Below are 56,424 nucleotides of genomic sequence, written 5' to 3' on the forward strand. Positions count from 1 at the left end.
CACAGAGGTGGCAGTGCGTGTCTGAGCCAAACACCAGGTGAAAAGAACCCAACCACCGCAACAGCGGCATCACCACATTCACACTGAGTGCGTGTCTGCTCCGCGACACGCCGCCGCGCGGCAGCATTTTGCGCACGTTCGCGTCACGATGACGGTGTGAGCGAAACCGTCGTCGTCCGCGTCAAGCCCGGCAGCCGCAAAGGCCCGCTGGTCGAGGTCGCCGATGACGGCGCTCTCACCATCTACGTGCCAGAACGCGCCGTCGACGGCAAGGCCAATGACGCCGTCACCAAATTGCTTGCCCAGCATCTGGGTGTGCCGCGCAGCCGCGTGGAGTTGATCTCAGGAGCGACTGCGCGGCTCAAGCGTTTTCGGGTCAGCTGAGCGCCGGCGAGCGCGCGCAAAACACCGCTCAAAAGCGGCGTGGCGGGCAGCAGACACGCACGCTCGCGGTGCAAATGGGCCTGCGTCAGCCCAGGTTGCGGTTCCACTCCAGCCAGCCGATGCCGGTACGTCCGTCGGCGGTGCGAACCTTCGCCCAGGCGCGGGGGAACTGACTGATGCGACCGTCCGCAGCCACCAACAGCACCGGCGCGTGGCCCTGGATGTCGACAGTCGCCTCGATGTCGCCGGGCTGCAGAGTCAGCGTCGTCGACACCGGCAGATCGTCGGCACCGACCGTGTATTGCGCTGTCACCGACTGCAATTCGACGAGCGGTTCACCGTCGCGCTGCGAATAGCCGATACCGATCGGTGGCATTCCGGAGATCCGGATGTCCACGCCGTGCAGGTGGGTGCCGTCGTCGAGATGGATGGCACTCCACACCCAATTCATCGACCACCAGTCCCGCACACCCCACGAATGATCGCGCTGACCCGACACTGCCTTGATGTCGAACGTCTGCTCCCCGATGGTCACCGTGCCCGCGACCGTGCAGGGAATCTCATAGCGCGGCGTGATGCGGTACTGGTACGGAGTTCCGGCTGTGGTCCAGGTCAGGTCCATGGTCACGTCAACCGGCCGACCGGCCTCGCCGCGCAGCAGCGCCGCCGGATCATCGTGAGCCTGCCCGGTACCCGACGCCGTGACGCGGTAGGTCTTGAGCGGTTCGACCGGTTGCAGGCTCAGCTCGACCCCGTCACCCTTGATGAGCTCCGGTTCGGCCGGTACGGCATGAAAGTCGTTGAGCGCCACGGTCGGCATGCCCGGACCGCAGAACAGCACATTGACCCACGCGGTGTCCTGGTTGGGGATCAGGCCCAGTCGGACCCAACCGCCGAAACCCGCGGCGGGATCGGTGAAGTCGAAGTACCAGCTCTCGTTCCACAGCTCTTCGTCGGTGGGCGGGTGCGGATGATCGTCCTCGGCGGCGGGCACCAACGGCTCCGGAACCGAGGGTGGCGCAAGGACGTCCAGTGCTCCGGTATCCAGAACATGGCTGCAGTGCCGGTCGAGCATCGTCATGAACATCTGGTCGCCGCGTTCGGTACGTTCCACCAGCATCGAGGAGATGATCGCCATCATCACGCCGAAGAAACTCTGCCGGCGCACGCCGTCGCGCACCTGATCGAGCGTCAGTGCCGAGTCCGAGCCCAGCGCCTGGTGATACGCCGCCAGCAGCTCGTCGTAGTGCGCCCGGCGCTGTTCGACGGGTAGGGCGCAGCCGATGAAATAGGCGACATCGGTGAACGCCGGTCCTTTGGTGACGGTCTGCCAGTCGACCACCGTCAGAGCCCGGTCCGCACCCGCGTCGCCGAACAGCATGTTGTCGAGTCGATAGTCGCCGTGCACCAGACCCTGAGGCCGCTCGGACGCGCCTTCGTCGGCCAGGTAGGCGTCGAAACTCTCGACGAGTCGTTCGCATACGTGGCGCTGCTCCGGCGTGATCAGACCCGCGTACCGGTCGACGAAGGCCGCGTACAGACCCGAAATCAGCGCCTGGTTGACCGGTGCCTCACGATTGAGCCATTCAGCCTGGTCCAGGGCCTCGGCGCCGGCCTTCGACCCGTGCACGCGACCGAGCTCGGTGAGTGCCACGGCGGCCTGTTCGGCTGTGGCGCCGCGGATCTCGTCACCCACCACGGCGGGAACCGCATCGCCGAGCAGCAGATCGAAGGCACCGGTCTGGGTGTCGATCGCGGCGTGGTAACACGGTGCCACGGGCCCGGGCACCAGGGCGGGCGCGATGTCGGTGTAGAACCGCACCTCGCGCTCGTAAAGTCCCAGGGACAGCCCGGTCTGGCGGCTGTTGGGATCGGTGGCGGCCACCTTGAGCACCACCGAGGCGGGCCCGGCGGCGTCGCCGGCGTAGCTCAGCGCGACGCGGTAGCACTCGCTCATCTGGCCGGTGCCGATCCGCTCGAAAGTGAACGCGCTGACCTGGCCGGCACCGAGGGCGGCGGTCAGCCAGTCACAGGTCAGGTCTTCGGGGCGGTCGAGTAGGGCTGTCTGAGTCGGTTGCACACAGGCAACCTAGCAGTGTTCCAGATCACACATGACAGGTGTCAACTAATGGTGTGCCGCCTTGGCATGACCATGGGCACAGGCGTCCGGCGGGGTGGGCGCCACGTCCAGGGCCGGGTTGCGGTCGAAGAACCCGAACGGCTTGAGCCAGAACGACACGACGTCCACCGGCATCACCGGCCAGTCCTCCGGACGGGTGATGTGGTGGATGCCGAACACGTACCACAGCACCACGTCGGTGTTGTCGATCGAGCGGTCGGCCTTCGTCCACTCACCCAACCCGGTATCGGCCACCGATTGGTTGACGAACTCCCCCGCCGGCCAGCGCTCGTCCGGTTGGTTGGGGGTCACCCACAGCGTGTGGGCGATGACATTGGCGCGCTGAATCACCGGCGAGGCGGGGTCGAACATCGCCGGGATCGCACCGGTGGGAACCAGCTTGTACGACGGATGGGTCCCCAGGCCGTTGACGACGTTGGTATTGACCACCTTCCAGGCCCGTTGGGTGGCAAAGTTGACGTCCTGTCTGCCCTCCTGCTCGGTGCGCAGCGCCTGATTGTGCACCACCAGTGACAGGCCGTACGGATTGTCCGGGCTGATGGGTTCTGCGTACGACTCGGTCATGTAGACCGTGTTGTCGGTGCCGTCGACATCCAGATCCAACCGGGCGATCAGAAAGTGCTGATGGAACGGCGCGTAGGTGCGCTCGTCGACCAGCGTGCCGTTCTTCGGCGTCGGCCCGGCCGAAAACGGTGTGGTGACCATGATCCCGGTGGCCCGGACCTCGCACTCGATGTTGCCGTCCTGGTACAGCCGCCAGTACACCAGATATTCGTAGTTGGCGACGGTGACGTGGAAAGACAGTGTGAGTCTGCGCATCCGACGTACCTCGGCACCCGCGTCGTGGTCGACGTGCTTCCACAGCACGGCGTTGTCTTCCTCGTGGATGCAGATCGCGTTGGTGATGGTGTACGGCTCACCGCTGCTGTTGTGCAGTACCGCGTCCAGATAACGGATCTCACCGAGGCAGTCGCAGCCGAGCTCCAACGAGGTGGTCATGAATCCCAGACCCCACTCGCCGATGTCGAACGCCGTGCGCCGGTAGTGATCGACCGAGGAATCTCGGTACGGCACCACCATCTCGGCGAACGACATCCGGTGTGCCACCGAACGATCCACGTCGCCGTCGCGGTACCGCACGGTGTGCAGGGTCATGCCCTCACGATGGTTGAACCCGATCCGCAACGACCAGTTCTGCCACCGCAGCAGGTTGCCGTCCAAGGTGAACGAGGGGCCGTCGGGCTGCGTGATGTCGAGCGGCTTGAGTGGGTCCCGGCGCGAAGCCGCCCGAATCCGTTCCGGGATGTGGCGCGGCACGTATTCACCCATCACGTCGGGCTTTTCGGCGCTGCCGTCATCTTCGACCCGCAGCACTTCCATGCTGTTGACGTCGATCACGCAATGGAGACCGCTGACCGGGTGCGCGTATGGATTGGCGCCGGCGGCCTGCTTGTACCAGGTGTCCGACCAGCCGATCCGCCGGTCACGATATTCGGGTGGCGCGACGGCGTCGCCGTAGGTCCAGGTGTCCATGAAGACGTTGTCGAGGTCGGTGATGCCGCGTCGGGCCAGGGCGGCGATCACGTCGGGATGCCGGCGCAGCACCTCGTCGCATTCGACGAACTCGTCGACGGTGAAATTGGCCTGGACGCCCGGCACGTGGTCGAACTTCTCGACCCGGTCGTCGGTCAGCGACACGACGCCCTTGTACGTGGCGTTGGCCGTCCGCTCCAGGCAGATCACGGCCGCGCGCCGGGCCGGAACAGCACCACCACCGTCGAACGCGGCCAATTCGGCCTTGGACGGCTCGACGAGTTCCACCGAGGCAACCCGCCAGCCCGCACCCACTCCGCGCTCACGCCGCAATATCGCCGCTACCGCACGAAACTCGTCGGCGGACAGCGGATCCAAGGGGTAATCCACGTCAAATACGCAACCACACCGGAGGATTCCGTGCAGCGAATCGCTCAGAGTGGATCAGACGAACTCACCGCTCGGCGAGGGTGAACCCTTCCCAGGCCCGGCGTCGCACCGACCGCGGGTCGTATTCGACGCGGGGCCTACGGTCGAACACGAACACCGCGCGGTCATCGCTGTCATAGGCCGGCCAGCCCGGGCCCGGCTCGCCGGACCGGCTGAACTCGCGCCACCGGCGCTGCACGTCTCGACTGACCCGCCGGGCCGACGTGCGGTCACCCACGGCGGTCAGCAGCGCGCCGTAAGTCGTGTGGTAAGTATCGAAGACGGCCAGCAGTTCCATCGCGTGCGTCGCTCCGAGCCCCGCCCAATGCAGGGTGCGGGGCGCGTAGTCGTAGCGGTACACGTAGGTCGGTGCATGCTTGCTGTGCGCCTCGGCGATCTGCCAGGTGGCCGAGGCGAACGCGAAATCACCACCGAGGCGCACACAGGCCGCGCTGCTCGGATAGTCCGGGTAGGCCGCGACGATCCGACGGCGGTCCTCGGGATCGGTACGGGCGAACAACTTTTCGATCATCGGCTCGTTGGTCGGCAGCAGCGGGAGGAACCGGGTGAACAGCCGGCCCTCGTCGGCGTTGTTGCCGACGATCAACGGCACCCGGTGGGCACTGCCCTCGGCCATCGCCGTCACCGGATCGACCGGCAGATACTCCGTGCCGAACGTCGGGCCGACCGGAAACGCCCCCGGCATGTCCGTCTGTCCACGCATGATCAGTGATTCCAGCGCCCGGCCCAGGTCCGCGGGCCGGGCGGACATGAGTGCGGCAGCCGCCGATCCCCCATCGGGACTGACCAATTCGGCGAGCTGATCCGCGAGCCGGGCCGCGGCATCCATGGAGCTGACCATCCCGCTGGCCGGGCTCTCCGAGATCACCTGAGCGAACAGTCCTTCGGCCTCCGGCACCGCGAGCAGTGTCGCGACCGCGTGGGCGCCCGCACTCTCACCGAAGATCGTCACGTTGTCGGGGTCTCCGCCGAACACCGCCACGTTGTCGCGGACCCAACGCAGGGCCAGCACCAGATCACGCAGGAACAGGTTGTCCTCGATCGGATGGTCGGGAGTCGCCAGCGACGACAGTTCGACGCAGCCGAGCATGCCGAGCCGGTAGTTCACCGAGACGAACACACAACCGCGGCGAGCGAGCGCAGCACCGTCGTAGACGGGTGTGGCCGAACTGCCCATGATGTAGCCACCGCCGTGCACGAAGAACATCACCGGCAGCGGACCGTCGGAGTTCGGCTTTTCCGGCGCCACCACGTTGAGGGTCAGGCAGTCCTCGCTCATCGGCTGGTGCTTGCCCACACCGACGAGCGTGTACCGGCGTTGCTGGGGCGCGCAGTAACCGAACCCGTGGCAATAGCGCACACCCGGCCATGGCTCGGCAGGCTCGGGTGCCCGCAGGCGCAGCGGCCCGACCGGCGGTTTGGCGTAAGGGATGGAACGCCAACGATGTACGCCGTCACGCGTGAACCCCTCGACGATGCCGGTACTGATCTTTGCCCGGACAGTCCGCTCGTGCATAGACCGACCGTATCGAACAACACCAGTGGGGGCGGACACGCGGTGGGCGTGGCATGCGACCGCTAGCCTTGCGGGTATGCGAATCGCTGTGACTGTTGGGGCTGCTGTGCTTTTGGCGGCGCTCGTGGCGGCCTGCTCACCGGGAGGGGGGCACGAGACGCAGCCGAACTCGCAGCCCCGGATGTCGATGCCGGCCGGCGCCCCGCACACCAAGATCACCACAACCACTACGACCACCACCTCGCCGCTGCCCACCACGGCGCCGGATCCGGGTACCCCGATGAACCGGGTGATCAAGTGGGTCGAGGCGGGCACCCCGGCCGACCCGTCGGGCTTCCATACGGCAACGCGCGAAGGTCAATCCACCAATCTGGGTGACGATGTCGCGTTCGTCGCTCCTTCGGGCAAGGCCCGCTGCGCCACCGACAAGATGGCCGAAGGCCAATTGGCGTGCCTCATCCAGGCCAGCGGCCTCCCCTCGAAGCCGTCGGACGTCGAGGGTCAGTGGATTCCCGGCTGGGTGGATTTCGGCGGGGAGACCGTGGATATCGGCTCGCTGCACGGAGATCCGGGCCGGTTCAACTACGGGGACGGCGCGGAACTGGCCGCGGGCAAGTCACTGGCCTTCGGCGACTACCGGTGCCGCGCCGACGACACCACCCTGGTGTGCGTCAACTACGCGCACCAGTCCGCGGTGCTGCTGAACTCGTCGGGCGTCGAACCGTTGGGCTGTCTCAAGCCGGTCCCACCGCCGGTGGGTGTCGGGCGTCAGCTCAGCTGCCCGCCCGACTAGCGCCAGCCGTCGGCAGCCTTCGCGGCCTGTAGCAACGCGTCACACAACTGTCGCAGCTCGTCGGCTGCGGCACCCTCGTCCACCGCGATCGCGACATCCTCGGCCGCACACCGGACCTGATACACCCGGTCGGACAGCTGGGCGGCCTCGTCCGCGGAGAGCACCACCGAATCCGGGGCCAGCGAGGTGCCTTTCACCATCGCGCGCTGTTCGTAGGCTCGCTGCCGGCAGGATTGCCTGCAATACTGGCGACGCCGGCCCATCTGCGCATCGGCGACCTCACGACCACACCACCGACAGGGTTGCGGACGATTCTTTCGGTGGTGGTGCGCCATGGGTCCCGACTGTAGACTGCCCGACGCCGCGACCCGCGTATCATCGATGGTCGAGTCGGGAACTTCGCAACGCCGTGCTGCGTTGATACATCCGGACAAACGCCGAACAAGGAGTGTTGACGATGGCTGATCGCGTCCTGAGAGGCAGTCGCCTCGGAGCCGTGAGCTACGAGACCGACCGCAACCATGACCTGGCGCCGCGTCAGGTCGCGCGCTACCGCACCGATAACGGTGAGATATTCGACGTCCCGTTCGCCGACGACGCCGAGATTCCCGGCACCTGGCCCTGCAAGAACGGCATGGAGGGCACCCTGATCGACGGCGACGTGCCGGAGCCCAAGAAGGTCAAGCCGCCGCGTACCCACTGGGACATGCTGCTGGAGCGCCGCTCCGTCGAGGAGCTCGAAGAACTGCTCAAGGAGCGCCTCGACCTCATCAAGACCAAGCGTCGCGGTAGCTGAACCCGATAAAAAACCGCGGCCATGCCCTTGTGGGCATGGCCGCGGTTTTTTCGTCGCCGACTAGCTGCGCACCACGCCCCTGGCGCGGTCCAGGCGCCCGCGGATACCCCACTCCGCGACCTTGAACATCGCCTCGCGGATGTTCGAGCCGCTCATCTTGGAGACCCCGAGCTCACGTTCGGTGAACGTGATGGGCACCTCGACCACCTTGAAGCCGTTGTTGATCGCACGCCAGGTCAGGTCGATCTGGAAGCAGTAACCCTTGGAGTCCACCGCGGACAGGTCGATCTTCTCCAGCACCTCCCGCCGGTACGCGCGGTAGCCGGCGGTGATGTCGTGGATACCGACACCCAGCAGCAACCGGGAGTAGGTATTGGCGGTCTTGGACAGCACCAGCCGCCGAACGGGCCAGTTGCGTACCGTGCCGCCGGAGACATAGCGCGAACCGATGGCCAGGTCCGCACCGGCGTCGACCGCGTCCAGCAGCCGGCTCAATTCCTCCGGCGCGTGACTGCCGTCGGCGTCCATCTCGACCAGGACCGAGTACCCGCGGCCCAGCCCCCAGGCAAAGCCGGCCAGATAGGCCGCACCCAGACCCGCTTTGCTGGTCCGGTGCATCACGTGCACACGATCCGGGTCGGCCAGGGCCAATTCATCGGCCAGCTTGCCGGTGCCGTCGGGGCTGCCGTCGTCGACCACCAGGATGTGCACCTCGGGGCTGGCGTGATGAACACGCCCGACGATCAGCGGCAGATTCTCCCGCTCGTTGTAGGTGGGAATGATCACCAGGGTGCGCTGACTCGGGCGTTCACCGTCCCGGCGAGGGCTGGATTCCCCCGGCCGCTTCGCTCCGTCACCAGGGACTGTCATGTGGCTCCTTCATCGTCGCGGGCCTTCGCCGGTGCGACGCCTCATTCTTTGCACGAACCCTCCATTGTGCAGTATTGCGGCGAGCAACGCCCCAAATCCAATCGTGACCAGCGCCACCTGCAAAGCCGGCCCCCACTCGGTGGCGGGTGTCAGCTCGGTTTTCAGCCTGACCTGGCTGTCCAGATAGGCGGGCTGGAAGAACTCGGTGCGAGCCAGCTCACGTCCGTCGGGCGCGATCACCGCGCTGATCCCGGTGGTCCCGGCGACCACGACGTACCGATCGTGCTCGACGGCCCGCAGTTTGCCGAACGCCAACTGCTGCGCACTCATACTCTCGTCGAACGTCGCATTGTTGGTGGGCACCGTCAGCACCTGCGCGCCGCTCAGCACCGATTCCCGCGCGGCCCGGTCGAAGATCACCTCCCAGCAGGTGGTCACCCCGATCGGCACTCCCGCCGCATGCACGACGCCGTTGCCCTCACCCGGCACGAAGTAGCCGGCCCGGTCCGCATACGACGACAGGTGCTTGAAGAAGCTGCGCCACGGCAGGTACTCGCCGAACGGCTGCACGATCTTCTTGTCGTGGCGCTCCCCCGGCCCGTGTTCCGGATCCCAGACGATCACGGTATTGGTGGCGACCGGGTTGTCCGCGGCGTACCCATCGGCCTTCGTGACGGTTCCCACGAGGATCGGCGCGCCGATGGCGTCGGCGGCCGCGGTGACCTGCGCCGCGGCGTCTGCGTTGGCCAACGGATCGATGTCGGAGGCGTTCTCGGGCCAGACCACGAACATCGGCTGCGGTGCCCTGCCCGCCCGGACGTCGTCGGCCAGTCGCTGCGTCTCTTTCACGTGGTTGTCGAGCACCGCACGGCGCTGGGCGTTGAACTCCAGTCCGAGCCTGGGCACATTGCCTTGAACGGCGGCCACGGTGACAGTCTGCTCATCGCCTGCACCGGTCCCGGAATGACGGACCTGCGGCCACAACAGTGCGGTGGACAGCAGCACCACCGTGATACTGAGACCGGGCAACATGACCGCAGGCGCGGGGAACCCCGGCTTGTGCCCGTGACGCCACCACTGCGCGATCTCCAGTGCCAGCAGCGTCGCGCTGAAGCCGACGAGCGCCACCGCGAACGACAGGAGCGGGGCGCCGCCCCAGCGCGCGATGGCGAGCAGTGGTCCGTTGGTCTGGCCGAATCCGACCACGCCCCAGGGAAATCCGCCGAACGGCACCGTCGATTTGAGCCACTCCTGGGTACTCCACAGCGCCGCGAACCACAACGGCCATCCTGGCAATCGCCTGACCACGACCGCCGACAGACCGAAGATCCCGCAGAACACCGCCTCCATGGCGGCCAGGGCCAGCCAGGGCATCGCGCCGACCAGACCGCTGATCCACGGCAGTAGCGGGATGTAGAAGGCCAACCCGAACAGGAACCCGTAGCCGAAGCCGCCGGCGAGGGTAGTGGACCGGAGGGTCAGCACCCAGCCGATCAACGCCAGCCCGACGAAGGCCGCCCACCACCAGCCGGTGGGTGGGTAGCTCAGGCACAACCCGAGTCCGCCGCCCACCGAGGCGCTCAACTGCGCCCACCGCGCCGCGGCGGCGCGGCCGAACCGCGACGCCCGCACGGTCACCACGGACCAGCGATCAGGCGTGCCCGCCGCGGTGAGGCGGTACTCGCGCTCCTCGGGTTCGTCGTCGGGATCGATGTCGGCCACCGGATCGCCGGTGACGTCCTCATCCAGTTCGCCGAAGGACTCGTCGTCGAGTGCGTCGAGTTCAGCGAGTTCGTCTTCCTCGATGGCCGGGATCACGTCGGTGGTCTCGTTGGGCCGCGGGCGGCCCAAGCCATCCGGCCGCGGCGCCCGGGAGCGCTCGGATCTGTCTCGGGGACGCTCACTGCCCATGAATGACGACACCCCGGTGGACGGTCTGACGACAGCGCGGCAGGCCCGCATCGGCGGCCAGCCGCGGCAGTGCGGGTACGCGTGACCGCGGATCGGTGGACCAACGCTGGACGGCGTTGGCCGGCGCGCTGACCTCAAGATCATCGGCATCCCACACCGCATAACTGGCAGCAGCGCCGGGTGTCAGCGTCCCGGTGACACCATCGCGGACCCCACCGGCCCGCCAGCCCCCACGGGTGGCCGCAGCGAACGCTGCACGAGCCGAAATGGCGCTGCCTGCGCTGCGGTGCGACACCGCCGCACGCACGGTCTGCCAGGGATTCATGCTGGTGACCGGGGTGTCTGAGCCGAACGCAAGGGGCACGCCTTCGGATGCTAACAGCGCGAACGGGTTGAGCCGGTGAACTCGGTCAAGCCCGAGACGCTGCGCGTACATGCCTTCTTCGCCACCCCACAGGGCATCGAAGTTGGGTTGCATGCTGGCCATCACGCCCCAGGCCCCCAACTGGGCGGCCTGCTCGGCGTTGACCATCTCCAGATGCTCCAGACGGTGACCGCAGCGGGCCACGGCCGGGCCGCCCAGCCGCTGCGCCACAGCCTCGAATCCCTCGACGACCGCGGCGACCGCGGCATCGCCGATCGCGTGGAACCCAGCCGGGATTCCGGCCTCAGTGCACGCCTGCAGATGTGTGGTGATGGCACTGACGTCGAGATAGGAATTGCCGCAGGTGTGGGGTGCGTCGTGGTACGGCTCGTGCAGCCACGCGGTGCGCGAGCCGAGGGCGCCGTCGACGAACAGGTCCCCGGCCAGGCCCCGCGCGCCGGTCTCGGCAATCAGGTGGCGGGCATGTTCGGCGTCGCGGGCCGGCTCGCCCCAATATCCGACGACCTCCACTCCGTGCTCCAGCGCGCGCAGCTCCTGCCAGTCCAGTAGACCGCCGATCTGCGGGCCCGCGCATTCGTGGACCGCGGCAATCCCCATCCCGGCAGCGTGGTCGAGCGCCGCGACGCGGGCGTCGTGCCGTTGCTGCGCGGTGAGCTGTTCACGCGCAGCGGCGCGCACCAGGTGATGCGCCTCGGCGCTCAGCGGGCGCTGCGGATCGAACCCGACGGCCTCGGGCAGCGCGGGCGCCAACCGGCGCAGCGCTGTGGTGGCGGCGGCGGAATGCACGTCCACCCGGGCCAGATAGGCGGGCCGGTCGCCCAGCACCGCGTCGAGATCGTCGGTGCTCGGGCCCGTGCGCTCCGGCCAGCCCGACTCGTCCCAACCGTGTCCCCACACCGGCCCCTCGGGATTCCGGCGGGCATAGTCACCGACCAATTGCAGGCACTGTGCCAACGACGTGGCCCCACGCAAGTCCAGGCCTCGCAGATTCAGCCCGGTGGCGGTCAGGTGAACGTGGCTGTCGACGAACGCCGGGGCGACGAACCCGCCGTCGAGGTCGACGACCTCGGCATCGGGAAACTGTGACCGGCCGACGTCGTCAGTCCCCAGCCACGCCACTACCCCGCCGCGCACGGCGAATGCCGTCGCGTCGGGATAGCTGGGGCTGTGGATACGCCCGTTGATCAGGAGAGTGGTCAAGCTTTTCGGCTGGCGGTCAGGCCTTGGGAGGCAGACGGTACGGATCGACGTCATTGACGTCGATTACTTCGCCGTCAATGTAGTCGCCTGTGCCCCGTCGAAAACCGGCGGCACCGGTCGCTGCGCCGAAACCAACCGGGGCGGCGACGATGAGCGGCACTCGCCGGGCGACCAGGCCGGTGAGCACCGGCCGTGCGGCTGCCCGCGTGGGGGGTAACAGCAACAGTGCGCCGGCGACCGAGCTGGCCAGTCCGGGAATCACCACCAACACGGTGCCCAGCGCCACCAGCAGGCTGTCGGACACCGCTCCCTGGGGATCGGACAGGCCACCCGAAAGGCCCGCGCGCAACCGGCGGATGTGCCGGTTGAGCTGCGAACCCGCCAACACCAGCCCGATCACGAACGAGGCCAGCAGCAACAGCACGGTGTAGCCGAACCCGATGGTCGCCACCAGGGCGACCATCACGGCAACCTCCAAGAGGAGATAGATCAGAAACAGCCGCTTTGCCATGCCAGGTCAACGATCGGACGGGCGGTTCGGTTCCTGATCGGGTGCCGGTGCGTCGACGGCACGTACCTCGATGGCGCTGTGCACCTTGTCGATGCCGCCGCGCAACAGGGCCCGTGGCACGAAGTACCAGGCGTGGTTCCAGTACCGCTTGACGATCGCGTCGAACACCCGCCGGGTCTCGGACTTCGGCAGGTTACTGGCCACCGCCTCCACCGGATCACCCTTCGGAGCGCCGAGCACACCGCATTTCTGGATCGTGACCCGCGGGGTGTTGTTGATGCGCTTGGTCTTCCACGATCCGTCGTCGGTGATGATCAGCAACTTGTCACCGTCCGGGACGCCCCACACCGCGGTCGGCTTGGGCTTGCCGGTCTTGGTGAAGGTGGTCAGCAGCAGGTACTTCTCCCGGTAGACGTCCTCGAAGGTCGGTGCCATGGGACTCAATTCACCGGTTTGAGCAGAAGCGAAACATTGTTCTGCATGCCGCCGCGCAGCTTGGAGAACACGTTGAACGTCTTGCCCAGCAGGCCGTACCGCTTGCCGATCGCGTCGTAGGTGGCGCCGTTGGCCGATTTGGGCAGGATCTCGGCGACGGCCTCGACCGCCTCGCTCTTCGGATTGCCGCGCACGTCACACGCCGCCACGGTGACCCGCGGCGTGTTACGGATCCGTTTAACCTTCCAGGACGACTCCTGGGTGATCACCACCAGTCCGTCCGGTGACGGCGCGGCCCAGATGGCGGTCGGCTTGGGCCGCCCGTCCTTGGTGAACGTGGTCAGCAGAACGTAGTTGGCCTTGGCGACATCGGCGAAGGTGAGAGCCATGCTGCCCAATCTAAGCCAACAGGTCAGCGGACGTTGACTCTGCGAACAGGGCGCAAATGTGCGAGAACGGTGCGCCCTGGACGCAGAGTCGGCGCGGTCAGCCCTCGAGGTCGCCTTCGGTTTCCAGCAGCACCTGCCGGAGCCCGTCGAGGGTGGCCTGCTCGGGTTGGGCCCACATGCCACGCCCCGCGGCCTCGAGGAGGCGCTCGGCCATGCCGTGCAGCGCCCACGGATTGGATTCGGACATGAACTTGCGGTTCTCGTCGTCGAGTACGTACTCGGCCGAGAGCCGTTCGTACATCCAGTCGGCCATCACGTGCGCGGTGGCGTCGTAGCCGAACAGATAGTCGACCGTGGCCGCCATCTCGAAGGCGCCCTTGTAGCCGTGCCGGCGCATCGCGGTGATCCACCGCGGGTTGACCACCCGGGCCCGGAACACGCGGTTGGTCTCCTCCGACAGCGTCCGGGTGCGGACGGCATCGGGGCGGGTGTTGTCACCGATGTAGGCCGCGGGGGCCTGTCCGGTCAGTGCCCGCACGGTGGCGACCATCCCGCCGTGGTACTGGAAGTAGTCGTCGGAGTCGGCGATGTCGTGTTCGCGGGTGTCGGTGTTCTTGGCCGCCACCGCGATTCGCCGGTAGGCCCGGTTCATGTCATCGGCGGCGGGGGCTCCGTCGAGTCCGCGACCGTAGGCGAATCCACCCCAGGCGGTGTACACCTCGGCCAGGTCGGCGTCGTCGCGCCAGTTGCGGCTGTCGATCAGCTGCAGCAGACCGGCCCCGTAGGTTCCCGGCTTGGAGCCGAAAATTCTTGTGGTGGCTCGTCTTTGATCACCATGTTCGGCCAGGTCGGCCTGCGAGTGGGCGCGCACGTAGTTGTCCTCGGCTGACTCGTCGAGGCCGGCCACCAACGCCACGGCGTCGTCCAGCATGGTGACCACGTGAGGGAAGGCGTCGCGGAAGAACCCCGAGATCCGCACCGTGACGTCGATGCGCGGCCGGCCGAGTTCTGCCAGGTCGATCGGCTCCAGGTTGACCACGCGGCGGGACGCGTCGTCCCACACCGGCCGCACTCCCAGCAGTGCGAGCACTTCGGCGATGTCGTCGCCGGCGGTGCGCATGGCCGAGGTGCCCCACACCGACAGCCCGACCGATTGCGGCCAGCGACCGTAGTCGGTCCGGTAGCGGTCCAGAAGTGAATCCGCCATCGCCACACCGGTTTCCCACGCGAGCCGCGACGGAACCGCCTTGGGGTCCACCGAGTAGAAGTTGCGCCCCGTGGGCAGCACGTTGACCAGGCCGCGCAACGGCGAGCCGGACGGCCCGGAGGCGATGAAGCCGCCGGCCAGGGCGCGCAGCACCTGGTCGATCTCGCAAGCCGTGCCGGCCAACCGGGGCACCACCTCGGTCGCGGCGAAGCGCAGGATGCGGGCCACCTCGGGATTGTCGGTGATCCTCTCCACCGCAGAAACGTCCCAACCGGATTCCTGCAACGCGGCGACCAGCTCACGCGCGCCGGCCTCGGCGGCGTCTACGGCCGCCCGGTCGTCACTGCCGTCCTCGGTCAGGCCCAGCGCCTGACGCAACCCGGGAACCGTCTGCTCGCCGCCGAACAGCTGCCGGGCCCGCAGGATTGCCAACACCAGGTCGAGTTCGCCCTCACCGCTGGGCTTCTGCCCCAACACGTGCAGGCCGTCGCGGATCTGGACGTCTTTGATCTCGCATAGCCAGCCGTCGACGTGCAGCAGCATGTCGTCGAACACGTCCTCGTCGGGGCGGTCCTCCAACCCCAGGTCGTGGTCCATCTTGGCGGCGCGCATCAACGTCCAGATCTGCTGGCGGATGGCCGGAAGCTTGCCCGGGTCCAGGGCCGAGACGGTGGAGTGCTCGTCGAGCAGTTGCTCCAATTTGGCGATGTCGCCGTAGGTTTCGGCACGAGCCATCGGCGGGATGAGGTGATCGATCAGGGTGGCGTGCGCCCGGCGCTTGGCCTGGGTGCCCTCCCCTGGATCGTTGACCAGGAACGGGTAGATCAGTGGCAGGTCCCCGAGGGCGGCGTCGGTGCCGCAGGCCGCGCTCATGCCGAGCGTCTTGCCCGGCAGCCATTCCAGGTTGCCGTGCTTGCCCAGGTGCACCACGGCGTCCGCACCGAACGAACCCGGGAACGACTTGTCCAGCCAGCGGTAGGCGGCCAGGTAGTGGTGGCTGGGCGGCAGGTCGGGGTCGTGGTAGATCGCCACGGGGTTCTCCCCGAAGCCGCGCGGCGGCTGAACGATCAGCACCACGTTGCCGGCCTGGATGGCCGCGATGACGATCTCTCCGTCGGGATCGCGACTGCGGTCGACGAACAGCTCCCCCGGTGGCGGGCCCCAGTGCTCGACGACGGCATCGGAAAGCTCGGCGGGCAGCGTGGCGAACCAGGCCCGGTAATCCTTGGCCGGAACCCGAATCGGGTTGGCGGCCAGTGCCTCGTCGGTCAACCAGTCCGGGTCCTGACCGCCGCGCTCGATCAGCGAGTGGATCAGGGCATCTCCGTCGCCGGAGTCGACGATGGTGGCGAGGTCGCCGGGTGCGGTGGCCTCACCGATGTCGTAACCCGCATCGCGCATGGTGCGCAGCAGTGCGACCGCGCTGGCCGGGGTATCCAGACCGACGGCATTGCCGATGCGGGCGTGCTTGGTGGGATAGGCCGAAAACATCACGGCCACCCGCTTTTCCGCGGCCGGGATGGCACGCAACCGAGCGTGCCGTACGGCCAGGCCCGCCACCCGCGCGCAGCGCTCGGGATCGGCAACGTAGGAGATCAGCCCTTCGGAGTCGATCTCCTTGAAGGAGAACGGCACCGTGATGATGCGCCCGTCGAACTCGGGAACGGCGACCTGGGTGGCCACGTCCAGCGGCGACATCCCGTCGTCGTTATCCGACCACTGATCCCGTGAACTGGTCAGGCACAGGCCCTGCAGGATCGGAATATCCAGTGCGGCAAGGTGAGCGACGTTCCATGAATCGTCGTTACCCCCGGCACCGACTGTCGCCGGAGTGGCGCCACCGGCAGCGAGCACCGTGGTGACAAGCGCATCGGCGGTGCCGAGCAACTCGAGGAGTTCGGGTTCGGCGGTGCGCAGGGAGGCGCAGAACACCGGCAGTGCCCGGCCGCCGGCCTGCTCGACGGCGTCACACAATGCCTCGACGTAGCCGGTGTTTCCGGCGAGTTGCTGGGCGCGGTAATAGAGGACTGCCACGGTCGGGCCGGCGGCCTCGGTGGCGGCGCGCTCGAGGACGCCCCAACTCGGGGTGCTCGCCGGCGCCGCGAAGCCGAATCCGGTCATCAGCAAGGTGTCGGACAGGAAGGAATGCAGGTTCCCGAGGTTCTCCAGCCCGCCCTGGGCCAGGTAGATGTGGGTTTGCAGGGCCGCACCCTGCGGGGCGGTGGAATGCCCCATCAGCTCGGCGTCGGGCGACTGCTCACCGCTCACCACGATGGTGGGCAGGCCGCTCGACACCACGGTGTCGATGCCGTCCTGCCAGGCCCGGTACCCACCGAGGATCCGGATCACCGCGATGTCGGCGCCCTCCAGGAGCTCCTCGAGCTCACCGGTGACCAGCCTTGACGGATTCGCCCAGCGGTACCGCGCACCGCTGGCGCGGGCAGTGATCAGATCGGTGTCCGAGGTCGACAGCAGCAGGACGGTGGGCGTAGTGGCATCGTTTGCGGCGGTCGCGGCGGCGGCGTCAGAAGGGTGGGACACCCCACATTCGTACCGCACCGGCTACCCGATCGGGGCAGCCGGTGCGGTACGGATCAGCAACGTTCAGGGTTGAGTTTCACCGAACCGGTCGTGCCACGACTGCCGGTACGGCCGGCCCGGCGTCGCAACGAGCACCAGCACGAGCACGGCGAATGCACCGAAGGCGAGCATGGATCACTCCTTTCGTCTGAACCTCTGTCAAGCTGTTCAACTTCCCGGTACCGGTGGTCCCGGAAATTCCTCTAAACGGTACGTCCGGCGGCGCGGAAAATGGCCGATCTGTAAGCGACCGAACAGGTTTCCGCACCTATGACGGATGTCACAACACCGGCCGAAAGTAGGATGGACTGCGAGATGACCAGGACCCGCGACAACGACGCCTGCCCCGGCGCATTGACGGTGCACCAGGCCGCCGACGGCGCCCTGGTGCGGATTCGGCTCCCCGGCGGGATGATCACACCCGCCCAACTGACCGCGCTGGCCGAGGTCGCCGAGCAGTTCGGCTCGCCGGCAATGGAACTCACGTCTCGCGGCAACATCCAGATCCGGGCATTGACCGATACCGACGGCGCTGCCACCGCGCTGGCCGACGCCGGACTGCTGCCGTCGCCGACACACGAACGGGCCCGCAACATCGTCGCCTCGCCCCTGTCCGGCCGTTCGGGCGGCATCATCGACGTCCGCCCGCTGGTTACCGAACTCGACGACGCCATCCAGGCCGACCCGGCTCTGGCCGGACTGCCGGGCAGGTTCTGGTTCAGCCTCGACGACGGCCGCGGCGACGTGTCCGGGATCGACGCCGACACCGGGGTGCACGCACTGGACGACGGCACGTGCGCACTGCTGCTGGCGGGGCGCGACACCGGAGTACGACTCGAAACCGGTGACGCGACGACCACCCTCGTCGAGGTGGCCAGACGGTTCCTCGACATCCGTGGAAAGGCCTGGCGGATAACCGAACTCGACGATCACTCGGCGCTGTTGGACGGTATGACCGTCTCCGCCCCGGCAGGCGCCACCTGGCCGCCGACAGTCCAACCACCCGTCGGATGGATACCGCAGAACGACGGCCGCATCACGCTGGGCGCCGGACTGCCCCTGGGTGTGTTGCAGGCCCGGACCGCCCACTTCCTGTCCGCGATCGAGTCGCCACTGGTGATCACCCCGTGGCGCTCGGTGCTGGTGTGCGACGTCGGCGAAGGTGAAGCCGACATGTCGCTTCGTGTGCTCGCGCCACTGGGACTCGTATTCGACGAGAACTCGTCGTGGCTACGGATCAGCGCCTGCACCGGCAGCCCCGGATGCGCCAAGTCGATCGCAGATGTGCGCGCCGACGCGGCCCAGGCGGTCGACACCCCCACGGAGTCGCACCGGCATTTCGTGGGCTGTGAGCGGGCCTGCGGCAGCCCACCCACCGCCGAGGTCCTGATCGCCACCGAGGACGGATACCGGCTGCGTATCACGCCCCCGTAGGGTATGCGGGTGCTCGACTACATCCGTGACGCCGCCGAGATCTACCGGCAGTCATTCGCGACGATCCGCGACGAGGCGAACCTGTCGCGCTTCCCCGACGATGTGTCACGGGTGGTGGTGCGGCTGATCCACACCTGCGGTCAGGTCGATGTCGCCGACCATGTCTCCTACACCGATGACGTCGTGACCAGGGCGCATGCCGCGCTGGCCGCGGGTGCGCCGGTGCTGTGCGACTCGTCGATGGTCGCAGCGGGCATCACGCGTTCACGGTTGCCCGCCGATAACGAGGTCATCTCACTGGTGGCCGATCCCCGCGCCCCGGAGCTGGCGGCGAAGTTGGGTTTCACCCGGTCGGCGGCCGCCGTCGACCTGTGGGCCGACCGCCTCGGCGGCGCGGTGGTGGCGATCGGCAATGCACCGACTGCCCTGTTCCGGCTGCTGGAACTGCTCGACGAGGGTGCGCCCGTCCCTGCCGCGGTGCTGGGTGGACCCGTCGGCTTCGTCGGGTCGGCGCAGTCCAAACAGGAATTGATCGAGCGCCCGCGTGGCATGTCCTATCTGGTGGTGACCGGCCGGCGCGGTGGCAGCGCCATGGCCGCGGCCGCCGTCAATTCGATTGCGAGTGAGCGCGAGTGAGCACAACGGCGTCAGAACGTGAAACCCGGGGCACCCTGTACGGCGTCGGGCTGGGCCCGGGCGATCCCGAGCTCGTGACGGTCAAGGCAGCCCGCCTGATCGGTGCGGCGGACGTGGTGGCCTACCACAGCGCCAAGCACGGTCACAGCATCGCCAGGGGCATCGCCGAGCCCTACCTGCGCGAAGGTCAGCTCGAAGAACACCTGGTCTACCCCGTCACCACGGAGACCACCGAGCATCCCGGCGGGTACGTCGGCGCGATGGAAGACTTCTATGCCGCCGCGGCCGAGCGCATCGCCGCCCACCTGGAGGCCGGCCGCGACGTGGCACTGCTGGCCGAGGGCGATCCGCTGTTCTACAGCTCCTACATGCACATGCACACCCGGCTGACCGAGCGATTCCACGCCGTCATCGTTCCCGGCGTCACCTCGGTGAGCGCGGCCTCGGCCGCCACGGGCACTCCGCTGGTGCAGGGCGACGACGTGTTGACGATCCTGCCCGGCACGCTGCCCACCGCAGAGCTGGAGCGCCGCCTGGCCGACACCGACGCCGCTGTCGTGCTCAAGCTGGGCCGGTCTTACACCCGAGTACGGGAAGCCCTGGAGTCGACCGGACGGCTCGACGAGGCGTACTACGTCGAGCGGGCCAGCACCGATCGGCAGCGGGTTTCGCCGGCGGGCGAGGTGGGCGGCGAAGGCGGCACGGACGTCAAGGTGCCGTATTTCTCCCTGGCCATGGTGCCCGGCCGGTCACGTTCCACCACACCTCAGGGCAGTGTCGTGGTCGTCGGCCTCGGACCGGGCGACTCGGACTGGATGACGCCGCAGAGCCGCCGTGAACTGTCCGCCGCCACTGATCTGATCGGCTACGGCCCGTATCTCGATCGTGTCGGCGCCCGCGCCGGGCAGCACCACCACCCCAGCGACAACACCGACGAGCCGGCCCGCGCGCAGCTGGCCTGCAAGCTGGCTCAGGAGGGCCGGACGGTTGCGGTCGTGTCCTCCGGCGATCCGGGCGTGTTCGCCATGGCCACCGCGGTGCTCGAGGAAGCCAAGCAGTGGCCCGGCGTCGAGGTCCGGGTGATCCCCGCGATGACGGCCGCGCAGGCGGTCGCCAGCCGGGTTGGCGCCCCCCTCGGCCACGACTACGCGGTGATCTCCCTGTCCGACCGGCTCAAGCCGTGGGACGTGATCGCCGAGCGTCTCACCGCCGCGGCCAAGGCCGATCTGGCGCTGGCGATCTACAACCCCGCCTCCAAGACGCGGACCTGGCAGGTCGGCGCCATGCGCGAGTTGCTGCTGGAGTACCGCGATCCGAGTACCCCGGTGGTGGTCGCACGGGCCGTCTCCGGCGCCGAGCCGGGCCCGGGCGAACGGGTGTCCGTCGTACGACTCGCCGATCTGGATCCGGCCCAGGTGGACATGCGCACCATGTTGATCATCGGCTCGTCTCAGACGCAGTGGTACACCGGCTCGGCGGCCGGTGACACCACCGAGGACCGGGTGTTCACCCCGCGCCAGTACCCCGGCTGACCTCATCGACTGACGCGCGTCGAGATTCATTGACAGCTGTCAGTAGGACCGATAGTGTCCGGCGTCACACCCGTTCGAAATGGGAGGGCCGGCCACCATGCCGACGGCACCACAGGGCGCACCCGCACGGTCACCGGTCGACCGTCGGCAACCGCAACGCAGTGATCAGCGCCGCACCGCAATCCTGGAGGCGCTCAACGAGCACCTGCAGAAGACCGGGTTCGACGCGCTGAACATCGCCGGGGTGGCGCGCCAGGCCGGGGTGGGTCGATCAGCGTTCTATTTCTATTTCGAGAACAAGGCAGCCGCCGTCGCCGCCTTGGTCGAGCCCATGTACGACGCGTTGTTCGCCGCCAACAACATCCTGGCCGACGCAACCCGGCCGCCCCGAGACCGTGTCCACGACACCATCGAGGCCGTGCTGCGGACAGCCGACGATCATCGCTACCTGGTGCAAGCGATGTTGGAGGCGCGGGGGTCCAGCGGGGCGGTTCGCGATCTATGGGACCAGGCGCGCGAGTCCTTCGTCCCGACCGTCTCCGCGGTGATCGCCGCCGAGCGCACCGCAGGCCGTGCGCCCGACGGGGCCGATCCGGTGGTGCTCGCCAGCCTGCTGATCGAGTTCAACGATCGACTGGTCGAACGATTCGTCCTGGGTGGACCGCTGTCGCGACAACAACTATCGGAAGGTGCTGAGGCAATGTGGATGGGCTCGATCTACGGGACAATTCGGTGACCGCCGCGGGTTCGATCCCCATGTCCATCCCGGGCAAACCGGCCGAGGTGACCGCCGGATGGTTGTCGAAGGTCCTTGGCGCCGAAGTGGATTCGGTACAGACCGCACCGATCGGCACGGGCCAGACCGGTGCCACCTACCGAGTGTCGGTCACCTACCGCGACGACGACGCCCTTCCGGGTACGTTCGCGGTCAAGCTGCCATCGCAGGACGAGACGGTGCGCGACCGCGTCACCATCGGGTACCGGTCAGAGCACGCGTTCTACACCAATGTCGCCGACCATGTACAGATCCCGGTCCCACATTGCCACCATTGCGAGATCGCCGGAGAGGGAGCCGATTTCGTCCTGCTCCTGGCCGATATGGCGCCGGCCGAGCAGGGTGATCAGATCGCCGGCTGCACACCGGCCGAGGCCACGCTGGCAGTCCTGGCACTGGCCGACCTGCACGGTCCGACGTGGGCCGACCCCCGGTGGGCCAACTTCCCCGGTATCGCCATGCCCAAGCCGGAACCCGACTCCGCCAAGGGTTTCGGTGACGTCGCCAAGATGGCCGCCGACATCACGTTGGACAAGATCGGCGCACGCCTGAGCACCGAGGACCAGGACACCATGCGCGCTGCGATGTCGGTCGTCACCCCGTGGCTGTTGGCCGAACCCGACCGGTTCGCGATCCTGCACGGTGACTACCGCCTTGACAACATGCTGTTCGACCCCGACCGTACCCGGATCACCGTGGTGGACTGGCAGACTCTCGGCTCTGGCCTGCCCGCTCGTGACCTGTCGTACTTCACCGCAACCAGCCTGGATCCAACCGTCCGGGCTGCAGCCGAATCCGACCTCGTCACGGCCTACCACGACCGGCTGCTGTCACACGGCGTCACCGACTATGACCGCGAAACCTGTTGGCAGGATTACCGTTTGGGCATGCTGCAGGCGCCGCTGATCACTGTGCTGGGCACCGCTTTCGCCAGCTCCACCGAGCGCGGCGACGACATGATGGTGGTGATGGCACAGCGCGGCTGCCAGGCCATCCGGGAACTCGGCACGCTCGACCTGATCAACGCCTGACCGGCGGTCCCGTGACCCGGGTGCCAGGGGTGACGCGGGCGATCCCCCGCACGATCCGAGGCATCCGCCGTGCCATCACCGCCATGGCCTGGTCCGATCGACGCATCGTGGGCCTCGGACCAGGCGTGGGCACCGAGGACAGCTCCGCTTCGGGCGTTCCGGCCCGCGCACCGTGGCGATCGACCGCCAGGAGCCGCCAGGTGCCCGGCACCCCACGCAGCTGGACGTCGCCGCGGTCCTGGAAGCCGGTTCCCGAACCCACGACGAGATCGCGGACGGTGCTCGACACCAGGATCTCCCCCGCGCCGGCCAACCCGAGGATGCGCGCCGCGATGTGGACGGCGATTCCCCCGATATCGCCGTCCAGCAGTTCGCATTCGCCGGTGTGGATGCCGGCGCGAATCTCGATGCCCATGGTCTCGGTCTGATCGCGCAGCGCCTCGGCGCAGCGGATCGCCTGTGTGGGCCCGTCGAATGTGGCGAGGTGTCCGTCACCGGTGCTCTTCACCACGACACCGCCGAATCTCCCGGTCAGGTCAGTGGTGATCTCCCCCATCCGATGCAGCACCGCCCGCCACCGCTCGTCACCGGTGGCCGCGGCGTGTTGAGTGGAGGCCACCATGTCGGTGAACAGCACCGTGCGCAGCGCCCGGTGGGACTGCGACGGTGCAGCATGGCTGCCGGTGAGGAATCCCTCGATCTCGCTGGTGATCTCGTCGGGGTTGGCAATCCAGGGCGCATGGTCGGTGCCGTCCACCTCCAACAGCCGCGCACCCGGGATGCGGGCGGCGATATACCTCCCGCCCTGGATCGGGACCAGATCGCCGGTGGCGTGGATGACCAGAGTCGGCGCCGTGATCGTCGACAGGACCGACCGCACATCGATCCGGAACAGTGCCCCCAGCGTGGCCCGGGCCATTCCCGGGCTGGCACTCATCCGCTCGACCATCCCGAGCTGGCGCACCGAACCGGCGTCCGGGAGCAGCAGTTTGAGGGCCGCACCGGTGCCCCACTGCGAGGTGCTGGCGCGGCCGAACTCCTGAAAGGTGGCCAGCTGCCGGGTCGAGGGCGTGTATTCCTCGCCCATCTCGGTCAAGATCCGGGCGTGCAGCTCGGACGGGTCACGGTCGAAGTCAGCCCACTGGGTGATACCGAAGTACGCGAAGGTGCCGGCGAGGATCAGGGCCTGGGTCCGTTCGGGCCGGGTCGCCGCGAACAGCATCGCCGCGGGTCCGCCCTCGCTCAACCCGAACAGCACGGCACGGCCGAAGCCTGCGGCATCCATCACGGCCTCGATCTCGGCCGCCCGTTCGTCAAGCGTGCGTACCTGCGGGACGGGGTCCGACAGCCCGACGCCGGCCTTGTCGTACAGCAGGACGCGGCAGAACGTCGAGATCCGCTCCATGAAGGCCTCGAACTCGGGCATCGTCCAAAACAGCTCCAGATGGCTGACGAACGAACCGGCGTAGACAAGGTCGACGGGCCCGTCTCCGAATACCTGGTAGGCGAGACTCAGACCGCCGCACGATGCATATGACGTCTCCGCCACGTTCGGAGCCTACTGCTGCAGGGCACCTCAGCCTGCGGTTTTGGCCCTAACCCAGCTCGCAGCCTCCTCGACCGTGGCGACCGTCTGCACGCCGGGCGGGAGTGCCGGACGGTCCACCATCACCACCGCCACGCCCGCCGACTCGGCCGCCCGCAGTTTGGGCTCGGTCATCGCGCCGCCACTGTTCTTGGTCACCAACGCATCGACGCGGTGCTCCCGCAGCAGCGCCAGTTCCCCGTCGTAGTCATACGGACCGCGGGACAGCAGCAGTTCATGATCGGCAGGCAGCGTGTCGGAGTCGGGCGGGGTGACGGCGCGGATCAGGAACCAGGCGTCGACGTCCTTGAACGCCCGGGTGCCGGATCTGCCGGTGGTGAGAAAGACCCGTGAATAGCCGTTACCCGTCACGGTTTCGGCGGCTTCGGTGTCCGATCCCACCACGATCGCCGATCCTGGCGCCCAGGCCGGCCGGGCCAGGACCAGATGCGGCACGCCGACTTCGGCGCACACCTGTGCCGCATGCGCGGTGATGGTGGCGGCGAAGGGATGGGTGGCATCGACCACCGCCTCGACACCCTCGTCGACCAGCCATCGCCGCATACCCTCGACACCGCCGAACCCGCCGATGCGTACCGGACCGACCGGCAGCGCCGGGTCGGGGACCCGCCCGGCCAGCGAGCTGATCACCTCCACGTCTGGGTGCAGAACGGCGGCCAGGGCCCGCGCCTCGCCGGTGCCACCGAGCAGAAGGACTTTCATCAGTGGGTGGCCCGGCGGCGCCGATCCGACGAGTACAGGTAGCTGTCGGAGAACCCTTCCGCGGCAAGGACATCGCCGACGACGATGACCGCGGTTTTGGTCACCTCGGCGGCGTGCATCTTCTCGGCGATGTCGGCGAGCGTGCCGCGCAGCACGATCTCCTGCGGCCAGCTGACGAATGCCACCACCGCACAGGGTGTTTCGGGTCGGTATCCGCCGTCGAGGAGCTGCGGGACGATGTTGTCGATCTGGGCGGCGGCCAGGTGCAGCACCAACGTCGCGCCCGGGGCCGACAGCGTGCGCAGGTCCTCACCGTTGGGCATCGCCGTGGACAAGGTGGCCACCCGGGACAAGGTGACGGTCTGGGCCACGCCGGGAACGGTGAGTTCGCGCCCCAGGGCGGCGGCCACCGCGGCGAATGCCGGTACGCCGGGCACGATCTCGTACCCGATGCCCAGTTCGTCGAGCCTGCGGCACTGTTCGGCCAGCGCGCTGTAGATCGACGGGTCGCCGGAATGCAGCCGGGCCACGTCGAAACCCGCGTGCTCCGCGGCCACCAACTCGTCGATGATCTGGTCCAGGTTCAGCGGACCGGTGTCGACGACCTTGGCGTCGGGCGGACACAGCGCCAGCAGATCGTCGGGCATGATCGATCCGGCGTACAGACACACCGGACAGCTACCGAGCAGCTTGGCGCCGCGCACGGTGATGAGATCGGCCGCGCCGGGGCCGGCGCCGATGAAGTACACCGTCATCGCTTGACCACCGCCCACTGGGTCACCGGCAGCGCAGGACGCCAGCCGGTGAATTCGCCGATCGCACCGCCCTGGTAGTGCTGATAACGCCGCAACTCGCCGCCTTCCTTCGAATACCATTGCGCGACAACTACTTCAGATTCCAGCGTGACGGCATTGACCACCAGGCGCCCACCTGAGGGCAGCCGGTCGAAGCACGCCTGCAGTAGCCCGGGCTGCGTGACGCCGCCGCCGATGAAGATCACGTCAGGATCGGGCGCACCGTCGAGCGACTCGGGCGCACCACCGCGCACGTCCACCCGGACCCCGAACGCCGTGACGTTGCCCATGATCCGGTCACGTCGCTGCTCATCCCGCTCGAATGCGATCGCCGTGCATCCCACTGCGCTACGCGACCATTCGATCGCGATGCTGCCTGAGCCCGAGCCGACATCCCACAGCAGTTCCCCGGGCCGGGGTCCCAGTGCGGCCAGGGTGACGGCTCGGATGGACTGCTTGGTCAGCTGGCCGTCATGGGCGAACGCCTCGTCCGGCAGCGCCTGAGCCCGGCGCTCGTCGGGAAGATAGGCCACCGCGATCACGTTGAGGTCGTCGATTCCGGCCGGCGGTGTCGTCGCCCAGTCCCGGGCGAGGCCGTCGTGGCGGCGCTCCCCCGGCCCGCCCAGTTGCTCAAGCACGGTCAATTCCGAATCCCCCCGGCCGGATTCGCTCAACAGCCGAGCCAGCGCGGCGGGAGTCTGCGCGTCGCGCGACAGCACCACCGCCCGGCCGCCACGGCGCACCGCGGTGTGCGGTGGGGCGGTGACCAGGCTGATCACCTCGGTGTCGGGCACGGTCCAGCCCAGCCGCGCGCAGGCCAGCGTCACGCTCGACACGTGCGGCAGCACCCGGACCCGCTGCGCGCCGAACAACCGGATCAGTGTCGCGCCGATGCCGTGCAGCAGCGGATCCCCGCTCGCCACCACATGCACATCGGCGTCACCGAAAAGCGTCGGCAGCGCGGGCAGCATCGGCGACGGCCACTCGCGCCGGTCCCGCGTCACGCTGTCGTCGAGCAGCTCCAGTTGCCGTGGTGAGCCGTACACGACGGTGGCCCGTCCCAACTCGTCACGCGAGGTCGCCGACAACCCGGCCATCCCGTCGGCCCCGATGCCGACCACCGTGATCGTCATCGGGGCCTTCTCTCTTCGCGCAAGCGGCTCATCGCGGCATCTTGCGCCAGATCGGCCGCGGCACGAACCCCGTCACGAAGATCATCGGCCGAATCACCCACGGCACCCACACTGCGCGCTTGCCCTTGTGCAGCGCCTTGGCCGCGGCCTCGGCCACCTGGGCCGGGGTGCTGGAGAACGGCGCCGGGTCCATGCCCTCGGTCATCCGGCCGATCACGAACCCGGGCCGCACGATCAGCAGGTGCACACCGGTTCCGTGCAGGGCGTCGGTCAGCCCGCTCGCGAACGCGTCGAGGCCGGCCTTCGCCGAACCGTAGACGTAGTTGGCACGTCGGGCCCGGGCGCCGGCGATCGAGGAGAACACCACCAGCCGGCCGCGGTCCCTGGGACGCATGCGCTGCGCGAGCACGGTCAGCAGCCCCACCTGGGCGACATAGTCGGTGTGTACGACGGCCACGGCGTGGGCCGGGTCGGTCTCGGCGCGGTCCTGATCCCCCAGCACCCCGAAGGCGAGCACCGCGGTGTCGATCGGCCCGTGCGCGGCGTCGATCGCCTCGACCACGCCGGTGTGACCGGCGACGTCGTCGGCATCGAACTCGACGGTGTGCACCGCCGCTGCACCGGCCGACTGCACCGCCGTGACCTGATCGTCGAGCTGATCGGCGCGGCGGGCGGCCAACACGACGACCGCTCCGTCGGCGAGCCGCACCGCGAGTTCGGCGCCGATCTCGCTGCGACCCCCGAAAATCACCACGACACGGGGATTCGTGCCGGTAATCCCGGCCGTGTCTGCTGTGTCCTCCATGGCAGCGATTATGTCCTGCGCTAGCGTGGACCCCGATGGCTACATCTCGTGGCAGGGCAACCACCAAGCTCACCAGCGAAGCGTTGGCGTTCCTCACCGAACGTCACCTGGCGATGCTCACCACGCTGCGCTCGGACAACTCCCCGCACGTCGTGGCGGTGGGTTTCACCTTCGACCCGAAGACCCACATCGCGCGGGTCATCACCAACGGTGGTTCGCAGAAGGCGGTGAACGCGCACGAGCGTGGCATCGCAGTCCTCAGCCAGGTCGACGGTGCGCGCTGGCTGTCGCTGGAGGGCAAGTCCACCGTGAGCAGCGAGCCCGACGCGGTCCGCGACGCCGAGCTTCGGTATGCCCAGCGCTACCGCACCCCGCGAGTGAATCCCCGCCGTGTGGTGATCGAGGTACGGATCGAGCGCGTGCTGGGCTCCTCGGAGCTGCTGGACCGCAGCGAGGGCTAGTTCCCGGCTAGTTCACCGGCACCACGACGAGGTCGTGCGGTTGGTTGTTGACCGATTCTGCGCCGTCTTCGGTGACCACCACGATGTCCTCGATCCGCGCGCCCCACTGCCCCGGGAAATACACGCCGGGCTCCACGCTGAACGCCATCCCGGCTTCCAGTGGCAGATCATTGCCCTCCACGATGTAGGGCTCTTCGTGCACCGAGAGTCCGATGCCGTGTCCGGTGCGGTGGACGAACGCCTCGGCCAACCCTTCGGCGGCCAGCACGTCGCGGGCGGCGGCGTCGATCTGTTGGGCGGTGACGCCGGGGCGTACCGCCGCGACGGCCGCCTGCTGGGCGCGCTGCAGCACCGCGTAGCGCCGCGCCACCTCCGGATCCGGTTCGCCGATGCTGTAGGTGCGGGTCGAGTCGGAGTTGTAGCCGGGCTCGTACGGACCGCCGATGTCGACGACGACGACGTCACCGGCGCTCAGCTCGCGTTCCGAGCATTCGTGGTGCGGGTCGGCGCCGTTGGGGCCGGAGCCGACGATGATGAACGCCACCTCTGAATGCCCTTCGGCCACAATCGCTTCGGCGATGTCAGCGGCCACGTCAGCCTCGGTGCGGCCGGGCACCAGAAAGTCGGGCACCCGGGCGTGCACCCGGTCGATCGCCGCGCCTGCCTTGCGCAGCGCGTCGATCTCGGCCGGGTCCTTGATCATCCGCAGCCGCCGCAGCACGTCGGTGGCCAGCACCGGGACGACCCCGAGGAGGTCGGCCAGGGGCAGCAGGTGCAGCGCGGGCATCGAGTCGGTGACCGCTGTCTTCACGCCGGTTCCGCCGAGTGCCTCGGCCACCATCTGGTAGGGATTCTGGCCGTCGACCCAATCACGCACCGTCACACCGAGATCGGTGACCGCAGATTCCCGCAACGCGGCCAGCTCGAGGCGCGGTACCACGATGGTCGGCTCGCCTGTGGCAGGCAGGACCAGTGCGGTCAGCCGCTCGAAGGTCTGCGCCCGTGAGCCGACCAGGTACCGCAGGTCATATCCCGGTGTGATGACCAGACCGGCCAGGCCGGCATCCGCGGCGGCTGACGCGGCCGCCGAAAGACGGTGGGCGTAGACATCGGTGCTGAATCGGCTGACGGTCATGGGGTCGAGGCTAATCGCTGCGTCGCCCCGGTGTCCGTCCGAGTGTCCGTCCAGGGCGCCACCTCGCACCGGCTACTGTCGCTGGAATGTTGCGTGATATCCGTGATCTCACCGACGATCCCGAGGCCTATGCTGCCGAGCTGCGCCGGCGCTGGGGCGGCCTGCTGAGTTACCGCTACCTCGGGCGCTCGTACTCTTCGATGGATCTGGGCCCGGTCGACGACACGGTGACGTTGCGCCGCGACATGCGCAACCCAACCGGCGGGGTGCTGCTCGCGGTGCTGGGCATCTCTTCCCCGGACAGTGGCGGCGTGAGCGATCTGGAGGCCGTGCCCAATCCGGTCATCCATTCCTGCCAGGTGCTGGACCCGGCGCGCGATGTGACGCGCATTCGGGTGGACACCGAAGTGCTCAAGCAGGGCAGGCAACTGGCCTACAGCCGGTCGGTGATCGTCGACGCCGACAATCCGGACCGGGTCATCGCGCTCACCGAGGGCCAGGGCATCTCGATCGGCGTGCCACCGGAGGGTCTGGAGAAGATGCCGGTGGACCCGATCGACATCGTCGACGGTCCGGATCTGCCGCCGCTGTGGCAGGTGTTCGGCGGGACCAAACGCACCGACGGACACTGGGCGCTGCCGGAACTTGCAGTCGAGGTCGCCTCACCGGACGCCGCGCTACACATCGGGCCGCAGTTCGTGATCCTGGAGGCGGCCGCAGCCGACGCCGCCGCTGGCGCGGCAAATACCGAGGCACTGCAAGGCCTTTCGTCGCATGTGATGTTCCTGGCTCGCGGCAAGGCCGGCCCGTTTCGGGTCGACACTCAGGTGCTGTCCGGAGCGGATGGCACCATCGCGGTGCGGGCGACCCTGCACGATGAGGGTGCCGACGGCAAAGCTGTCACCGCCGCGTCCTATGTCTTCGGTCGGATGGAGGAAACCCGATGAGCGACCCTGTTCTGCTGCTCGACGGCGCCAGCATGTGGTTCCGGTCGTACTTCGGCGTGCCGTCGTCGATCAAGGCGCCCGATGGCCGGCCGGTGAACGCGGTGCGCGGGTTTTTCGATTCCATTGCCACGCTGGTGACCCGGGAGCGGCCACGCCGGCTGGTGGTGTGCCGCGACGACGACTGGCGGCCGCAGTGGCGCGTGGACCTGGTGCCGTCGTACAAGGCTCATCGGGTCGAAGAGCCCCAGCCCGACGGAATCCCTGACGCCGAAGAGGTCCCCGACGATCTGACCCCGCAGGTCGACATGATCATGAACCTGCTCGACGCGTTCGGCATCGCGACCGCCGGAGCGGCCGGGTACGAGGCTGACGACGTGCTCGGCACGCTGGCCACCCGCGAGCAGCATGATCCCGTGGTGGTGGTCAGCGGCGATCGTGACCTGCTGCAACTCGTGCGCGATGAGCCGGTCCCCGCGGTCCGTGTGCTCTACATCGGCCGCGGTCTGGCCAAGGCGACGAAGTTCGGCCCGATGGAAGTGGCCGAGCAGTACGGGGTACCTATCGACCGGGCCGGGCCGGCATACGCGGAGCTGGCACTGCTGCGAGGGGACCCGTCCGACGGTCTTCCCGGGGTTCCCGGGATCGGCGAGAAGACGGCAGCGACGCTACTGGCCCGGCATGGTTCGCTGGTCGGCATCCAGGAAGCCGCTCAAGACCCGAAATCGTCACTGTCCAAAGCACATCGGGCCAAGCTGGTGGCCGCCGCCGACTATATGGCCGCGGCCGAACCGGTGGTGCGGGTGGCCACAGACGCTCCGGTGACGTTGTCCGGCGCGACCGATGAGCTGCCGTTGGCGGCCGGTGACCCGGCGCGGGTCGCCGAACTGGCCGCAGCGTACGGCGTGACCTCGTCGATCAGCCGGTTGCAGGCGGCTCTGGACCGACTGCCCGGCTGATCGCGCGAGGTGGCGGCCACCGATCCGCGCCGTTGGGGGCCTATCTAGCGGAAGGGCCTACTTGGGTCGACCGACCTCGTAGGTGCCCTTGTCGTCCTTGAACGTCACCGTCACCTTGCGCTTGGTGCCGTCGATGGTGACCTCGCAGTCGAAGGTCGAATCCTTCTCGACCGTCGGGTTTTCGCCGTCGTTGCACTTGACGCCGGTGACCTTGGTGGCGCCGTAGCCGTTGGTCTTGTCGGTGAGGATCTGCTCGACGCCGCTCTGGGCTTTGTTGATGTCGAGCTTGGTCGTGACGAAAAAGCCCGGCTTCCAGAAACCGAGGATGCAGACCACCAGCACGATGACGGCGAGAACGCCGCCGACGACGCCACCGATCACTCCGAGGGATGCCTTCGAGCCCTGCTCGGCACCTGGAATGCCGTACTGACCGAACTGGCCGGGCGCACCGTACTGGCCCGGTTGACCGTATTGCCCAGGCTGACCGAACTGACCCGGCTGACCGAACTGGCCTGGCTGACCGGGCTGACCCGGCTGTCCGGGCTGACCGTACGGGGGTTGCTGTCCATAACCGGGCACCTGGCCGTACTGAGGCTGCTGGCCGGGCTGCGGGTACGCCTGCTGCTGGGCGTACTGCTCAGGCCCGGGGTACTGCGGCTGCTGGGGCTGTTGCGGCTGCGAATAGTCCGGCTGCTGCCCACCCTGCTGCGGCGGGTACGACGGATACTGCTGCGGTGTGTACGCCGGGGGCTGCCAGGCCGGAGCGTTGGTCGAGGCGTCCTCGGAGGCGGGAGCCGGCGGCTGCCACGCCTCGGCGCCGGCCGCCTGGTCCGCCCCGGGCTCAGGCTGCTGACCGGACGATGGTTGTCCCTGGTCAGGTCCCTGCGGTCCGCTCATGGTTCTCCTTGATCCTGTTCGGTGTCGCCCCAGACACCCTACCCCGCATCAACAGCAACAACGCCGCGCCGAACATCGTTGACAGCGCGTTTCGCGGTATTGCGCAAGGCGGATTGCGGCGCGGCATTACGGACTTGGTCGAGCAGATCGAGCACCTGGCGGCACCACCGCACGAAATCGCCCGCCGAAAGCGCCGAACCCGACCCGACGTCGGAGGCGGCCAGGGCGGCTGCCAGATCACCGGTGGTGGCCCAGCGGTAGACGGCGGTGACGAATCCTTCGTCGGGTTCCCGGCTCGGGGCCAGCCGGTGGCGCTGCTCGTCGCCCCGCAGGTCCGCCGAGATCCGCCGGGTCTGCGCCAGCGCGCGGCGCAGGCCCGCAGTGGGAATGTCGACACCGAGCACACCGCCCGCGGCGTCTCCCCGCGACTCGAACAGGACGGCCGAGAGCACCGCGGCCAGCTCCGCCGGCTGCAGACCCTGCCACTGACCGCCGCGCAGGCATTCGGCGACCAGCAGATCGCTCTCGCTGTAGATCCGGGCGAGAAGCCGACCGGCGTCGGTGACCCTGAGATCCGCCTTGAGTTCGCCGTCCCTGTCCGCTTCTATGAAGCCACGTTCGCTGAGCAGCGCCACGATCCGGTCGAAGGTGCGGGCCAGTGAGTTCGTCGCCGCGTTCACCTTCTGCTGAATCTGCGCGTTGTCCCGTTCGATGCGCAGATAACGTTCGGCGATCCGGGCCTGCGCTTCCCGGCCCGGTTGTTGATGTGCCGGATGATCCCGCAATTCGTCACGCAGGCCGGCAAGTTCGGGATCTACGTCACGTTCGGGGGCAGCGGCGCGCCGGCCCGCGCGGACCGAGGGCAACGACAGGTCGGCCGCGGCCGACTGCAATGCCGACGCCAGGTCCCGGCGCACGCGCGGCTGCCGGTGCTCCACCCGCTTGGGTAGCGTCATCGCGCCCAGCGGCGCCGAGGCGCCCGAATAGTCGGCCGACGAAATCCGGCCGGCCCAACGATGTTCGGTCAGCACCAGCGGTCTCGGGTCGTCACTGTCGCGTTGGGCCGCCTCCAGCACGACCGCCAGCCCGCCGCGGCGCCCCTGGGTGATGGTGATGATGTCGCCACGGCGCAGCGCGGCCAAGGCGTCAGTGGCCGCCTTGCGTCGCTGCAGGCGTGAAGCCCGCGACTGTGCACGCTCGCGCTCACCGATCTTGGCCCGCAACCGGACGTAGTCGAGGATCGGCGCGTCTTTACCGCCGAGTTCGGCTGCCAACTCGCCCATCATCCGCTCACCGCGCGCGATCCCGCGCACCAATCCGACCACCGACCGGTCCGCCTGGTACTGGGCGAAGGACCGTTCCAGCAGTTTGTGGGCCTGTTCGGGCCCCATCTGCTGCACCAGATTGATCGTCATGTTGTAGCTCGGGGCGAACGAGCTGCGTAACGGGAAGGTTCGAGTCGACGCCAGACCGGCGACCTCGGCAGGTTCGGCGTTGCTGTCGTCGGGCCGCCACAACACCACGGCGTGGCCCTCGACGTCGATGCCGCGGCGCCCGGCCCGCCCGGTCAGCTGGGTGTACTCCCCCGGCGTCAACGGGACGTGCTGCTCGCCGTTGAACTTCACCAGCCGCTCGAGCACCACGGTGCGGGCGGGCATGTTGATCCCCAGCGCCAGGGTCTCGGTGGCGAACACCGCCTTGACCAGCCCTGCGGTGAACAGTTCCTCCACCGTGTGCCGGAACACCGGCAGCATGCCGGCGTGATGGGCGGCCAGGCCGCGCAGCAGGCCTTCCCGCCACTGGTGGTAATCGAGCACGATCAGGTCGGATTCGGCCAGGTCGGCGCAGCGTCGGTCGACGATCTCGGAGATCCGGCCGCGTTCCTCGTCCGTGGTCAGCCGCAGTGGGGCACGCAGGCACTGCTGGACGGCCGCGTCGCAGCCGGCCCGCGAGAATACGAAGGTGATGGCGGGAAGCAGCCCCGCGGCGTCCAGGGTGGCGATGACGTCGGGCCGGCTGGGCGGCCGGTACAGCTGGGGACGACCACCGCCCCGACCACGTCCACGGCCCCGTGGTTCCCAGTCCGCCAGTCGGTCGGCCTCACGCCGATGGCTGATGTGGCGCAACAGGTCCGGGTCGACCAAAGTTGATGTCGCCGCCGGGGCGGCTCCGCCAGTACTTCCGGTGCCCTCGAACAGATCGAACAGCCGCCGGCCGACGAGCATGTGCTGCGACAGCGGGATGGGCCGGTGTTCGTCGACGACGACGGTGGTGTCGCCGCGGACGGTCTGGATCCAGCCACCGAACTCCTCGGCATTGCTGACGGTGGCCGACAGGCTGACCAGCAGCACCTCCTCGGGCAGGTGCAGGATCACCTCTTCCCACACCGCCCCGCGCATCCGGTCGGCCAGGAAGTGCACCTCGTCCATCACGACGTAGGAAAGTCCGTGCAGTGCAGGCGAATTCGCATACAGCATGTTGCGAAGCACTTCGGTGGTCATCACCACGATGTCGGCGTCCCCGTTGATGGACTGGTCGCCGGTGAGCAGTCCGATCTTGTCCGCGCCGTAGCGGGTCACCAGGTCGTTGTGTTTCTGGTTGCTGAGCGCCTTGATCGGTGTGGTGTAGAAGCACTTGCCGCCGGCGGCCAGCGCCAGGTGCACGGCGAACTCGCCGACCACGGTCTTGCCCGCCCCGGTGGGCGCGCATACCAGTACGCCGTGGCCGCTTTCCAGGGCGCGGCAGGCGCGGAGCTGGAAATCGTCGAGTGCGAACGGGTATTCGGCGGTGAACTTGGTCAGTTCGCCACCGTTCTGGTCACCCGACTCAGGTGGCATCGTCGTCGATGTCGATCCGCGATGCCCCCGAGTCCGGCGCTGTTACCGGGTCGGGCCTCGGAACGGGCTCCACTGTGGGGATCGGCGCGGCCTCGTCTTCCGGCACCTCCAGAGCCTCGCGCCGGGCCTTGCGTCTGTCGTTGATCCGGGCGACCTGGATGGCGAACTCCAGCAGCAGGCTCAGCGCGCAGGCCAGTGCCAGCATGGTGAACGGGTCCGAGCCGGGGGTGGCGAACGCCGCGAACACGAACAACCCGAAGATCAGTCCGCGACGCCACGACTTGAGCCGCTCGTAGGTGAGCATGCCGACGAGGTTGAGCATGATGATCAGCAACGGGAATTCGAAGCTGATGCCGAACACCAACAGCAGGTTGATCAGGAATCCGAAGTACTGCTCGCCTGAAAGCGCGGTGACCTGTACGTCACTGCCGACGGTCAGCAGGAAGCCGAGGGCGGTGGCCAGCACCACGTAGGCCAGTACCGCGCCGGTGATGAACAACACCGCGCCGACGCCGACGAACGCCATCGCGAACCGGCGTTCCTTCTTGTACAGGCCGGGGGTGATGAACGCCCACAGCTGGTACAGCCAGACCGGGCAGGCCATCACCAGGCCGGCCGCCAGCGCCACCTTGAGGCGCAGCATGAACTGGTCGAACGGACCGGTCGCCAACAGCCGGCACTCACCGTCGGGGGCGATGGTCGCCCGGGCCGAATCCGGCAGCGAACAGTAAGGACCGCGCAGCCATTCGCCCAGGCTGTGCACGCCGAAGAATCCGTGGGTGTACCACAGGAATCCGAAGATGGTGGTGACCAGCACTGCGGCCACCGCGATCAACAGACGGTTGCGCAGTTCGTGCAGGTGGTCGACCAACGACATCGTGCCGTCGGGGTTGACCCGCGAACGGCGGCGGCGGGGATCGAGCTTCTTGATGAATCCGGAGGTCACGGGCGTGTTCTAAAGGCCTGGTCGTAGACGCGACACGGCATCGCGGGGCGATGACCGCGATCGATTGCCGGACCGGTCAGGCCGTGTGGCGATCCGGGGACTGCTCCGGGGCGGGAGCCTCGACCCGCTCGGATGTGATCGGCTTCGCCGGTTGCGGCGCGTCGGCCGAAGACCCGGAAGAATCCGACTGCATCTCCTTGATCTCCGACTTGAAGATCCGCATCGACTTACCGAGCGACCGGGCCGCATCCGGCAGCTTCTTGGCGCCGAAAAGCAGCACGAACACCGCGATGACAATGATCCAGTGCCAGGGTTGTAGACCACCCAATTTGGTTACCTCCAGACGTCTGTGCTGAGTCTACGCGCGTGTGTCGTCGGCGTCGTCGGCGTGCGGCACCACCGCGTCGTAGACGCGCAGAGCCTCACCGGCAGATTCCTGCACCCGCTGGGCGAGGTCGGGCGGGTCCAACACCCGCACGGCCGAACCGAATCCGAGCAGGAAGCGGGCCATCCACTCAGGCGAGGCGTAAGTCATCACTGCCTCACACGCCCCGTCGGGCAATTCATTGACCACCCGCAACGGGTAGTAGTCGAACATCCACGAGGCGGAGCAGTCGATCAGCAGGGTGGCCGACGGCAATGACGGGTCGGCGGTGTCGGGATCGAACAGCGAGGTGTCGGTGCCGGCCTGCACCGCCGGCGACGGTGGCGCCGACGGATCGGCGAGACGCTCGGCCGCGACAATCCGGTCGAACCGGAACATCCGGACTGCCTCGGCGGTCCGACACCACGCCTCCAGATAACTGTTGTCACCGATCAGCACCACGCGGATCGGGTCCACCGTGCGGGTCGTGAGCGAGTCACGCGACGCCGAGTAGTACTCCAGGGTCAGCGCGCGGGCGTCACGCACGGCAGCGCGAACCGCCGCGGCCGCCCCGTTTTCCTGGGGCACGCTCTCCCCGGAACCGGATTCCTCGAGGGCCGCGCGCTGGGTGCCCGCCGCGGATTCGATCTTGGCGATGGCGCTGCGTGCGGCCTCCGGATCCACCATCCCTGGAACGTCGACCAGCGACCGCAACGCCACCAGGATGCCGGTGGCTTCCGTGGATGTCAGGCGCAGCGGGCGGTCGACGCCCGCGCTGAACGTGACTTCGACTGTGTCGCCTTCGAAGTCGAAGTCGATCAGATCGCCGGGACTGTAGCCGGGGAGCCCGCACATCCAGAGCTGCTCGAGATCGGAATCAAGCTGTTTGCGGGTAACCCCCAGTGCGGCCGCTGCTTCGTCACGGGTCACCTTCGGGTTGGCCTGGAAATACGGCACCATGTTGAGCATCCGGACCAGCCGGGTCGAGACCTGGCTCATGCCTGCGCCACCTGCGCCCGCAACCTGCTCACCACATCCTCGCGCAACGACGGTGGTTCCAGCGCCACGGCATCGACGCCGCAGCTGGCGATCTCACGGGCCAGCCGGTCCGACATTCCGATGTCGACGGTGATCTCCTCCCCTGCGCGCCCGCCCAGCGTGCGCGGCACGGTCTCGATGGCCTGACGGCGCAGCGCGGTGGCACGTCCGCCGGCGATCCACACCCTGGCCTGCTCCCCCGTCGGCTGTTCGGCGACCGCGCGGGCGACGATGTCGCGCAGGTTCACCCCCACGGGCTTGGCCACTGCCCCGGCCGGCCCCTCGGTGCTCACGTCGGGATCGATGCGGGATAGACGGAAAGTACGGGTGTCGTCGCGGTCCCGGTCATGCCCCACCAGGTACCACCGGCCGCGATGGGTCACGACGCCCCAGGGCTCGACGTTGCGGCTCGTGTGTTCGGCGTTGCGCGAGGCGCGGTGCCGGAACCGCACCGCATGCCCGGAGTCGATCGCCGCCAACAGGATTCGCAATACCTCTTCAGAACCGCGCAGCCCGGGCAGCGTCGCAGTCGACGCAATGGCGACACCGACCCCGTCGGCATCGACGTCCACACCGGCGGCACGCAGCTTCAGCAGCGCCCCCTGCGTCGCGGTGATCAACTCGGGCGACTGCCACAGCTGCGTGGCCACTGCGACCGCCGCCACCTCATCACCTGTCAGTTGGACCGCGGGCAGCGCATACTCGTCGCGGTTGATGCGGTAGCCCTCGGTCGAGTCGAACTTCGAGACGCGCCCCGTCTCCAACGGGATCCCGAGGTCGCGCAGTTCGTTCTTGTCGCGCTCGAACATGCGGGAGAACGCCTCATCGGTGGGACTGTCCTCGTAGCCCTGAACGATGTTGCGGACCTTGTCGGCAGGCAGGAAGCGATCGCTGGACAACAAGGCGATGACAAGATTTATCAACCGCTCGACTTTGGATACCGCCACGGGATGAAAGCTTAAAGCTCACATGCTGGCGATCAGGCGCTTGACCCGCTCATCGACCGATCGGAACGGATCCTTGCACAGCACGGTGCGCTGAGCCTGGTCGTTGAGCTTGAGGTGCACCCAGTCCACGGTGAAGTCCCGTCCGGCTTCCTGTGCCGCACTGATGAACTCGCCACGCAGCTTGGCTCGGGTGGTCTGCGGCGGGGTGTTGACCGCGGCGTCGATCTCCTCGTCGGTGGTGATCCGGGACGCCAGTCCCTTCCGCTGCAACAGGTCGAACACCCCACGACCGCGCTTGATGTCGTGGTAGGCGAGGTCGAGCTGGCTGATCTTGGGGTCGGACAGTTCCATGTTGTAGCGATCCTGGTAGCGCTGGAACAGCTTGCGCTTGATCACCCAGTCGATCTCGGTGTCGACCTTCGCGAAGTCCTGGCTCTCGACCGCGTCGAGTTGGCGGCCCCACAGATCGACCACCTGCTCGATCTGAGTGCTGGGCTCGCGGGTCTGCAGGTACTCCACGGCGCGGCTGTAGTACTCCCGCTGGATGTCCAGGGCGCTGGCTTGCCGCCCGCCGGCCAGCCGCACCGGACGACGACCGGTCAGGTCGTGGCTGACCTCGCGGATGGCCCGGATCGGGTTGTCCAGGGAGAAATCCCGGAACGGGACGCCGGCCTCGATCATCTCCAGCACCAGCGAGGCGGTGCCCACCTTGAGCATGGTGGTGGCCTCGCACATGTTGGAGTCGCCGACGATGACATGCAGCCGGCGGTACTTCTCGGCGTCGGCGTGCGGCTCGTCGCGGGTGTTGATGATCGGCCGGGAGCGCGTCGTCGCGCTGGAGACGCCCTCCCAGATGTGCTCGGCGCGCTGGCTCAGGCAGAAGGTGGCGGCCTTGGGTGTCTGCAACACCTTGCCCGCACCGCAGATGAGCTGGCGGGTGACCAGGAACGGCAGCAGCACGTCGGAGATCCGGGAGAACTCACCGGCCCGCACGATCAGGTAATTCTCGTGGCAGCCGTAGGAGTTGCCCGCCGAGTCGGTGTTGTTCTTGAACAGGTAGATGTCGCCGCCGATGCCCTCGTCGGCCAGGCGCTGCTCGGCGTCGATCAGCAGATCCTCCAGCACACGCTCACCGGCGCGGTCGTGGGTGACCAGCTGCGTCAGGTTGTCACACTCGGCGGTCGCGTACTCGGGGTGGCTACCCACGTCGAGATACAACCGGGCGCCGTTTCGAAGGAAGACGTTGGAACTGCGGCCCCACGACACGACCCGCCGGAACAGATAGCGGGCAACCTCGTCGGGGCTGAGCCGGCGATGGCCATGGAACGTGCAGGTCACACCGAATTCCGTCTCGATGCCCATGATTCGTCGCTGCACGCTAACGAGCTTACGGGGTGGTTCACAGTAACGGTGGGCAAGCACCGTCATTGTGTTCGTGGCGCCACCGATCTGGGACTTTTGGCCCTGGTCACTCCAAGTCACGGAAAGATGGTCGGAAAGGAGTCCGCGCAAAGGAGTGGTGATGACCCGCTACGAACTGCCCGATGTTGCCGACCTGATCCGCCTTGGCGAGCCCCATGAGAACGCCATCACGGTCTATGCGGAAACCGCACCGGGACCGGACGAGCGGGACAAGAGCGTGCTCACGGCGAAGAGCGCGGTGGACCGGGCACTGCGCACCATCCGCGAGTCCGGGGCGCGCCACGCCGTGGAGGAACAGCTGCGATCACGGTGGCACGAGATCGCAGAATCGGAACTGTGGCTGAGTCTGTCCCGTTCGGTGGCCATCTTCATCGCCGACGACTTCCATGAGGTCTACGTCCTGCCCAACGCCCTGGAGAGCCAGCTGCAGGTGGGCAGCTACTTCGACATCGGCCAGCTGGTCCGGGCGGTCACCACACCGCAGGAGGCGTATGCGCTGACGCTGTCCGCGGACGGTTGGAACCTGTGGCAGGCGACCGCCAGCACGCGAGCCGAGGAGTTGGAGCTCACCGGCGAGTACGCGGTCGACGTCGCCGACGCGACCAACCGCGCGACGGTGCGCGACCGGGGGCATGTGCGGCGCCTGGTCGGTGACGAGGGCAAGAAGCTGTTGCTGGAGCAGTACGCCAAGCGGGTCGCCGATGCGGTGGACGACGAACTGGGACAGCTCGATCCGTCGTCGACGCGGCCGCTGTACCTGTTCGCGACCGACCCGCTGCTCGACATGTATCGCGGCCTCGACCACAAACGCCAGATCGTGGCGGTGCCCGGTGCGGCGGACCAGCTGCGGCCCGATCAGATCGACGGCGCCATCCGTGAGTCGCTGCCCGCCCTGAACGCCGAGCAGGCCAGCGCCTGGGTCGACGAGTTGGGCAACGACATCAGCAAGGGACTGGTGGCCACCGATCTAGGCGATATCACCCGGGCCGCGACGGCCGGGGCGGTGGACACGCTGGTGTACAACTTCACCGTCGATGTGGTGGGCCGGATCGAAGCGGCCACCGGAGCGTTGCACTACGACGATTCCGGCTACGACGTCCTGTCCCGAGTCGCGGTGACGGTACTCGACAACGGCGGCGCGGCCTACGCCGTCCGGCCCGACGAGATCACCGCCGGCATCTGGAACCAGACTGCGGTCGCCAAGCTACGTTTCCCCCTGAGCTGACGACGCCGGCCCGTGCAGTGACCCGGCGGGTGCACCGAGGATGCGTTCGAAAGCCTGCAGGTAGGCACCCACCACCTTTTGCGCATTCGGCCCGCTGATGTCGGAACCCACGGCGCCGTCTGCCGCGATGGCGTCGATGAACGCATCGGCCAGATGGAGCCCCATGCCGGTGATGATGCCTGCGGCCTCGTGCGGGTAGTCCGTGTGGAAGACGCCTTCGTCGCACCCCTGGCGGATGATCGACTCCAACATGGGTGCGGTGGTGTGCATCGAGCCCTGGGTCATCTTCTGCCTCAACAGCGCATTGTTCTCGTCGTGCCACAACCGGATCAGCGTTGCCACCTCTGTGGCACTCTCCGATTTCCAGGCCCGCGACGCATCGAAGTAGGCGTGCATCTTGTCGAGTGCACTGCGGTCCGGGTCCTCGACGATGCCGGCCAACCGGGCGGTGGCGGTCTCGCCCATCTGCTCGATGACCCCCTCGAGCAATGCCCGCTTCGAGCGGAAATAGTGGTACAGCGCGCCTTTCGAGATCTGCAGTTCGGCCAGCAGATCCTCGATGGTCATGGCCTCGTAGCCCTTGTCGTGCATCAGCTGCAGGGCGGCATCGAGGATCTCCCGATGCCGGGCGGCGTATTCGGCGGGGTTCACCTGGCGTGCCACGCATCCTCCATTGACGTTGGGCGCAGTCCGAGCCTAGCCTAAAAATAGACCGTCGGTCGGTTTATCAATCAGGAGCCGCACATGCCTCAATCCACACCGCAGGCCCGGCAGCGCACCCGCGCGTTCGCCCGGATCCTCGGGCCGTTCGTCGCCGTCGCCACCTTGATCATCGCGATCCGGCTGCCCACCCTGCAGGACCTGCTCAGCGACCTGTTCACCAGCGGCACCCTGCCCTGGATCCTGGGCGCCGCCATGTTGTTGATGGGACTGGTCGTGATCGCCTTCCACCAGTACTGGTACAGCGTGACGGCGGTGCTGATCTCCCTGTTCGGCTGGTTCGTCGCACTGCGCGGAGCCGCCATGATGGCCATCCCGTCGGCCATCGAATCCGGCGCCGACGCCACCGTGACCAGCCCCGGGCTGCTGATCGCCGCGCGGTGCTTCTTCCTACTACTCACCGCGATGGGGTTGTGGTTCACCTACGTCGGCTGGCGCCCCGAGAGCGCCGACGGCCGGTGAGCCGACCGGACTCTTCAGTCCGTCGAGCACGAATCCCAGGTGGCGCCGCCATACGGCGTCCTCACCGTCGGCCATCGCGATCACCTTCGACATGGCCCACATCAACGTGGCCAGGTCATCGGCACCGAAGTCGGCACGCAGCACACCGGCATCCCTGGCCCGGCCCACCACAGCTTCGAGAAGCCCACCGGCGCGGCCACATTCGCCCGCGACGTCGACAGCACCTACCGGATTTCTGGCCACCGCCTCGTTGATGCTGCGGTCGGACGCCTGCATCGTGAACAGTCCGTCGAGGAATGCGGCGAATCCCCGCCACGGGTCGGCGTCGTCGAGCGCCTGCCGCGCCAACCGGTCGATGACGGCCAACCGGTCGGACAGCACCACATCCAGGAGTGCCCCGCGATTCGGGAAATGGTTGTAGAGCGTGCCGATGCTGACGCCGGCGGCACGGGCGATCTCGTCGAGGGGGACATCGACGCCCCGTTCGGTGAAGAGCTCGGCGGCCGCAGCCACCAAACGGTCCCGATTGCGGATCGCATCTGCGCGCTTCGCCGACATGCCGTCAGCATAGCGAAGTTGAGGGGGCACTCAACTTATGCTAGTAAGTTGAGCATGACCTCAACTTATACGTCCCCGGTCCTGGCGGTACTCGGCGTCGGACCCGGCCTCGGGTTGTCGATTGCTCAGCGATTCGGCACCGCCGGACACCGCGTGGCCCTGATCTCGCGGTCCCCTACGCGCCATCCCGACTATCTGGAAGCCCTGACCGGCAACGGCGTCGAGGCCGCCGCCTACGTGGCCGATGCGAACGATCCGGAACAACTCACGGCGACATTGGGTGCGGTGCGCGAGCGTTTCGGACGCATCGACGTCGGCTACTACGGGCCGGCCGCATTCGAAAAGGCACCCACCGAAGACATCGCCGATCTCGATGCCAACGGCGCCCGGGCGGCGCTGAACAGCGTGGTGCCCGCAGTCGACTTCGCGAGTCAGCTCCTGCCCGAGATGCGTGAACGCGGCAGCGGCGGGTTGTTGTTCGCCGGCGGGCTGAGCAGCGTGGTACCGATGCCCCCACTCGGTGGCCTGGCACTCGCGGCAGCGGCATTACGCAACTATGCGATCACCCTGCACGCCGCCCTCCGCCCCGTCGGCGTCTATGCCGGCACCATCACCATCGGCGGACTCATCGAGCGCGGTGACATTCACCGGGCGATGGCGGGTGACGCCGAGCTGCCGACGATAAATCCCGACGAACTGGCAGAACAGGCGTGGGGCCTTTACCGCGACGGCACCGAGGCCGAAGCGGTGATCAACCTACTTTCCTGACTTCTTCGGCTTCTCCGACGGCTCTTCAGCAGCCGGCTTGTCCGAAACAGCCTCGGGCAGAAGCGCTTCCAGCGCAGCACCGGTGATCCGACGGAAGCACCGGCGCGGCCGGGTCGCATCGAGAACGGCCACCTCGAGCGTCGCGGGACCGAGCGTCCGAGGCTCAGAGCCATTGCCGCTCGCGCTCAGCGCCTTCACGGCGATCTTGACCGCTGCACCCAGGTCGGCGTTCTCCGCGTACGACTCGTTCAATGCGGTGATGATCGGCTCGGTGGTCCCGCCCATCACCACGAAATGCGGCTCGTCGGCGATCGATCCGTCATAGGTGATCCGGTACAGCTCAGGGGCTTTCGTCTCGCCGTAGTGCGCCACCTCGGCCACGCACAGCTCGACCTCGTAGGGCTTGGCCTGCTCGGTGAAGATGGTGCCGAGCGTCTGCGCGTAGACGTTGGCCAGCTGACGGCCGGTGACGTCGCGGCGGTCGTAGGCGTACCCCCGGGTGTCGGCGAACTGGATGCCGCCGCGCCGCAGGTTGTCGAACTCGTTGAATCGCCCGACGGCGGCGAAGCCGACCCGGTCATAGAGCTCGCTGACCTTCTGCAGCGACCGCGACGGGTTCTCCGCCACGAACAGCACACCGCTGTCGTACGCCAGCGCCACGACGCTGCGTCCGCGGGCGATGCCCTTGCGCGCCAGTTCGGAGCGCTCACGCATCGCCTGCTCAGGCGAGATGAAGTACGGGAAGCTCATTTACCCCTCACCGCCCGTCCGGGTCCGGCGCGCGATGACCTCGCGGGCCAGCTCGGCGATGCGTTCCTCGGTGATCTCCACGGCACCCTCGGCACCGATGGTCACCGCGGTCGGATAGATCCCGCGCACCAGATCGGGCCCGCCGGTGGCGGAGTCGTCGTCGGCCGCGTCGTACAGCGCCTCGATGGCCACCTGGAGCGCCGAATCCGCATCCACCACACCGGGATAGAGCTTCTTGATCGATGACTTGGCGAAGATGGACCCGGACCCCACGGACTGGTAGCCCTCTTCTTCGATGTTCCAGCCACCTGCGGCGTCGAAGGACACGATCTGGCCGGCGTTCTCGGCGTCGGCCGCGTCGATGTCGTATCCGACCAGCAACGGCAGGGCCACGAAACCCTGCAGTGCCGCACCGAGATTGCCGCGCACCATGATGGCGAGGCGGTTGACCTTGCCGCGGAACGTCAGGGCGACGCCTTCGAGCTTCTCGTAGTGCTCGAGTTCCACCGCATAGAGCCGGGCGAACTCCACGGCGATGGCCGCGGTGCCCGCAATGCCCGTCGCGGTGTAGTCGTCGGTGATGTACACCTTCTGCACGTCACGGCCGGCGATCATGTTGCCCTGGGTCGACCGGCGGTCACCGGCGATCAGCACCCCTCCGGGGTATTTGATCGCGACGATGGTGGTCCCGTGCGGCACCGCGTTGGTGGGGTTGATGACGCCGTCTGCGACACGGTTGACCGGCAACAGTTCGGGAGCCTGCCGACGCAGCAGTTCAGAGAAAGACGACAGGTCCATGGCTACAGATTGGGTACCGGAGAGAGTGGGTCGGGAAAGAGACAGGTTTTCGTGCCAGGTCACTGGCCGCCCTTTTGGACGTATGCGCGCACGAAGTCTTCTGCGTTCTCTTCCAGCACATCGTCGATCTCGTCGAGCAGATCGTCGGTGTCTTCAGCCAGCTTCTCGCGACGCTCCTGGCCGGCAGCGGATGCACCCGGGAGGTCGTCATCCTCGCCGCCGCCACCGCCACGCTTGGTCTGCTCTTGAGCCATCGCTGCCTCCTGCAATTGTCATCGGCTGGGCTAACCGCCCAACCGGTTCTTCCACAGTACCGGTCGGCACCCCGATTGCCGGGGATAGCTCACCGGTCCAGATGGTCAGTTCGTGAGTTGATCGACGAGTTCGGCCGCGCTGTCCACGGAATCCAGCAGAGCGCCGACATGCGCCTTGCTCCCCCGCAGCGGCTCCAGCGTCGGAATCCGGACGAGCGAATCGCCGCCGAGATCGAAAATCACCGAGTCCCAGCTCGCCGCGGCGATGTCCGCACCGAATCGGCGCAGGCATTCGCCCCGGAAGTAGGCGCGGGTGTCGGTCGGAGGGTTGTCGACGGCATCCAGCACCTGCTGCTCGGTGACCAGGCGTTTCATCGAACCGCGGGCAACCAACCGGTTGTACAGGCCCTTGTCCAGGCGGACATCGGAGTACTGCAGATCGACCAGGTGCAGCCGCGGCGCCGACCAGGCCAGGTTCTCGCGGTTTCGGAAGCCCTCCAGCAACCGCAGCTTGGCCGGCCAGTCCAGGATCTCGGCGCATTCCATCGGGTCGCGCTCGAGCAGGTCCAGCACGTGGGCCCACGTCTCCACGACATGCGCGGCCCGTGGGTCCGGGTCCCGGCTGTCCACCAGCTTGGCCACCCGGTCCAGGTAGACCCGCTGCAGTGCCAATGCGGTCATCTCCCGGCCGTCGGCCAGCGCCACTGTGGCCCGCAGCGACGGGTCACGACTGATCACGTGCACGGCGTGCACCGGACGGGCCAGCGCGAGATCGGACAGGTCGAGCCCGAACTGCGGGCCCTCCTCGATCAGGTCGAGCACCAGGGAGCTGGTGCCGACCTTCAGATAGGTCGACGTCTCGGCCAGGTTGGCGTCACCGATGATGACGTGCAGCCGGCGGTACTTGTCGGCGTCGGCGTGCGGCTCGTCGCGGGTGTTGATAATGCCGCGCTTGAGCGTCGTCTCCAGCCCGACCTCGACCTCGATGTAATCGGCCCGCTGGGACAACTGGAAGCCGGGATCGTCCCCCGAGGGCCCGATACCGACACGGCCCGAGCCGGTCACCACCTGCCGTGACACCAGGAACGGCGTGAACCCCGCGATCACCGCGGAAAACGGGGTCTGGCGGCTCATCAGGTAGTTCTCGTGCGACCCGTACGAGGCGCCCTTGCCGTCCACGTTGTTCTTGTACAGCTGCAGCTTGACCGCGCCGGGCACGCTGGCCACGTGGCGGGCGGCGGCCTCCATCACCCGCTCACCGGCCTTGTCCCAGATCACCGCGTCCATCGGATCGGTGCACTCGGGCGCCGAGTACTCCGGGTGGGCATGGTCCACGTACAGCCGGGCACCGTTGGTGAGGATCATGTTCGCCGCGCCGACCTCGTCGGCGTCGACGATGGGAGCCGGTCCCGAGGCCCGGGACAGGTCGAATCCGCGGGCGTCGCGCAATGGCGATTCGACCTCGTAGTCCCACCGCGTGCGCTTGCCGCGCTGGATCCCGGCGGCCGCCGCGTACGCCAGCACCGCCTGAGTCGAGGTCAGGATCGGATTGGCAGTCGGATCGGACGGCGAGGAGATGCCGTATTCGACCTCTGTTCCGATGATCCGTTGCATGGGGCCAGCCTAGGTGACGGCTTGTGCGCCCCGAGCCGCCAGGTATTCGGGCCGTGGCCGCTTGGCCGCGAACGGGTCGGTCAGCGCGTTGTCCACCGAGTTGAACACCAGGAACACGTTCGAGCGCGGCAGGGGCGTGATGTTGGACCCCGAGCCGTGCAGCAGATTCGCGTCGAACCACAGCGCGGTGCCGGGCGGACCGGTGAACTGGTGGATGTCGTGCTCGTCGACGGCCTTGGTCAGCGTCGTCTGATCTGGCACGCCGATGTTCTGGGCGACCAGCGACGTGTCGTGGTTGTCGTCAGGCGTGGCGCCGACGCAGGGATAGAACGTCTGGTGCGATCCGGGGATCACCATCAGCGACCCGTTGTACGGGTAGTTCTCGGTCAGAGCGATCGAGCACGAAACCGCGCGGATCTCCGGCATGCCGTCCTCGGCATGCCAGGTCTCGAAGTCCGAATGCCAGTAGAACCCGGTCCCGGTGAACCCGGGCATGAGGTTGATCCTGGCCTGATGGATGTAGACGTCGCCGCCCAGCAGTTGCTGCGCGACCGGCAACACCGTGTCGAGCCGGACCACCTGGGCGACCAGGTCGCTCAGCAGATGCGGTTCGAAGATCGACCGGATCGTGCCACCCGGCTCCCGGATCACCCGCGGATCATCGGCATCCAGATCCGCTGCGATCCGGTCTAATTCGTGCCGGAGCAGCGGGAGCCAGTCATCCGACACGGTCTCCGGCGCCACCAGGTACCCGTACTCCGAGAAGCCGTCCAGGTGGGGCTGGCTGAGCGGGCCGTCCGCTGCGCCACCCCACACCACAAGCGCGTGCCGCGGTATCGGCTCGATGGCGTGGTCGAGCCGGGTCGGGTAGCGATCCTCGACCGCGACCATGATGTCCTCAGCGTCTGGCTGTGCCGTCATGCGACCGACTGCGGCGCCGGGTATACGCCGTTCTCGTCGTGCACCTCCCGCCCGGTCACCGGCGGGTTGAACACGCACAGCATGCGCAATTGCTCATCGCACGTGACTCGATGGCGGTCATTGTTGTTGAGCAGATACATGGTTCCGTCGGCGAGCGGGTACTGCTGCCCGGTCTCAAGGTCCGTCAGCGTGCCGGTGCCCTCGATCACCCAGACCGCCTCGACGTGATGCTGATAGTGGAACTCATTGACCGATCCGGCTTCGATGGTGGTCTCGTGGAACGAGAAACCGACACCGTCACCCGCCAGGATGATGCGCTTGGAGCGCCAGGTGCCGTCGGCCACGTCCCGGTCGGTCCCGGTGATCTCAGTGGTGGTGCGAACAATCATGTCTCAAGCCTCCTCAGGCGAGCGCGACGGCGACAGACTCGGCGAGAACGTCGAGCCCCTCGGACAATTCGGTTGCAAGTGCGGTCAGCGGCGGCAGCAGTTTGACCACCTCGTCGGACGGGCCACTGGTCTCCATCAGCGCACCGCGGTCGAAGGCGGCCCGGCACACCTGTCCGGCCAGGTGCGCCTCTTCGAACTTGAGGCCCTGGGCCATGCCGCGACCGCGGGCGGTCACTCCGTCGTGGGCCGCGGCGATCTCCTCCAGACGCGACCTGATCAGCTCACCCTTGACGGTCGTATCGGCGCTGAATTGGTCGTCCTGCCAATAGGTCTCGATTGCCGCCGTGGCGGTGATGAAGGCGGGATTGTGGCCACGGAACGTGCCGTTGTGCTCCCCCGGTGTCCACACGTCGAGGTCGCGGCGGAACAGGGTGAGCGCCATCGGCAGGCCGTAACCACTCACCGACTTCGATATCGTGACGATGTCGGGCACGATGCCTGCGGCCTCGAAGCTGAAGAACGGCCCCGTGCGGCCACAGCCCATCTGGACGTCATCGACGATCAGCAGGATGTCGCGTTCGCGGCACAGGTCGGACAGCGCACGCAGCCATTCGATCCGCGCGACGTTGAGACCGCCTTCGCCCTGGACGGTTTCGACGATCACCGCGGCGGGCCGGTTGAGCCCGCTGCCTGAATCGTCGAGTACACGCTCGAACCACTGGAAGTCCTCGGTGACCCCGCCGAAGTAGTTGTCGTAGGGCATCGGGGTGGCATGAACCAGCGGAATTCCCGCTCCGGCCCGCTTCATCGAATTGCCGGTGACCGACAGCGCACCCAGGGTCATACCGTGAAATGCGTTGGTGAAGCTGATAACCGACTCGCGCCCGGTCACCTTCCTGGCCAGCTTGAGCGCCGACTCGACCGAGTTGGCCCCGGTCGGCCCGGGGAACTGCACCTTGTAGTCGAGCCCGCGCGGCCGCAGGATGTGCTGCTCGAAGCTCTCCAGGAATCGCTGCTTGGCCGCGGTCGCGATGTCCAGCGAGTGCACAATGCCATCGGAGGCAAGGTATTCGAGCAGCGGCTGCTTGAGCGCCGGGTTGTTGTGGCCGTAGTTCAACGCCCCCGCACCGGCGAAGAAGTCGATGTAGGTACGCCCCGCGGTGTCGGTCACCCAGGAGCCGACCGCCCGATCCATCACGGTGGGCCAGCTGCGGCAATAACTGCGCACCTCGGATTCCACCGAGCTGAAGACGTCGGGCAGGTCAGATTCGGTCAGGGGAGCTGTCGTTGCGAGCAGCAAGGAACAATCCTTCCAATTCGGATCAAAATGGTTATCAGATAACTGATTTCAGCGTGAAAGCGGTGTGGTGATCGGCCCCATCCGCAGGATGGGCTCATCCTCGTGCGCTCCGCCGGCGTCGAGCAGGTCGGACCCGAAGTGCGGGTCTTCGACCAGGGGGACGCCGTGACGGCGCGCGAAGGCACCAAAGAATGCGCGTGATGCGGTATTGCCGGGGGCGACCGTGGCCTCCACGGTCACCGGACGCCCGTCACGCTGCGACCGCACCCGGTGGACGAGCGCGTCGAGCATGGTGCTGGCCAGCCCCCCGCCCTGCGCCGATGGCGCCACGGCCACCTGCCACACGAACAGGACATCGGGTCGCGGCGGCGGGTGGTAACCCGTGATGAATCCGTGCAGGTCACCGTCGCGTTCGGCCACTATTGACGTGGCAGCAAAATCAGTGGCCAGCAACAGATAGGCGTAGGTGGAATTCAGATCCAGCACCCCGGTAGCTTCCGCGAGGTCACGGATGCCAATCGCATCGGCACCCCGTGGTTGGCGCAGGAATTCTTCCCGGGAATGGCGTCCCGGGACGCTTTCTAAAACGTGCATATCGAGTTAAAAGTCACCACCGAACTTCTCAGCGATCATCGTCAGTTTCATGCCATCGGTGCCCTCGACGTAAGCACACCGCCCTGCCATGATCAAGCGCCGACACTCCTCCGGGCGCGCAGATCCGTCTGCGCAGACAGCTCTTGACCTGCATTAACTTCGACATTCGTCAATCTCAGAAAAGTGTTAGCGCCGTTATCCAATCGTTACATTTGGGCGGGGGTACCAGCTCGTCGCCCGCGGCCCTCCCCACCCCGCCGCCCAGTCCTACGGGAACAGGTGAACCGAACGCGTCCGCAACCATTTCCCGACCCCATTTTATTGGAAAAATTCCAATCGAAATTTAATAATCGCTGGTGCGGCGCACGACAATGTCCCAGCCGAATAGCCTCGGGGGCTTTCCCTGCAATCGGCGAATCGGCGTTGGTCCCCATATCGCACTGCGGGCAACACCACGTGATCCGTAGCCCAGCACCACCCGCCCCCAGCCGGTGCCGGTCACGACCAATACGGCCCCCGCGATGCCGGCACCGGTGACGGGATCGCCGGCGAGGGCGACACCGAGTATCGCGGCCCACAGCGGCTCGGTACCCACCAGAAGGCTGACCCTGGCCGGACTGGACGTGCTCAGCGCCCGCAGTTGAACCAGGAACGCGAACACCGTGCACGCCAACGCCAGGTAGCCGACGAGGGCCCATTCGGCCGGTCCGTAGGCAGCTGTCGTCGCCACAACGGACTGCCCAGACGCCACGCACAGCGCCGAAGCCACCGCAGCAACCGTCACCAGCTGCACCAAAGTGGTTCGTGCTGAATCGATCCCGTGACCGTCAGAGAAGCGTGCCATGACGGTGACGTGGACCACCCGCAACAAAGCGGCCATCACCATCACGATGTCCCCGATGCTCGGGACGGTCAGGCCGCCGGATTGGGTGAGCAACCCGCAACCGATGACCGCCAGCATCGCCGCGAGATAGAAGCGGCGCCCCACCCGCTGGCGCTGCATCGCCGGGGTGGCCACGATGGTGAGCGCCATGATCAGCCCCGCGTTGGAGGCCGAGGTCATTGTCACGCCATATGTTTCGGCGACACAGACGGCAGCCAGCAGACCACCTCCGACCACACCCGAAACCACCTCGGTGCGGGTCAGACCCGGCAACCGCCGGCACAGGACCATGGCCAGAACCGTTGCCGCGACCGCGAACCGCACCAACAGAAGCACGAAAATTGTTTGTGCCGTGGCGATTTCCTTGGTGGCCAGGTAACTCGAACCCCACACCACCGCCACGGCAAGCAAACAGAGGTCGGTGCGACGGGTCATGCGGATCAGCGTGTCGCCTGGCCAATAGTTCAGTCAAGCTAATGTTTCTACTGATTATATGTAGTATTACTTCATGGATGCTGGCCGCCTGCGGATGCTGCGTGAACTCGCCGACCACGGCACCGTTGCCGCGGTGGCCCAGGTGCTCTCCATGACGCCCTCGGCGGTCTCACAGCAACTCAAGATCCTGCAACGCGAGGCCGGTGTACCGCTGATCGAACCCGAAGGCAGACGGGTACGTCTCACCGATGCCGGACAGGTCCTGGTGGGCCACGCCGACGCCGTGTTGGCGGCCCTGGACCGCGCCCGGAACGAGATGGACGCCTACCGCAGCACCCCCCGCGGCACGGTCAGTGTGTCGTTCTTCCCATCCGGTGCGGCAATGCTGTTGGCCCCGTTGGTCATCCGGGCGGCCGAGCGCGGGGTCCAGGTGCTCGGGCGCGACGTCGACGTGCCGGCGTCCCGGGCACCGGCACAACTGGCCGACTTCGATGTCGTTGTGGTCCACCGCGACGAGCGCGACCCCGCCTCCTGGGGCCCGCGCTTCGAAGCCGAAGAACTGTTACGCGAGCCGTTGGACGTCGTCGTGCCGGCCGGGCACTCCCTCGCCGGCAGGGGTCAGGTACGGCTGGCCGATCTGGCCGACGAACGCTGGATCGGGGTCGAGGGTGGTCTGATGGTCGACGACGTCCTCAACTCGATAGCGACCCTGTCCGGCGTCCAGCCACGAATCACGCAGCGGATAAACGACTTCCGCGTGGTCGAGGAGCTGGTACAGGCAGGCACCGGCATCGCCCTGATGCCCCGCTACGTGAGGCTGACCCGCGACCTGGTGCGGCTGACGATCACCGACATCCCGGTGGCCCGCCGGGTGGAGGCGGTCACCCGCGTTGGGGCGAACACCCGGCCCGCGGTGAATGCCGTGCTGGAAGACCTGCGCGCGATCGCGGCGGACATCAGCTCAACGGCCGGCTGACTTGACCGCAGGCGAGCCGGCCCGGGACTGACCCGGGCCGGCTCGGCCTGGCGGACCGCCCTCCCGAGACCTACAGGTACTGGCCCAGGTTCGACTCGGTGTCAATCGCCCGCGACGCACTCGAGCTCTTCCCGGTGACGAGCGTACGGATGTAGACGATCCGCTCGCCCTTCTTGCCCGAGATGCGGGCCCAGTCATCGGGATTGGTCGTGTTGGGCAGGTCCTCGTTCTCGGCGAACTCGTCGACGATCGAATCCAACAGGTGCTGGATGCGCAGACCGGGCTGACCGGTCTCCAGCACGCTCTTGATGGCGTTCTTCTTCGCCCGGTCGACGACGTTCTGGATCATGGCGCCGGAGTTGAAGTCCTTGAAGTACATGACTTCCTTGTCACCGTTGGCGTAGGTGACCTCCAGGAACCGGTTGTCGTCGATCTCGGCGTACATCCGGTCCACGACCTTCTCGATCATGGTCTTGATCGTCAGCGACCGGTCGCCACCGAACTCGGCGAGATCGTCGGCGTGCACCGGCAGCGCCTCGGTCAGGTACTTCGAGAAGATGTCCTGTGCCGACTCGGCATCGGGCCGCTCGATCTTGATCTTGACGTCCAGGCGGCCGGGCCGCAGGATCGCCGGGTCGATCATGTCCTCACGGTTGGAGGCGCCGATGACGATGACGTTCTCCAACCCCTCCACGCCGTCGATCTCCGAAAGCAGCTGCGGCACAACCGTTGTCTCGACATCCGAACTGACGCCGGTGCCGCGGGTACGGAAGATCGAGTCCATCTCGTCGAAGAACACGATCACCGGAGTGCCTTCGGAGGCTTTCTCGCGGGCACGCTGGAAGATCAGCCGGATGTGACGTTCGGTCTCACCGACGAACTTGTTCAGCAGCTCGGGGCCCTTGATGTTGAGGAAGTAGCTCTTCGCCTCGCGGGCGTCGTCGCCACGAACCTCGGCCATCTTCTTGGCCAGCGAGTTCGCCACGGCCTTGGCGATGAGCGTCTTGCCGCACCCGGGCGGACCGTAGAGCAGCACACCCTTCGGCGGCCGCAGCGAGTACTCCCGGTAGAGCTCCTTGTGCAGGAACGGCAGCTCCACGGCATCGCGGATCTGCTCGATCTGCCGGCCCAGACCACCGATGTCGTTGTAGCTGACGTCGGGCACCTCTTCGAGCACCAGGTCCTCGACCTCGGCCTTCGGAATCCGCTCGAAGGCGTATCCGGCCTTGGTGTCGACCAGCAGCGAATCGCCCGGACGCAGTTTGCGGGGCCGGTCGTCGTCCTGCCTGGCGTCGGGAAGGTCGGGCAGGTCCTCGGCCGCGACGAGCGGCTCGGCCAACCAGACGATGCGTTCCTCGTCGGCATGCCCGACCACCAGGGCCCGGTGTCCGTCGGCCAGGATCTCGCGCAACGTGCTGATCTCACCGACGGACTCGAAGTTGCCCGCCTCGACCACGGTGAGCGCCTCGTTGAGCCGTACCGTCTGGCCCTGCTTGAGCGAGGAGGTATCGATGTTCGGCGAGCAGGTGAGTCGCATCTTGCGGCCGGAGGTGAACACGTCGACGGTGTCGTCGTCGTGGGTGCCGAGCAGCACGCCGTAGCCACTGGGCGGCTGGCCCAGCCGGTCCACCTCCTCGCGGAGGGCGAGCAGCTGCTGCCGGGCTTCCTTGAGGGTGTCCATGAGCTTGGCGTTGCGCGATGCGAGCGAGTCGATCCGGGCTTCAAGCTGGTGGACGTCACGGGCACTTCGCAGCCCACTCTGGGGCCCTACCGCATTCTCCAATTGCTCACGCAGAACCGCAGCCTCACGGCGCAGCGACTCGAGCTCGGCGGCATCATCGCTGGACATGGGTTGCGGGTGGCCCGCCGAGAAACTCTCGGCAGAGCCGTCCGAACGCTCTGACTCACTCATATTGCGCTCCCTCCCGCACCGTAAGTTGGTGCAGTAACAACTTCAACGCTACCGGCGATTCAGCCATTGTGTGCGCTCTAGGAACGAGACACACCAGCACCACTGTTAGCCTCTTAGTTCAGTTGGTCCGATCGAAAGGACAATCGTGGCCTTGAAAACCCTCGTTACCGGCTTCATCACCGCAGCTGCTGCCGCCGCCGTGGTGGGCGGAGCAGCAGCGGGTGTGACTTCTATTGCATCCAGCGGCATGTCGGCCGCCCCGGCGATCCAGCCGGTCGTGTTCGACGCGCCGCTGCCGGCCACTCCGGCACCGGACCTGGCTTCACCGCTGGTGCAGACCTTGCAGGCACTCGCCAGTGGCGGTTCGTTCAGCGGCAAGGCCCCCTACATCCAGGGTGGCATCGGCCGGATCGAGAGCATCGCCGCGGACCGCGCGTACAGCAAGGCCGCCGCTGAAGGAAAGTTCCCGCTGACCTTCAACATCGCCAACATCGATGACCAGGGCGGCGTGGCTTACGCCGACGTCACCGCCACCTCGGCGACGGGCGGCACCGCCACCCAGAACATCCAGTTCGTGGCGGGCCCGAGTCCGACCGGCTGGCAGATCTCCAAGGGGTCGGCCCTGAACCTGCTGTCCTCTGTCGGCTGAGTAGGTAGTTGAACCACAGCCGTATCGCAGTCCTGAGTGCCGCCACGATCGTGGCGGCACTTGGGCTCTGCGGGTGTAGTAGTGACGAGCACCCGGCCAAGAGGTCACACCCGACCACCAGCGCGGTGTCGACGACCATGCCGGCGGCTCCGCCAGCGGCACCGCTGCCTGCCCCCGAGGTACTGACCGGGGTGTTGGACCGGTTGGCCGACGTCAACGTCCCCGGCGCCGACAAGGTGGTCCTGGTGGAACAGGGCACGGCCGACGATGCCGCCGCGCTGGACAAGTTCGGCCGCGCACTGGCCGACAACGGCTTCATGCCGCTGACCTTCGAGGCCACCGACCTGGCCTTCTCGGAGACCGAGCCGAAGAACGTGGTGGCAACCGTCAAGGCCACCGCGGGCGGCGAGCATTCGGACCGCACATTCAGCTTCCCGATGGAATTCACCCCGCACGGCGACGGCTGGCAATTGACCAGACACACCGCCGACATGTTGCTGGTCATGGGCGCGGGTGCCGAGGCATCCACACCGCCCGCCCCGACGCCGCCCCGCTGAGCCATGTGGATCGGTTGGCTGGAGTTCGACCTGCTGCTGGGTGACGTGCATTCGCTCAAACAGAAACGCTCGGTCATCCGGCCGGTGGTCGCCGAGTTGCACCGCAAGCTCGCGGTGTCGGCGGCCGAAACCGGAACCCAGGATCTGCACCGCCGCGCCGGCATCGGTGTCGCTCTCGTCGCCGCCGACCGTCACCACGTGGTCGACGTGCTCGATGCCGCCGAACGAATGGTGGCCGGCCGCCCCGAACTCGAGCTGCTCTCCACCCGGCGGGGCCTGCACCACAGCGACGACTGAACCGTCAGGCCCGTATCCCGCGGATCGCCCGGCGCGCCATTTTCGACCTGAGGGCGGTGATGGCCGCCGCGAAGCAACCGCTATGCAGAAAGCGACGGCGATCGATACGCCGTCAGGCGCCCGACTCAGACTCGAGGGCGGCGTCGACGGCGGCCTGGACAGCGAGTTGACGCTTCTTGCGCAGCGGGACCGGCGCCACCGCGCCGGGCGCCAATTTGCGCGCACTGACCAGAAACGCGGTGTGGCCGCGCATGTTGTGTTCCGGGCGCACCGCCAGGCCCACCACGTGCCAGCCGCGCTGCATGCTCTCCCAGGCCCGCGGTTCGGTCCAGCACTGCTGCTCGCGCAGCGCCTCCACCACCCGCGACAGCTGGGTGACGGTGGCGACGTAGACCATCAGCACGCCACCGGCGACCAGGGCCTTGGCGACGGCGGGCAGCACCTCCCAGGGCGCCAGCATGTCCAACACCACGCGGTCCATCTCCGGGCCGTCGTAATCGGCGAGGTCGGCGACCACCAGGTCCCAGTTCTCCGGTCGCTCACCGAAAAACGTGATGACATTCTTCTCGGCGGTCGGCGCGTGATCGTCACGGATCTCGTACGACGTCACCCGGCCCTCGGGACCCACCGCCCGCAGCAGCGAGCACGTCAGCGCGCCGGAACCGGCACCGGCCTCCAACACCCGGGCGCCCGGGAAGATATCTCCCTCGTGGACGATCTGCGCGGCATCCTTCGGATAGATCACCTGCGCGCCGCGCGGCATCGACATCACGTAGTCGACCAGCAGCGGCCGCAGCACCAGGAACTGATCGCCGTTGGTCGATTTGATCACGCTGCCTTCCGGCAGCCCGATCACGTTGTCGA

The 56,424-nt window shown here is 67.4% G+C and carries 54 protein-coding genes and 1 pseudogene (1 of these 55 only partly in view); 18 read left to right on the forward strand and 37 right to left on the reverse strand.

What is annotated here, in order from left to right; translation table 11 throughout:
* Positions 1-156 precede the first annotated feature (156 nt).
* A complete protein-coding gene (locus tag AC4ELS_RS27220; RefSeq protein WP_055114815.1) occupies positions 157-384 on the forward strand; it encodes a DUF167 domain-containing protein in 228 nt (75 codons plus the stop codon).
* 85 nt (positions 385-469) lie between these two features.
* Here AC4ELS_RS27220 and AC4ELS_RS27225 read toward each other — a convergent pair whose 3' ends face one another.
* From AC4ELS_RS27225 to AC4ELS_RS27235, 3 genes are all read right to left on the reverse strand, one after another.
* Positions 470-2,464 (reverse strand): DUF7064 domain-containing protein, encoded by a 1,995-nt coding sequence (locus AC4ELS_RS27225; protein WP_499050133.1) that lies wholly within the window; start codon positions 2,462-2,464, stop codon positions 470-472.
* Positions 2,465-2,509: 45 nt separating this feature from the next.
* On the reverse strand, positions 2,510-4,447 hold the full coding sequence (locus AC4ELS_RS27230; RefSeq protein WP_499050135.1) for a primary-amine oxidase: 1,938 nt from the start codon (positions 4,445-4,447) through the stop codon (positions 2,510-2,512).
* A gap of 64 nt (positions 4,448-4,511) precedes the next feature.
* Entirely contained in the window at positions 4,512-6,023 is a 1,512-nt protein-coding gene (locus tag AC4ELS_RS27235) for a carboxylesterase/lipase family protein (RefSeq protein ID WP_064880960.1), read from the reverse strand.
* Between the two features lie 76 nt (positions 6,024-6,099).
* Between AC4ELS_RS27235 and AC4ELS_RS27240 the strand changes: the two genes are divergently transcribed.
* Positions 6,100-6,816 carry a hypothetical protein gene (locus tag AC4ELS_RS27240; RefSeq protein ID WP_064960625.1) on the forward strand — a complete coding sequence of 239 codons (717 nt, stop codon included), beginning with the start codon at positions 6,100-6,102 and terminating at the stop codon, positions 6,814-6,816.
* Here AC4ELS_RS27240 and AC4ELS_RS27245 read toward each other — a convergent pair.
* Complete coding sequence (locus tag AC4ELS_RS27245; RefSeq protein WP_064880956.1) at positions 6,813-7,151, reverse strand: hypothetical protein; 339 nt, start codon at positions 7,149-7,151, stop codon at positions 6,813-6,815. The two genes, AC4ELS_RS27240 and AC4ELS_RS27245, sit on opposite strands and share 4 nt — an antisense overlap.
* 122 nt (positions 7,152-7,273) lie before the next feature.
* Here AC4ELS_RS27245 and AC4ELS_RS27250 point away from each other — a divergent pair, with 122 nt between their 5' ends.
* Complete coding sequence (locus AC4ELS_RS27250) at positions 7,274-7,612, forward strand: RNA polymerase-binding protein RbpA (RefSeq protein ID WP_064881086.1); 339 nt, start codon at positions 7,274-7,276, stop codon at positions 7,610-7,612.
* 81 nt (positions 7,613-7,693) lie between these two features.
* Here AC4ELS_RS27250 and AC4ELS_RS27255 read toward each other — a convergent pair.
* The 7 genes and pseudogenes from AC4ELS_RS27255 to cobN form a co-directional block, all read right to left on the reverse strand.
* A pseudogene (locus AC4ELS_RS27255) lies at positions 7,694-8,428 on the reverse strand (polyprenol monophosphomannose synthase); the annotation flags it as partial.
* Between the two features lie 63 nt (positions 8,429-8,491).
* Positions 8,492-10,393 (reverse strand): apolipoprotein N-acyltransferase, encoded by a 1,902-nt coding sequence (lnt, locus tag AC4ELS_RS27260; protein WP_110777041.1) that lies wholly within the window; start codon positions 10,391-10,393, stop codon positions 8,492-8,494.
* Positions 10,383-11,978, reverse strand: coding sequence for an amidohydrolase (locus tag AC4ELS_RS27265; protein ID WP_499050138.1), 1,596 nt, complete (start codon positions 11,976-11,978; stop codon positions 10,383-10,385). The genes lnt and AC4ELS_RS27265 overlap by 11 nt, the downstream gene beginning before the upstream one ends.
* Positions 11,979-11,994: 16 nt before the next feature.
* Positions 11,995-12,489 (reverse strand): FxsA family protein, encoded by a 495-nt coding sequence (locus AC4ELS_RS27270; protein WP_064880952.1) that lies wholly within the window; start codon positions 12,487-12,489, stop codon positions 11,995-11,997.
* Positions 12,490-12,495: 6 nt separating this feature from the next.
* Entirely contained in the window at positions 12,496-12,924 is a 429-nt protein-coding gene (locus AC4ELS_RS27275) for a PPOX class F420-dependent oxidoreductase (protein ID WP_448443046.1), read from the reverse strand.
* 5 nt (positions 12,925-12,929) lie between these two features.
* On the reverse strand, positions 12,930-13,313 hold the full coding sequence (locus tag AC4ELS_RS27280; RefSeq protein WP_064880948.1) for a PPOX class F420-dependent oxidoreductase: 384 nt from the start codon (positions 13,311-13,313) through the stop codon (positions 12,930-12,932).
* Positions 13,314-13,410: 97 nt separating this feature from the next.
* Positions 13,411-17,061, reverse strand: coding sequence for a cobaltochelatase subunit CobN (cobN, locus tag AC4ELS_RS27285; protein WP_064881082.1), 3,651 nt, complete (start codon positions 17,059-17,061; stop codon positions 13,411-13,413).
* Positions 17,062-17,415: 354 nt separating this feature from the next.
* Here cobN and cobG point away from each other — a divergent pair, with 354 nt between their 5' ends.
* The 5 genes from cobG to AC4ELS_RS27310 all read left to right on the forward strand — a co-directional run bounded on the left by cobG (position 17,416) and on the right by AC4ELS_RS27310 (position 22,508).
* A complete protein-coding gene (gene cobG / locus AC4ELS_RS27290) occupies positions 17,416-18,534 on the forward strand; it encodes a precorrin-3B synthase (protein ID WP_498888507.1) in 1,119 nt (372 codons plus the stop codon).
* A gap of 9 nt (positions 18,535-18,543) precedes the next feature.
* The gene (locus AC4ELS_RS27295) at positions 18,544-19,170 is read left to right on the forward strand and encodes a precorrin-8X methylmutase (RefSeq protein ID WP_498888505.1); all 627 of its coding nucleotides are present in this window, start codon (positions 18,544-18,546) and stop codon (positions 19,168-19,170) included.
* Complete coding sequence (locus AC4ELS_RS27300) at positions 19,167-20,702, forward strand: precorrin-2 C(20)-methyltransferase (RefSeq protein ID WP_064880945.1); 1,536 nt, start codon at positions 19,167-19,169, stop codon at positions 20,700-20,702. The genes AC4ELS_RS27295 and AC4ELS_RS27300 overlap by 4 nt, the downstream gene beginning before the upstream one ends.
* Before the next feature lie 97 nt (positions 20,703-20,799).
* Positions 20,800-21,438 carry a TetR/AcrR family transcriptional regulator gene (locus AC4ELS_RS27305; protein ID WP_499050141.1) on the forward strand — a complete coding sequence of 213 codons (639 nt, stop codon included), beginning with the start codon at positions 20,800-20,802 and terminating at the stop codon, positions 21,436-21,438.
* 20 nt (positions 21,439-21,458) lie between these two features.
* Positions 21,459-22,508, forward strand: coding sequence for a phosphotransferase family protein (locus AC4ELS_RS27310; protein ID WP_064960658.1), 1,050 nt, complete (start codon positions 21,459-21,461; stop codon positions 22,506-22,508).
* Here the strand turns inward: AC4ELS_RS27310 and AC4ELS_RS27315 are convergent.
* Genes AC4ELS_RS27315 through dprE2 form a run of 5 tightly spaced genes read right to left on the reverse strand, consistent with a single transcriptional unit; the run spans position 22,498 to position 27,548 of the window.
* Positions 22,498-24,057 carry an adenylate/guanylate cyclase domain-containing protein gene (locus AC4ELS_RS27315; RefSeq protein WP_463791202.1) on the reverse strand — a complete coding sequence of 520 codons (1,560 nt, stop codon included), beginning with the start codon at positions 24,055-24,057 and terminating at the stop codon, positions 22,498-22,500. The two genes, AC4ELS_RS27310 and AC4ELS_RS27315, sit on opposite strands and share 11 nt — an antisense overlap.
* A gap of 27 nt (positions 24,058-24,084) precedes the next feature.
* Positions 24,085-24,816 carry a cobalt-precorrin-6A reductase gene (locus tag AC4ELS_RS27320; protein ID WP_499050145.1) on the reverse strand — a complete coding sequence of 244 codons (732 nt, stop codon included), beginning with the start codon at positions 24,814-24,816 and terminating at the stop codon, positions 24,085-24,087.
* Positions 24,816-25,571 (reverse strand): precorrin-4 C(11)-methyltransferase, encoded by a 756-nt coding sequence (gene cobM, locus AC4ELS_RS27325; RefSeq protein WP_499050797.1) that lies wholly within the window; start codon positions 25,569-25,571, stop codon positions 24,816-24,818. Before cobM ends, AC4ELS_RS27320 begins: the two co-directional genes overlap by 1 nt.
* The gene (cbiE, locus tag AC4ELS_RS27330; RefSeq protein WP_499050148.1) at positions 25,568-26,743 is read right to left on the reverse strand and encodes a precorrin-6y C5,15-methyltransferase (decarboxylating) subunit CbiE; all 1,176 of its coding nucleotides are present in this window, start codon (positions 26,741-26,743) and stop codon (positions 25,568-25,570) included. Before cbiE ends, cobM begins: the two co-directional genes overlap by 4 nt.
* 28 nt (positions 26,744-26,771) lie before the next feature.
* A complete protein-coding gene (dprE2, locus tag AC4ELS_RS27335; protein WP_499050151.1) occupies positions 26,772-27,548 on the reverse strand; it encodes a decaprenylphospho-beta-D-erythro-pentofuranosid-2-ulose 2-reductase in 777 nt (258 codons plus the stop codon).
* Positions 27,549-27,583: 35 nt separating this feature from the next.
* On the opposite strand from dprE2, the gene AC4ELS_RS27340 reads away from it, so the two are divergent.
* Complete coding sequence (locus AC4ELS_RS27340) at positions 27,584-28,009, forward strand: F420-dependent biliverdin reductase (protein ID WP_055114847.1); 426 nt, start codon at positions 27,584-27,586, stop codon at positions 28,007-28,009.
* A gap of 7 nt (positions 28,010-28,016) precedes the next feature.
* Here AC4ELS_RS27340 and AC4ELS_RS27345 read toward each other — a convergent pair whose 3' ends face one another.
* The gene (locus tag AC4ELS_RS27345) at positions 28,017-29,144 is read right to left on the reverse strand and encodes a M24 family metallopeptidase (protein ID WP_499050154.1); all 1,128 of its coding nucleotides are present in this window, start codon (positions 29,142-29,144) and stop codon (positions 28,017-28,019) included.
* An 86-nt stretch (positions 29,145-29,230) separates the two neighbouring features.
* On the opposite strand from AC4ELS_RS27345, the gene AC4ELS_RS27350 reads away from it, so the two are divergent.
* Together AC4ELS_RS27350 and AC4ELS_RS27355 are read left to right on the forward strand one after the other, a co-directional pair.
* Complete coding sequence (locus tag AC4ELS_RS27350; RefSeq protein WP_499050157.1) at positions 29,231-30,091, forward strand: hotdog fold domain-containing protein; 861 nt, start codon at positions 29,231-29,233, stop codon at positions 30,089-30,091.
* Complete coding sequence (locus tag AC4ELS_RS27355; RefSeq protein WP_499050159.1) at positions 30,088-31,047, forward strand: 5'-3' exonuclease; 960 nt, start codon at positions 30,088-30,090, stop codon at positions 31,045-31,047. Before AC4ELS_RS27350 ends, AC4ELS_RS27355 begins: the two co-directional genes overlap by 4 nt.
* A gap of 57 nt (positions 31,048-31,104) precedes the next feature.
* Here the strand turns inward: AC4ELS_RS27355 and AC4ELS_RS27360 are convergent, their stop codons facing one another.
* The 7 genes from AC4ELS_RS27360 to pafA all read right to left on the reverse strand — a co-directional run bounded on the left by AC4ELS_RS27360 (position 31,105) and on the right by pafA (position 39,453).
* Positions 31,105-31,944 carry a DUF4333 domain-containing protein gene (locus AC4ELS_RS27360; protein ID WP_463791210.1) on the reverse strand — a complete coding sequence of 280 codons (840 nt, stop codon included), beginning with the start codon at positions 31,942-31,944 and terminating at the stop codon, positions 31,105-31,107.
* A 38-nt stretch (positions 31,945-31,982) separates the two neighbouring features.
* Positions 31,983-34,781: a DEAD/DEAH box helicase gene (locus AC4ELS_RS27365; RefSeq protein ID WP_499050162.1), complete on the reverse strand. Its 2,799-nt coding sequence runs from the start codon at positions 34,779-34,781 to the stop codon at positions 31,983-31,985.
* On the reverse strand, positions 34,771-35,727 hold the full coding sequence (gene tatC / locus AC4ELS_RS27370; protein ID WP_064887186.1) for a twin-arginine translocase subunit TatC: 957 nt from the start codon (positions 35,725-35,727) through the stop codon (positions 34,771-34,773). The genes AC4ELS_RS27365 and tatC overlap by 11 nt, the downstream gene beginning before the upstream one ends.
* Positions 35,728-35,803: 76 nt before the next feature.
* Positions 35,804-36,055: a Sec-independent protein translocase subunit TatA gene (tatA, locus tag AC4ELS_RS27375; RefSeq protein WP_055114862.1), complete on the reverse strand. Its 252-nt coding sequence runs from the start codon at positions 36,053-36,055 to the stop codon at positions 35,804-35,806.
* 30 nt (positions 36,056-36,085) lie between these two features.
* Complete coding sequence (locus AC4ELS_RS27380) at positions 36,086-37,090, reverse strand: helix-turn-helix transcriptional regulator (protein ID WP_064887185.1); 1,005 nt, start codon at positions 37,088-37,090, stop codon at positions 36,086-36,088.
* On the reverse strand, positions 37,087-38,076 hold the full coding sequence (locus tag AC4ELS_RS27385; RefSeq protein WP_499050165.1) for a helix-turn-helix transcriptional regulator: 990 nt from the start codon (positions 38,074-38,076) through the stop codon (positions 37,087-37,089). The genes AC4ELS_RS27380 and AC4ELS_RS27385 overlap by 4 nt, the downstream gene beginning before the upstream one ends.
* A gap of 18 nt (positions 38,077-38,094) precedes the next feature.
* Positions 38,095-39,453 (reverse strand): Pup--protein ligase, encoded by a 1,359-nt coding sequence (gene pafA, locus AC4ELS_RS27390; RefSeq protein ID WP_088304178.1) that lies wholly within the window; start codon positions 39,451-39,453, stop codon positions 38,095-38,097.
* A gap of 145 nt (positions 39,454-39,598) precedes the next feature.
* On the opposite strand from pafA, the gene AC4ELS_RS27395 reads away from it, so the two are divergent.
* Positions 39,599-40,723, forward strand: coding sequence for a baeRF11 domain-containing protein (locus AC4ELS_RS27395; RefSeq protein ID WP_499050168.1), 1,125 nt, complete (start codon positions 39,599-39,601; stop codon positions 40,721-40,723).
* Here the strand turns inward: AC4ELS_RS27395 and AC4ELS_RS27400 are convergent.
* A complete protein-coding gene (locus AC4ELS_RS27400; RefSeq protein WP_499050171.1) occupies positions 40,703-41,386 on the reverse strand; it encodes a TetR/AcrR family transcriptional regulator in 684 nt (227 codons plus the stop codon). The two genes, AC4ELS_RS27395 and AC4ELS_RS27400, sit on opposite strands and share 21 nt — an antisense overlap.
* 81 nt (positions 41,387-41,467) lie before the next feature.
* Here AC4ELS_RS27400 and AC4ELS_RS27405 point away from each other — a divergent pair, with 81 nt between their 5' ends.
* Entirely contained in the window at positions 41,468-41,905 is a 438-nt protein-coding gene (locus AC4ELS_RS27405) for a hypothetical protein (protein ID WP_499050173.1), read from the forward strand.
* On the opposite strand, the gene AC4ELS_RS27410 is transcribed toward AC4ELS_RS27405, so the two are convergent.
* Complete coding sequence (locus tag AC4ELS_RS27410; RefSeq protein ID WP_499050176.1) at positions 41,837-42,463, reverse strand: TetR/AcrR family transcriptional regulator; 627 nt, start codon at positions 42,461-42,463, stop codon at positions 41,837-41,839. The genes AC4ELS_RS27405 and AC4ELS_RS27410 overlap by 69 nt on opposite strands.
* A 54-nt stretch (positions 42,464-42,517) precedes the next feature.
* On the opposite strand from AC4ELS_RS27410, the gene AC4ELS_RS27415 reads away from it, so the two are divergent.
* Complete coding sequence (locus tag AC4ELS_RS27415; protein WP_499050179.1) at positions 42,518-43,231, forward strand: SDR family NAD(P)-dependent oxidoreductase; 714 nt, start codon at positions 42,518-42,520, stop codon at positions 43,229-43,231.
* Here AC4ELS_RS27415 and prcA read toward each other — a convergent pair.
* The 9 genes from prcA to AC4ELS_RS27460 form a co-directional block, all read right to left on the reverse strand.
* Positions 43,220-43,981, reverse strand: coding sequence for a proteasome subunit alpha (prcA, locus tag AC4ELS_RS27420; RefSeq protein ID WP_064887179.1), 762 nt, complete (start codon positions 43,979-43,981; stop codon positions 43,220-43,222). The genes AC4ELS_RS27415 and prcA overlap by 12 nt on opposite strands.
* Positions 43,982-44,779: a proteasome subunit beta gene (gene prcB, locus AC4ELS_RS27425; protein WP_064887178.1), complete on the reverse strand. Its 798-nt coding sequence runs from the start codon at positions 44,777-44,779 to the stop codon at positions 43,982-43,984. It abuts the gene before it with no gap.
* Between the two features lie 59 nt (positions 44,780-44,838).
* On the reverse strand, positions 44,839-45,033 hold the full coding sequence (locus AC4ELS_RS27430; RefSeq protein WP_055114885.1) for a ubiquitin-like protein Pup: 195 nt from the start codon (positions 45,031-45,033) through the stop codon (positions 44,839-44,841).
* A gap of 105 nt (positions 45,034-45,138) precedes the next feature.
* Positions 45,139-46,647 (reverse strand): depupylase/deamidase Dop, encoded by a 1,509-nt coding sequence (gene dop / locus AC4ELS_RS27435; protein WP_064887177.1) that lies wholly within the window; start codon positions 46,645-46,647, stop codon positions 45,139-45,141.
* A 9-nt stretch (positions 46,648-46,656) separates the two neighbouring features.
* Complete coding sequence (gene thpD / locus AC4ELS_RS27440; RefSeq protein WP_499050182.1) at positions 46,657-47,568, reverse strand: ectoine hydroxylase; 912 nt, start codon at positions 47,566-47,568, stop codon at positions 46,657-46,659.
* Positions 47,565-47,957, reverse strand: a complete 393-nt coding sequence (locus AC4ELS_RS27445) for an ectoine synthase (RefSeq protein WP_064887175.1) — start codon at positions 47,955-47,957, stop codon at positions 47,565-47,567. Before AC4ELS_RS27445 ends, thpD begins: the two co-directional genes overlap by 4 nt.
* 13 nt (positions 47,958-47,970) lie before the next feature.
* Positions 47,971-49,257, reverse strand: coding sequence for a diaminobutyrate--2-oxoglutarate transaminase (gene ectB / locus AC4ELS_RS27450; protein ID WP_448443079.1), 1,287 nt, complete (start codon positions 49,255-49,257; stop codon positions 47,971-47,973).
* A 48-nt stretch (positions 49,258-49,305) separates the two neighbouring features.
* The gene (ectA, locus tag AC4ELS_RS27455) at positions 49,306-49,851 is read right to left on the reverse strand and encodes a diaminobutyrate acetyltransferase (RefSeq protein WP_064887173.1); all 546 of its coding nucleotides are present in this window, start codon (positions 49,849-49,851) and stop codon (positions 49,306-49,308) included.
* A gap of 343 nt (positions 49,852-50,194) precedes the next feature.
* Positions 50,195-51,169: a DMT family transporter gene (locus AC4ELS_RS27460; RefSeq protein ID WP_499050185.1), complete on the reverse strand. Its 975-nt coding sequence runs from the start codon at positions 51,167-51,169 to the stop codon at positions 50,195-50,197.
* Positions 51,170-51,242: 73 nt separating this feature from the next.
* Between AC4ELS_RS27460 and AC4ELS_RS27465 the strand changes: the two genes are divergently transcribed.
* Positions 51,243-52,145: a LysR family transcriptional regulator gene (locus AC4ELS_RS27465; RefSeq protein WP_448443083.1), complete on the forward strand. Its 903-nt coding sequence runs from the start codon at positions 51,243-51,245 to the stop codon at positions 52,143-52,145.
* A gap of 70 nt (positions 52,146-52,215) precedes the next feature.
* On the opposite strand, the gene arc is transcribed toward AC4ELS_RS27465, so the two are convergent.
* The gene (arc, locus tag AC4ELS_RS27470) at positions 52,216-54,057 is read right to left on the reverse strand and encodes a proteasome ATPase (protein WP_499050188.1); all 1,842 of its coding nucleotides are present in this window, start codon (positions 54,055-54,057) and stop codon (positions 52,216-52,218) included.
* Between the two features lie 145 nt (positions 54,058-54,202).
* Here arc and AC4ELS_RS27475 point away from each other — a divergent pair, with 145 nt between their 5' ends.
* From AC4ELS_RS27475 to AC4ELS_RS27485, 3 genes are read left to right on the forward strand one after another with little or no spacing between them, the layout of a single operon-like run.
* Complete coding sequence (locus AC4ELS_RS27475) at positions 54,203-54,706, forward strand: MTB12 family secreted protein (protein WP_082940169.1); 504 nt, start codon at positions 54,203-54,205, stop codon at positions 54,704-54,706.
* Between the two features lie 8 nt (positions 54,707-54,714).
* Positions 54,715-55,263 (forward strand): lipoprotein LppK, encoded by a 549-nt coding sequence (lppK, locus tag AC4ELS_RS27480; RefSeq protein WP_498888467.1) that lies wholly within the window; start codon positions 54,715-54,717, stop codon positions 55,261-55,263.
* A 3-nt stretch (positions 55,264-55,266) separates the two neighbouring features.
* Complete coding sequence (locus tag AC4ELS_RS27485) at positions 55,267-55,560, forward strand: DUF503 domain-containing protein (protein ID WP_448443088.1); 294 nt, start codon at positions 55,267-55,269, stop codon at positions 55,558-55,560.
* A gap of 112 nt (positions 55,561-55,672) precedes the next feature.
* On the opposite strand, the gene AC4ELS_RS27490 is transcribed toward AC4ELS_RS27485, so the two are convergent.
* A protein-coding gene (locus tag AC4ELS_RS27490) for a tRNA (adenine-N1)-methyltransferase (protein WP_064887168.1) crosses the window boundary here: on the reverse strand, positions 55,673-56,424 show its 3' portion. Its footprint extends 133 nt past the window's final position; the window shows 752 of its 885 coding nt (coding positions 134-885); its start codon lies beyond the right edge, outside the window; it ends in the stop codon at positions 55,673-55,675.

This window comes from Mycobacterium shunyiense (assembly GCF_058270035.1).

What these genes read in the sequence shown, in the direction of transcription:
- AC4ELS_RS27235 (WP_064880960.1), bottom strand. Translation starts at nt 6,023, where the DNA reads ATGCACGAGCGGACTGTCCGGGCAAAGATCAGTACCGGCATCGTCGAG.
- AC4ELS_RS27240 (WP_064960625.1), top strand. Translation starts at nt 6,100, where the DNA reads ATGCGAATCGCTGTGACTGTTGGGGCTGCTGTGCTTTTGGCGGCGCTC.
- AC4ELS_RS27245 (WP_064880956.1), bottom strand. Translation starts at nt 7,151, where the DNA reads ATGGCGCACCACCACCGAAAGAATCGTCCGCAACCCTGTCGGTGGTGT.
- AC4ELS_RS27250 (WP_064881086.1), top strand. Translation starts at nt 7,274, where the DNA reads ATGGCTGATCGCGTCCTGAGAGGCAGTCGCCTCGGAGCCGTGAGCTAC.
- lnt (WP_110777041.1), bottom strand. Translation starts at nt 10,393, where the DNA reads ATGGGCAGTGAGCGTCCCCGAGACAGATCCGAGCGCTCCCGGGCGCCG.
- AC4ELS_RS27270 (WP_064880952.1), bottom strand. Translation starts at nt 12,489, where the DNA reads ATGGCAAAGCGGCTGTTTCTGATCTATCTCCTCTTGGAGGTTGCCGTG.
- AC4ELS_RS27275 (WP_448443046.1), bottom strand. Translation starts at nt 12,924, where the DNA reads ATGGCACCGACCTTCGAGGACGTCTACCGGGAGAAGTACCTGCTGCTG.
- AC4ELS_RS27280 (WP_064880948.1), bottom strand. Translation starts at nt 13,313, where the DNA reads ATGGCTCTCACCTTCGCCGATGTCGCCAAGGCCAACTACGTTCTGCTG.
- cobG (WP_498888507.1), top strand. Translation starts at nt 17,416, where the DNA reads ATGACCAGGACCCGCGACAACGACGCCTGCCCCGGCGCATTGACGGTG.
- AC4ELS_RS27305 (WP_499050141.1), top strand. Translation starts at nt 20,800, where the DNA reads ATGCCGACGGCACCACAGGGCGCACCCGCACGGTCACCGGTCGACCGT.
- AC4ELS_RS27310 (WP_064960658.1), top strand. Translation starts at nt 21,459, where the DNA reads ATGTCCATCCCGGGCAAACCGGCCGAGGTGACCGCCGGATGGTTGTCG.
- AC4ELS_RS27320 (WP_499050145.1), bottom strand. Translation starts at nt 24,816, where the DNA reads ATGAAAGTCCTTCTGCTCGGTGGCACCGGCGAGGCGCGGGCCCTGGCC.
- cobM (WP_499050797.1), bottom strand. Translation starts at nt 25,571, where the DNA reads ATGACGGTGTACTTCATCGGCGCCGGCCCCGGCGCGGCCGATCTCATC.
- cbiE (WP_499050148.1), bottom strand. Translation starts at nt 26,743, where the DNA reads ATGACGATCACGGTGGTCGGCATCGGGGCCGACGGGATGGCCGGGTTG.
- dprE2 (WP_499050151.1), bottom strand. Translation starts at nt 27,548, where the DNA reads ATGGAGGACACAGCAGACACGGCCGGGATTACCGGCACGAATCCCCGT.
- AC4ELS_RS27340 (WP_055114847.1), top strand. Translation starts at nt 27,584, where the DNA reads ATGGCTACATCTCGTGGCAGGGCAACCACCAAGCTCACCAGCGAAGCG.
- AC4ELS_RS27345 (WP_499050154.1), bottom strand. Translation starts at nt 29,144, where the DNA reads ATGACCGTCAGCCGATTCAGCACCGATGTCTACGCCCACCGTCTTTCG.
- AC4ELS_RS27350 (WP_499050157.1), top strand. Translation starts at nt 29,231, where the DNA reads ATGTTGCGTGATATCCGTGATCTCACCGACGATCCCGAGGCCTATGCT.
- AC4ELS_RS27355 (WP_499050159.1), top strand. Translation starts at nt 30,088, where the DNA reads ATGAGCGACCCTGTTCTGCTGCTCGACGGCGCCAGCATGTGGTTCCGG.
- AC4ELS_RS27360 (WP_463791210.1), bottom strand. Translation starts at nt 31,944, where the DNA reads ATGAGCGGACCGCAGGGACCTGACCAGGGACAACCATCGTCCGGTCAG.
- AC4ELS_RS27365 (WP_499050162.1), bottom strand. Translation starts at nt 34,781, where the DNA reads ATGCCACCTGAGTCGGGTGACCAGAACGGTGGCGAACTGACCAAGTTC.
- AC4ELS_RS27380 (WP_064887185.1), bottom strand. Translation starts at nt 37,090, where the DNA reads ATGAGCCAGGTCTCGACCCGGCTGGTCCGGATGCTCAACATGGTGCCG.
- AC4ELS_RS27395 (WP_499050168.1), top strand. Translation starts at nt 39,599, where the DNA reads ATGACCCGCTACGAACTGCCCGATGTTGCCGACCTGATCCGCCTTGGC.
- AC4ELS_RS27405 (WP_499050173.1), top strand. Translation starts at nt 41,468, where the DNA reads ATGCCTCAATCCACACCGCAGGCCCGGCAGCGCACCCGCGCGTTCGCC.
- AC4ELS_RS27410 (WP_499050176.1), bottom strand. Translation starts at nt 42,463, where the DNA reads ATGTCGGCGAAGCGCGCAGATGCGATCCGCAATCGGGACCGTTTGGTG.
- AC4ELS_RS27415 (WP_499050179.1), top strand. Translation starts at nt 42,518, where the DNA reads ATGACCTCAACTTATACGTCCCCGGTCCTGGCGGTACTCGGCGTCGGA.
- prcA (WP_064887179.1), bottom strand. Translation starts at nt 43,981, where the DNA reads ATGAGCTTCCCGTACTTCATCTCGCCTGAGCAGGCGATGCGTGAGCGC.
- prcB (WP_064887178.1), bottom strand. Translation starts at nt 44,779, where the DNA reads ATGGACCTGTCGTCTTTCTCTGAACTGCTGCGTCGGCAGGCTCCCGAA.
- AC4ELS_RS27430 (WP_055114885.1), bottom strand. Translation starts at nt 45,033, where the DNA reads ATGGCTCAAGAGCAGACCAAGCGTGGCGGTGGCGGCGGCGAGGATGAC.
- dop (WP_064887177.1), bottom strand. Translation starts at nt 46,647, where the DNA reads ATGCAACGGATCATCGGAACAGAGGTCGAATACGGCATCTCCTCGCCG.
- thpD (WP_499050182.1), bottom strand. Translation starts at nt 47,568, where the DNA reads ATGACGGCACAGCCAGACGCTGAGGACATCATGGTCGCGGTCGAGGAT.
- AC4ELS_RS27445 (WP_064887175.1), bottom strand. Translation starts at nt 47,957, where the DNA reads ATGATTGTTCGCACCACCACTGAGATCACCGGGACCGACCGGGACGTG.
- ectA (WP_064887173.1), bottom strand. Translation starts at nt 49,851, where the DNA reads ATGCACGTTTTAGAAAGCGTCCCGGGACGCCATTCCCGGGAAGAATTC.
- AC4ELS_RS27460 (WP_499050185.1), bottom strand. Translation starts at nt 51,169, where the DNA reads ATGACCCGTCGCACCGACCTCTGTTTGCTTGCCGTGGCGGTGGTGTGG.
- AC4ELS_RS27465 (WP_448443083.1), top strand. Translation starts at nt 51,243, where the DNA reads ATGGATGCTGGCCGCCTGCGGATGCTGCGTGAACTCGCCGACCACGGC.
- arc (WP_499050188.1), bottom strand. Translation starts at nt 54,057, where the DNA reads ATGAGTGAGTCAGAGCGTTCGGACGGCTCTGCCGAGAGTTTCTCGGCG.
- AC4ELS_RS27485 (WP_448443088.1), top strand. Translation starts at nt 55,267, where the DNA reads ATGTGGATCGGTTGGCTGGAGTTCGACCTGCTGCTGGGTGACGTGCAT.